At 71.9% G+C, this 57,226-nt stretch carries 52 protein-coding genes (2 of these 52 running past the window's edge); 32 read left to right on the forward strand and 20 right to left on the reverse strand.

What is annotated here, in order from left to right:
* The 5 genes from ACZ41I_RS12465 to ACZ41I_RS12485 form a co-directional block, all read left to right on the forward strand.
* Window positions 1-1,290: the 3' portion of a trypsin-like serine peptidase gene (locus tag ACZ41I_RS12465; protein WP_468514022.1), read on the forward strand. It extends 528 nt beyond the left edge of the window; the window shows 1,290 of its 1,818 coding nt (coding positions 529-1,818); its start codon lies off the left edge, out of view; its stop codon occupies window positions 1,288-1,290.
* A gap of 73 nt (window positions 1,291-1,363) precedes the next feature.
* The gene (locus ACZ41I_RS12470) at window positions 1,364-2,524 is read left to right on the forward strand and encodes a serine hydrolase domain-containing protein (RefSeq protein WP_363216598.1); all 1,161 of its coding nucleotides are present in this window, start codon (window positions 1,364-1,366) and stop codon (window positions 2,522-2,524) included.
* Window positions 2,525-2,559: 35 nt separating this feature from the next.
* A complete protein-coding gene (locus ACZ41I_RS12475; RefSeq protein ID WP_363216599.1) occupies window positions 2,560-3,159 on the forward strand; it encodes a histidine phosphatase family protein in 600 nt (199 codons plus the stop codon).
* Between the two features lie 137 nt (window positions 3,160-3,296).
* Entirely contained in the window at window positions 3,297-3,920 is a 624-nt protein-coding gene (locus tag ACZ41I_RS12480; RefSeq protein WP_468514023.1) for a hypothetical protein, read from the forward strand.
* A gap of 52 nt (window positions 3,921-3,972) precedes the next feature.
* Window positions 3,973-4,395 carry an acyl-CoA thioesterase gene (locus tag ACZ41I_RS12485; protein ID WP_363216601.1) on the forward strand — a complete coding sequence of 141 codons (423 nt, stop codon included), beginning with the start codon at window positions 3,973-3,975 and terminating at the stop codon, window positions 4,393-4,395.
* Window positions 4,396-4,528: 133 nt separating this feature from the next.
* On the opposite strand, the gene ACZ41I_RS12490 is transcribed toward ACZ41I_RS12485, so the two are convergent.
* On the reverse strand, window positions 4,529-5,383 hold the full coding sequence (locus ACZ41I_RS12490) for an NAD(P)H-binding protein (RefSeq protein WP_399772976.1): 855 nt from the start codon (window positions 5,381-5,383) through the stop codon (window positions 4,529-4,531).
* Between the two features lie 95 nt (window positions 5,384-5,478).
* Here ACZ41I_RS12490 and ACZ41I_RS12495 point away from each other — a divergent pair, with 95 nt between their 5' ends.
* Complete coding sequence (locus tag ACZ41I_RS12495) at window positions 5,479-6,276, forward strand: helix-turn-helix domain-containing protein (protein WP_399772974.1); 798 nt, start codon at window positions 5,479-5,481, stop codon at window positions 6,274-6,276.
* 137 nt (window positions 6,277-6,413) lie between these two features.
* Here the strand turns inward: ACZ41I_RS12495 and ACZ41I_RS12500 are convergent, their stop codons facing one another.
* From ACZ41I_RS12500 to ACZ41I_RS12535, 8 genes are all read right to left on the reverse strand, one after another.
* Entirely contained in the window at window positions 6,414-7,781 is a 1,368-nt protein-coding gene (locus ACZ41I_RS12500; RefSeq protein WP_468514024.1) for a nucleobase:cation symporter-2 family protein, read from the reverse strand.
* 697 nt (window positions 7,782-8,478) lie between these two features.
* Window positions 8,479-9,864 carry an 8-oxoguanine deaminase gene (locus tag ACZ41I_RS12505; RefSeq protein WP_363220194.1) on the reverse strand — a complete coding sequence of 462 codons (1,386 nt, stop codon included), beginning with the start codon at window positions 9,862-9,864 and terminating at the stop codon, window positions 8,479-8,481.
* A gap of 77 nt (window positions 9,865-9,941) precedes the next feature.
* Complete coding sequence (locus ACZ41I_RS12510) at window positions 9,942-10,091, reverse strand: hypothetical protein (RefSeq protein WP_363220202.1); 150 nt, start codon at window positions 10,089-10,091, stop codon at window positions 9,942-9,944.
* 65 nt (window positions 10,092-10,156) lie between these two features.
* On the reverse strand, window positions 10,157-11,080 hold the full coding sequence (gene pucL, locus ACZ41I_RS12515; RefSeq protein ID WP_363220195.1) for a factor-independent urate hydroxylase: 924 nt from the start codon (window positions 11,078-11,080) through the stop codon (window positions 10,157-10,159).
* A 3-nt stretch (window positions 11,081-11,083) separates the two neighbouring features.
* Window positions 11,084-11,479, reverse strand: coding sequence for a hydroxyisourate hydrolase (gene uraH, locus ACZ41I_RS12520; RefSeq protein ID WP_363220196.1), 396 nt, complete (start codon window positions 11,477-11,479; stop codon window positions 11,084-11,086).
* Window positions 11,480-11,483: 4 nt separating this feature from the next.
* The gene (gene uraD, locus ACZ41I_RS12525) at window positions 11,484-11,996 is read right to left on the reverse strand and encodes a 2-oxo-4-hydroxy-4-carboxy-5-ureidoimidazoline decarboxylase (protein ID WP_363220197.1); all 513 of its coding nucleotides are present in this window, start codon (window positions 11,994-11,996) and stop codon (window positions 11,484-11,486) included.
* 151 nt (window positions 11,997-12,147) lie between these two features.
* The gene (locus ACZ41I_RS12530; RefSeq protein ID WP_363220198.1) at window positions 12,148-12,516 is read right to left on the reverse strand and encodes a helix-turn-helix domain-containing protein; all 369 of its coding nucleotides are present in this window, start codon (window positions 12,514-12,516) and stop codon (window positions 12,148-12,150) included.
* Window positions 12,513-12,761: a YkoF family thiamine-binding protein gene (locus ACZ41I_RS12535; protein ID WP_363220199.1), complete on the reverse strand. Its 249-nt coding sequence runs from the start codon at window positions 12,759-12,761 to the stop codon at window positions 12,513-12,515. The genes ACZ41I_RS12530 and ACZ41I_RS12535 overlap by 4 nt, the downstream gene beginning before the upstream one ends.
* Before the next feature lie 271 nt (window positions 12,762-13,032).
* Between ACZ41I_RS12535 and ACZ41I_RS12540 the strand changes: the two genes are divergently transcribed.
* From ACZ41I_RS12540 to ACZ41I_RS12620, 17 genes are all read left to right on the forward strand, one after another.
* Window positions 13,033-14,109 carry a lytic transglycosylase domain-containing protein gene (locus ACZ41I_RS12540; RefSeq protein ID WP_468514025.1) on the forward strand — a complete coding sequence of 359 codons (1,077 nt, stop codon included), beginning with the start codon at window positions 13,033-13,035 and terminating at the stop codon, window positions 14,107-14,109.
* A gap of 53 nt (window positions 14,110-14,162) precedes the next feature.
* Window positions 14,163-15,155 carry an RNA polymerase sigma factor gene (locus ACZ41I_RS12545; RefSeq protein WP_468514026.1) on the forward strand — a complete coding sequence of 331 codons (993 nt, stop codon included), beginning with the start codon at window positions 14,163-14,165 and terminating at the stop codon, window positions 15,153-15,155.
* Window positions 15,156-15,282: 127 nt separating this feature from the next.
* Window positions 15,283-16,212: an ABC transporter ATP-binding protein gene (locus tag ACZ41I_RS12550; RefSeq protein ID WP_363219477.1), complete on the forward strand. Its 930-nt coding sequence runs from the start codon at window positions 15,283-15,285 to the stop codon at window positions 16,210-16,212.
* Window positions 16,209-16,979, forward strand: coding sequence for an MlaE family ABC transporter permease (locus ACZ41I_RS12555; protein WP_468514027.1), 771 nt, complete (start codon window positions 16,209-16,211; stop codon window positions 16,977-16,979). Before ACZ41I_RS12550 ends, ACZ41I_RS12555 begins: the two co-directional genes overlap by 4 nt.
* Before the next feature lie 3 nt (window positions 16,980-16,982).
* Window positions 16,983-17,798 (forward strand): MlaE family ABC transporter permease, encoded by an 816-nt coding sequence (locus tag ACZ41I_RS12560; protein ID WP_363219476.1) that lies wholly within the window; start codon window positions 16,983-16,985, stop codon window positions 17,796-17,798.
* 4 nt (window positions 17,799-17,802) lie between these two features.
* Window positions 17,803-19,050 carry an MCE family protein gene (locus ACZ41I_RS12565; protein WP_399772954.1) on the forward strand — a complete coding sequence of 416 codons (1,248 nt, stop codon included), beginning with the start codon at window positions 17,803-17,805 and terminating at the stop codon, window positions 19,048-19,050.
* Window positions 19,047-20,087 (forward strand): MCE family protein, encoded by a 1,041-nt coding sequence (locus ACZ41I_RS12570; RefSeq protein WP_399772952.1) that lies wholly within the window; start codon window positions 19,047-19,049, stop codon window positions 20,085-20,087. The genes ACZ41I_RS12565 and ACZ41I_RS12570 overlap by 4 nt, the downstream gene beginning before the upstream one ends.
* A gap of 239 nt (window positions 20,088-20,326) precedes the next feature.
* Window positions 20,327-21,337, forward strand: a complete 1,011-nt coding sequence (locus ACZ41I_RS12575; RefSeq protein WP_468514098.1) for an MCE family protein — start codon at window positions 20,327-20,329, stop codon at window positions 21,335-21,337.
* The gene (locus ACZ41I_RS12580) at window positions 21,334-22,443 is read left to right on the forward strand and encodes an MCE family protein (RefSeq protein WP_468514028.1); all 1,110 of its coding nucleotides are present in this window, start codon (window positions 21,334-21,336) and stop codon (window positions 22,441-22,443) included. Before ACZ41I_RS12575 ends, ACZ41I_RS12580 begins: the two co-directional genes overlap by 4 nt.
* Entirely contained in the window at window positions 22,440-23,732 is a 1,293-nt protein-coding gene (locus tag ACZ41I_RS12585; protein ID WP_468514029.1) for an MCE family protein, read from the forward strand. The genes ACZ41I_RS12580 and ACZ41I_RS12585 overlap by 4 nt, the downstream gene beginning before the upstream one ends.
* A complete protein-coding gene (locus tag ACZ41I_RS12590) occupies window positions 23,729-25,003 on the forward strand; it encodes an MCE family protein (protein ID WP_468514030.1) in 1,275 nt (424 codons plus the stop codon). The genes ACZ41I_RS12585 and ACZ41I_RS12590 overlap by 4 nt, the downstream gene beginning before the upstream one ends.
* 11 nt (window positions 25,004-25,014) lie before the next feature.
* Window positions 25,015-25,488 carry a hypothetical protein gene (locus tag ACZ41I_RS12595; RefSeq protein WP_399772942.1) on the forward strand — a complete coding sequence of 158 codons (474 nt, stop codon included), beginning with the start codon at window positions 25,015-25,017 and terminating at the stop codon, window positions 25,486-25,488.
* A 30-nt stretch (window positions 25,489-25,518) separates the two neighbouring features.
* Window positions 25,519-26,343 carry a hypothetical protein gene (locus ACZ41I_RS12600; RefSeq protein ID WP_468514031.1) on the forward strand — a complete coding sequence of 275 codons (825 nt, stop codon included), beginning with the start codon at window positions 25,519-25,521 and terminating at the stop codon, window positions 26,341-26,343.
* Between the two features lie 149 nt (window positions 26,344-26,492).
* Window positions 26,493-27,332 (forward strand): TIM barrel protein, encoded by an 840-nt coding sequence (locus tag ACZ41I_RS12605; protein ID WP_399772937.1) that lies wholly within the window; start codon window positions 26,493-26,495, stop codon window positions 27,330-27,332.
* Between the two features lie 42 nt (window positions 27,333-27,374).
* A complete protein-coding gene (locus ACZ41I_RS12610; RefSeq protein WP_363219465.1) occupies window positions 27,375-28,265 on the forward strand; it encodes a 2-hydroxy-3-oxopropionate reductase in 891 nt (296 codons plus the stop codon).
* Between the two features lie 172 nt (window positions 28,266-28,437).
* On the forward strand, window positions 28,438-29,916 hold the full coding sequence (locus ACZ41I_RS12615; protein WP_468322874.1) for a catalase: 1,479 nt from the start codon (window positions 28,438-28,440) through the stop codon (window positions 29,914-29,916).
* 432 nt (window positions 29,917-30,348) lie between these two features.
* Window positions 30,349-30,579 carry a hypothetical protein gene (locus ACZ41I_RS12620; protein ID WP_055703649.1) on the forward strand — a complete coding sequence of 77 codons (231 nt, stop codon included), beginning with the start codon at window positions 30,349-30,351 and terminating at the stop codon, window positions 30,577-30,579.
* 234 nt (window positions 30,580-30,813) lie between these two features.
* Here the strand turns inward: ACZ41I_RS12620 and gcl are convergent, their stop codons facing one another.
* Complete coding sequence (gene gcl, locus ACZ41I_RS12625) at window positions 30,814-32,601, reverse strand: glyoxylate carboligase (RefSeq protein ID WP_468514032.1); 1,788 nt, start codon at window positions 32,599-32,601, stop codon at window positions 30,814-30,816.
* 360 nt (window positions 32,602-32,961) lie between these two features.
* Between gcl and ACZ41I_RS12630 the strand changes: the two genes are divergently transcribed.
* Both ACZ41I_RS12630 and ACZ41I_RS12635 read left to right on the forward strand, forming a co-directional pair.
* A complete protein-coding gene (locus ACZ41I_RS12630) occupies window positions 32,962-33,738 on the forward strand; it encodes a hypothetical protein (RefSeq protein ID WP_468514099.1) in 777 nt (258 codons plus the stop codon).
* Window positions 33,739-33,884: 146 nt separating this feature from the next.
* The gene (locus tag ACZ41I_RS12635) at window positions 33,885-35,333 is read left to right on the forward strand and encodes an alpha/beta hydrolase (RefSeq protein ID WP_468514033.1); all 1,449 of its coding nucleotides are present in this window, start codon (window positions 33,885-33,887) and stop codon (window positions 35,331-35,333) included.
* Between the two features lie 118 nt (window positions 35,334-35,451).
* Here ACZ41I_RS12635 and ACZ41I_RS12640 read toward each other — a convergent pair whose 3' ends face one another.
* A complete protein-coding gene (locus tag ACZ41I_RS12640) occupies window positions 35,452-37,044 on the reverse strand; it encodes an AMP-binding protein (RefSeq protein ID WP_363219302.1) in 1,593 nt (530 codons plus the stop codon).
* The gene (locus tag ACZ41I_RS12645) at window positions 37,041-38,714 is read right to left on the reverse strand and encodes an AMP-binding protein (RefSeq protein ID WP_363219303.1); all 1,674 of its coding nucleotides are present in this window, start codon (window positions 38,712-38,714) and stop codon (window positions 37,041-37,043) included. Before ACZ41I_RS12645 ends, ACZ41I_RS12640 begins: the two co-directional genes overlap by 4 nt.
* Before the next feature lie 114 nt (window positions 38,715-38,828).
* On the opposite strand from ACZ41I_RS12645, the gene ACZ41I_RS12650 reads away from it, so the two are divergent.
* From ACZ41I_RS12650 to ACZ41I_RS12660, 3 genes are all read left to right on the forward strand, one after another.
* Window positions 38,829-39,659, forward strand: a complete 831-nt coding sequence (locus ACZ41I_RS12650; RefSeq protein WP_468514034.1) for a helix-turn-helix transcriptional regulator — start codon at window positions 38,829-38,831, stop codon at window positions 39,657-39,659.
* 150 nt (window positions 39,660-39,809) lie between these two features.
* Window positions 39,810-42,761, forward strand: a complete 2,952-nt coding sequence (locus ACZ41I_RS12655; RefSeq protein ID WP_468514035.1) for a helix-turn-helix transcriptional regulator — start codon at window positions 39,810-39,812, stop codon at window positions 42,759-42,761.
* A 221-nt stretch (window positions 42,762-42,982) separates the two neighbouring features.
* Window positions 42,983-43,774 carry a S1 family peptidase gene (locus ACZ41I_RS12660; RefSeq protein WP_468322890.1) on the forward strand — a complete coding sequence of 264 codons (792 nt, stop codon included), beginning with the start codon at window positions 42,983-42,985 and terminating at the stop codon, window positions 43,772-43,774.
* A 112-nt stretch (window positions 43,775-43,886) separates the two neighbouring features.
* On the opposite strand, the gene dmpI is transcribed toward ACZ41I_RS12660, so the two are convergent.
* Window positions 43,887-44,069: a 4-oxalocrotonate tautomerase DmpI gene (dmpI, locus tag ACZ41I_RS12665; RefSeq protein WP_076090755.1), complete on the reverse strand. Its 183-nt coding sequence runs from the start codon at window positions 44,067-44,069 to the stop codon at window positions 43,887-43,889.
* Window positions 44,070-44,161: 92 nt separating this feature from the next.
* Window positions 44,162-45,028, reverse strand: a complete 867-nt coding sequence (locus ACZ41I_RS12670; protein ID WP_468514036.1) for a LysR family transcriptional regulator — start codon at window positions 45,026-45,028, stop codon at window positions 44,162-44,164.
* Window positions 45,029-45,309: 281 nt separating this feature from the next.
* Between ACZ41I_RS12670 and ACZ41I_RS12675 the strand changes: the two genes are divergently transcribed.
* Entirely contained in the window at window positions 45,310-46,458 is a 1,149-nt protein-coding gene (locus ACZ41I_RS12675) for a magnesium and cobalt transport protein CorA (protein ID WP_363219308.1), read from the forward strand.
* A 98-nt stretch (window positions 46,459-46,556) separates the two neighbouring features.
* Here ACZ41I_RS12675 and ACZ41I_RS12680 read toward each other — a convergent pair whose 3' ends face one another.
* On the reverse strand, window positions 46,557-47,204 hold the full coding sequence (locus ACZ41I_RS12680) for a phosphoribosyltransferase (RefSeq protein ID WP_399772912.1): 648 nt from the start codon (window positions 47,202-47,204) through the stop codon (window positions 46,557-46,559).
* 126 nt (window positions 47,205-47,330) lie between these two features.
* Between ACZ41I_RS12680 and ACZ41I_RS12685 the strand changes: the two genes are divergently transcribed.
* The gene (locus ACZ41I_RS12685; protein ID WP_399772909.1) at window positions 47,331-48,149 is read left to right on the forward strand and encodes a polysaccharide deacetylase family protein; all 819 of its coding nucleotides are present in this window, start codon (window positions 47,331-47,333) and stop codon (window positions 48,147-48,149) included.
* 70 nt (window positions 48,150-48,219) lie between these two features.
* Window positions 48,220-48,660, forward strand: a complete 441-nt coding sequence (locus ACZ41I_RS12690; protein WP_363219311.1) for an SRPBCC family protein — start codon at window positions 48,220-48,222, stop codon at window positions 48,658-48,660.
* Between the two features lie 79 nt (window positions 48,661-48,739).
* Here the strand turns inward: ACZ41I_RS12690 and ACZ41I_RS12695 are convergent, their stop codons facing one another.
* The 5 genes from ACZ41I_RS12695 to ACZ41I_RS12715 form a co-directional block, all read right to left on the reverse strand.
* Window positions 48,740-49,891, reverse strand: coding sequence for an XdhC family protein (locus ACZ41I_RS12695; protein ID WP_399772906.1), 1,152 nt, complete (start codon window positions 49,889-49,891; stop codon window positions 48,740-48,742).
* Between the two features lie 48 nt (window positions 49,892-49,939).
* Window positions 49,940-51,397, reverse strand: coding sequence for an NCS2 family permease (locus ACZ41I_RS12700; protein ID WP_363219814.1), 1,458 nt, complete (start codon window positions 51,395-51,397; stop codon window positions 49,940-49,942).
* Between the two features lie 209 nt (window positions 51,398-51,606).
* Window positions 51,607-53,991, reverse strand: coding sequence for a xanthine dehydrogenase family protein molybdopterin-binding subunit (locus tag ACZ41I_RS12705; RefSeq protein WP_363219812.1), 2,385 nt, complete (start codon window positions 53,989-53,991; stop codon window positions 51,607-51,609).
* A gap of 1 nt (window position 53,992) precedes the next feature.
* Window positions 53,993-54,604 carry a (2Fe-2S)-binding protein gene (locus ACZ41I_RS12710; RefSeq protein ID WP_399772899.1) on the reverse strand — a complete coding sequence of 204 codons (612 nt, stop codon included), beginning with the start codon at window positions 54,602-54,604 and terminating at the stop codon, window positions 53,993-53,995.
* Window positions 54,604-55,497, reverse strand: a complete 894-nt coding sequence (locus ACZ41I_RS12715) for an FAD binding domain-containing protein (protein WP_399772896.1) — start codon at window positions 55,495-55,497, stop codon at window positions 54,604-54,606. Before ACZ41I_RS12715 ends, ACZ41I_RS12710 begins: the two co-directional genes overlap by 1 nt.
* 342 nt (window positions 55,498-55,839) lie before the next feature.
* Here ACZ41I_RS12715 and ACZ41I_RS12720 point away from each other — a divergent pair, with 342 nt between their 5' ends.
* On the forward strand, window positions 55,840-57,226 hold the 5' portion of the coding sequence (locus ACZ41I_RS12720; protein ID WP_468322900.1) for a PucR family transcriptional regulator. The gene runs 287 nt beyond the window's last position; 1,387 of the gene's 1,674 nt are visible here — the first part of the coding sequence; it begins with the start codon at window positions 55,840-55,842; its stop codon lies beyond the right edge, outside the window.

Below are 57,226 nucleotides of genomic sequence, written 5' to 3' on the forward strand. Positions count from 1 at the left end.
TCGACGACCACCAAGAAGCCCGCGTCGGACCTGGACACCGCGTTCGCCAGGGTGTCGGCCAACCAGCGCGGCCAGAGCCTGCAGGACGCGGTCGGCGGCGGACTGACCTTCACCCGCGCGAACGGCTACACCCACACGAACGTGACCGTCGTCGGCTACCCCTCCTACGGGCACAACAGCGCCGGGCGCGCCGTCAAGTGCACCGTGCCGACGAAGCAACTGCCCGGCTACCGGCAGATGTCGATGACCTGCGGCGGCTACTACGGCGGCGTGTCCGGCAGCCCGTGGATCACCGACTACCGGGACGACGCGGGCACCGGCCACGTCATCGGCAACCTCGGCGGCTACAACGGCGGCGGCAACGACGCGAACGTCGACTACATCAGCTACGCCCCGGCATTCGGCGCCGACGCGGCCAACCTGCTCGCCCGAGCGGTCGCCAACCAGGACCCGCCCGCCGGTCTGCCCGCGTACCAGGGGCTCCAGCTGCCGGGCGGTGCCGCCCGCTGGCAGAAGGCCGCGCTGATGGCCTCCGCGGACTACACCGGCGACCACCTCGGCGACCTGCTCGTCGTCTGGTCCGACGGCGGGGTCACGCTGTACCCCGGGGACGGCAACGGCGCCTTCGGGGCCGAGAAGCGACTGCTGAAGGCCAACTCCACCTGGACGCACGCCCGGAACATCACCGCCGGTGCCTTCACCGGCGGACGGCCGGGCCTGCTGGTGCGCTGGTCGGACGGAGAGGCCACCCTGTACCCGGATCTCAGCCCTTCCGGAGTGGGCCGCGAGGTGCAGATGGCGAAGCCCAACTCCGTCTGGAAGAACGTCGTACAGCTCACTGCCGGGCAGTTCCACGGGGCCGAGGGCGCGACCGATGTGCTGGCGCGCCGCTCCGACGGCAGTCTGGTCCTCTACACCGCGGTCCGCGCCGGGTCCTTCGGCACGGGCAAGCAGCTCCTCGGGGCGAACGGCACCTGGACCAAGTCCGCGCTGCTCAGCGGCGGCGCCTTGCGGGGCACGGTCGGCGCGGACCTGCTCGTGCGCTGGTCCGACGGCTCGCTCGACAGCTACACCGGTGTCTCGGCCGGCGGGCTCGGCACCCGGTCCCGGCTGCGCGGCCCGAACGGCACCTGGCCGCACGCCCAGGTCATGACCACCGGCGACCTCACCTCCGACCACACGGGCAACGACCTGGTCGTGCGCTGGTCCGACGGCGAGACCACGCTGTACGCGAACAGCGGCGCCAAGGCCCTGGGCACCGAGAACACACTGGTCCCGCCGGGCACCTGAGCCACGGGAATGCCCGGCGCCCGCTGCCCGTTGACGATCCTTGTCGGCGATCAGCGAACAGGGGGAACGACGTATGGCGATCGACGTGCACGGCACGGTGGCGGACGGATTCGAGGGCGTACGCGAGGAGTTCGCGGCGGTGCTCGCCGGGGAACGGGACGATCCGGGCGCACAGCTCGTGGTGTACCGGCACGGGCGGCGCGTGGTGGACCTGTGGGGCGGCGACGGCATCGACGGGGACTCGCTGACGACCCTGTACTCCATCGCCAAGGGAGCCGCGCACCTCGTCGTCGCGCTCCTGGTGCAGGACGGGGTGCTCGACCTCGACCGGGAAGTCGCCGCGTACTGGCCGGAGTTCGGCGTGCACGGCAAGGACCGGCTGACCCTGGGCGAGCTGCTGGAGCACCGGGCCGGACTCGTCGGCGACGCGGAACAGGCCTTCACCGTGGAGGAGTTGGCCGACGACCGGATCGTCGCGGCCCGCCTGGCGGCGCGCACACCGTTGTGGGAGCCGGGCAGCGCCTGGGGCTATCACGCCTTCGTCATCGGCGCCCTCACCGGTGAGGTGGTGCGCCGGGTGACCGGCCGGTCGATCCAGGAGCTGTACGAGGAGCGGATCCGGGCGCCGTACGGACTCGACTACTACCTGGGGCTGCCCGCGGCGGCCGAGAAGCGCTGGGTGGACGTGCAGCCGCTGGTGCCGACGCCGGAGGAGGCCGCGCTGCTGAAGGAGCGGGCGGCGGCTGCGGACAGCATCCGGGGCATCGCCTTCAACGCGCACGGGCCGGCGCCGACCGACCTCGTGGCCTTCGGCAACCACCCCCGGGTGAAGGCGCTCGGGCCGACGTCCTCGGGCGGCGTGGGCAACGCGCGCGGGGTCGCCGGGATGTACGCGGCCGCCATCAGCACCGTGGACGGCAGGCCGCCGCTGCTCACGCCCGCGACGGCGGCCCTGTTCGGCGAGCTGCGCACCCCGGGCGGCCCTGACCTGGTCGTGGGCAGCGAGGACCACTTCGCGCGCGGCTTCGAGCACACCCCCGCGCTGTACCCGGTCCTGGACGCCGGCACCTTCGGGCACAGCGGTGCGACCGGCTCGCTGGGCTTCGCCGACCCGGCGAACGGCATCGCCTACGCCTACACCCGGCGCCGGTTCGCCTTCCCCTCAGGGGTGGGCGCCGCCCCGGAGAACGGCCGTCTGGCCGAGTCGGTCCTGCGGTCGGCCGCCTCCCTGTGACACGGTGCTCACAGGCGAGCGGGAAGGGCGCTGACGTGGGTGACCTCTTTCTCGTCCGGCACGGTGAGACCGAGTGGTCGCGGTCCGGACGGCACACCGGCTGGACCGACGTGCCCCTCACCGAGCACGGGCGGCAGGAGGCGCGCGGGCTGGTGCCGCTGATCCGCTCGCACCGGATCGGGGCGGCGTTCGTCAGCCCCCTGCAGCGGGCCCGGGAGACCGCCGAGCTCATCGGGATCCCGGACGCCCAGGTCGACGCCGACCTGCGCGAGTGGGACTACGGCGGCTACGAGGGCGTGACCACCGTGGAGATCCAGCGGAGCCGGCCGGGCTGGTTCCTCTTCACGGACGGGGTCGCGCCGGGGCCGCCGGAGCATCCCGGCGAGACCCCGGAGCAGGTCGGCGAGCGCGCCGACCGGGTGCTGGCCAAGGCCGACGCCGCCCTCGCCGGCACCGACGGCGCCGTCGTCCTGATCGCCCACGGCCACTTCCTGCGCGTGCTGACCGCCCGCCGCCTCGGCCTTTCGCCCCGGCACGGGGCCCTGTTCCAGCTCGCAACGGGAACCCTGTGCCGCCTGGGCACGGAGCACGGGCGGCCGGTGGTGGCGGGGTGGAACATCCGGCCGCAGGAGTAGGCGCCGGATTCGGGCGCCCGGACACAGGCGCCGGCCGCAGGCGCCGGCCGCGTTGTCGGTCCCGGGCCGTACTCTGCGAAGCGGGCCGTGTGACGGGCGCGGTCCCGGACCGGGGACAGGACCGGAGGGAGTGCGCTGTGAGCCGACCGCCGACCGCCGCGCAGCGGCGTCTGATCGAGGCCGCCGATCCGGTGACCGGACGGCTGCACGGTACGGAGGCGCAACTGACGGCGCTGGTGCAGCGGGGGCTGGCCTTCCGGCATCCCCGGCCGCCGCACGAGCACTTCCTGACCCCGGCGGGACACCGCATACGGGAGGCGGTGCCCAAGACGCAGACGGCACAACCCGCGGCGGGCACCGGGGCGTTCGCGGCGCGGGCCGGCGGTGCGGAAGAGCCGCCCGCGGACGGTCCGGCGCGGCTGCGTGAGGTGCACGGCGCCTGGCAGGGGCTGCTGGAGCTGCGCCGGATGACCAACCCCGACGGCGCGGTGGACCGGCCGTGCGGCTGGGAGCGCACGCACCTGGTGCGGGCGGCGGCGCTGGCCCTGGAGGCGGCCGGGCACCGTCCGGCGAGCAGCAGCACGGACGGCTACCGGGTGCGTGCGACCCCGCAGCCGGAAGCGGTCGCCGTGTACGCGCCGGACGCACAGAGCCTGGCGGCCTGCGCGACCACGCTGGAGCGCGCGGGCTGGCAGCCCGGCGAGTACACCGAACCGCGGACGCGCGTGCGCTATCTGCTCGCCTCGCCGCGCCGGGTGTGAACGGCGTGCCAAGATCGACCGACCGGAGATTCGAACACGAGAAGGGCAAGCAGTGGCCGAACCGTTTTCCGTCCGGGTGACCGTCCGCGGCTACGAGACGGACACCCAGGGACACCTGAACCAGTCCGTGTATCTCAACTACGCGGAGCACGCCCGCTGGTCGCTGCTCCAGGCGGCCGGCATCAGCCAGGCCCGGCTGGTGGGCCGGGGTGTCGGTCCGGTGGCGCTGGAGACGACCATCCGTTTCCGGCGCGAACTGCTCGCCGGTGACGAGGTCGATGTGACCTGTGAGTTCGAGTGGAGCGGCGGCAAGACCTTCCGGATCGTGCAGGAGATACGCAGGACCGACGGCACCCTCGCGGCCGAGGTCAGCGGGGTCGGCGGTCTGCTGGATCTCCAGGAGCGCAAGCTGGTCGCCGACCCGCGCGAGGTGTTCGAGGAGCTGACGACGGACCTCGCCCTGTTCGGCCTGTAGTCCCCGCGTCCCCACACCCGTCGAACAGCTCCGGCCGGTCAGCAGCTGGAGGGTGCGTTCACCTGGCGATCGGGGGCGGGAGCGGCGCTGTGACCGAGCCCCGCCTTCGGCTCCCGCCCTCCCGCCGGGCGGTTCAGCCCGCGCCGAAGGCCTCCTTGTGGTCCTCGGCCCACTCCCGGAAGGTCCGGGCCGGCCGGCCCAGCACCTCGGGCACGTCCTCGGTGACCGTCGCGTTGCCGCCGGCACGGACGTACCCGACGCCGGTCAGGATGGCGTCCGCCCGGACCTCGTCGAAGCCCCAGACGGTGCGCAGGAAGTCGCGGGTCTCGTCGGGCGACAGGTTCCGGACCGGGACCGGGCGGCCCAGGATCTGGGCGAGCACGACGGTCTGGCCGGGGACGCTGACGGCCTCGGGCCCGGTCAGGGTGTACGTGCGCCCCGCGTGCCCGGAGTCGACCAGGGCTGCCACCGCGACCTCGGCCACATCACGGGGATCGACGACACCCGACGCCCCCTCCCCGGTCATGTTGGGCACCGGCCCGCCCGCCCGGAGCGGCTCCGCCCAGCTCAGCGTGTTGGAGGCGAACGACGACGGCCGCAGCACCGTCCACTCGGCGCCGCTGTCGCGGACGGCACGCTCGCCGTCCAGGTGCCAGAGCCCGGAGGGGCCGACCGCGGGATCGCCGGTGCCGATGGCGGAGAGCTTCACCAGCCGTCGTACGCCCGCCGCACCGGCCGCCGCGACCAGCGCGGCGTCCTGGCCCTCGTCGGGGCCGGGCGGACGCAGCAGGAAGGCGGCCGTCACACCCTCCAGCGCCGCCTGCAAGGAGGCCGGTTCGCGAAGGTCCCCGCGCACCACCTCCACCCCGGAGGGCACCCGTGCCTTCGCCGGGTCGCGGGTGAGGGCGCGGACCTTCTCCCCGCGCGCTGCCAGCTGTCGTACGACGTCACTGCCGATGGTGCCCGTGGCACCCGTCACCAGAATCATGGGTCCACGGTGGGCCGGCCGAGGGGCCCGGCTCTTGGAAATTCCGGCACGGCCGGGCCGCCCGTCCCACGGCGCCGGGCGCTTACGGTGGAAGGGTGCCGAACACCACCGCCTGGCAGTCCCCCAGGACGCCCGAAGTACTGCGCCCGTGGCTCGCCGCTGTGCGGACCGTGTCCTTCGCCGAGCAGCCCGAGGAGGCGTTCGTCCATCTGCCCGACGCGGTGACCAAGGTGGTGCTGCGGGTGACGGCGGACGGACAGCGTGACGTGCTGGCCGTCGGACCGCGGGTGCGGGCCTCCTACCACGAGGGCAAGGCCGGCATTTCCTGTATGGAGTTGCACCTGGCTCCGGGTACGGCCCGGCCCCTGCTGGGTGTTCCGGCGGCCGCGCTGGTCGGCCGGGTGGTGTCGCTGGACGAGCTGCCGGGCGGGGCGGCGCGCCGGCTCGCGCGCGCGATGCGCCGGCTGCATCCTCGGGAGGCGCTGCCAGGGCTCGCCGAGGTGCTGCCCGGGCTGCTGCCGGACGCCGCGGTCGCGGACCGGACGGCACTGCTGCGGGCGGGCGTGGCGGCGTTGTCGGTACGGCTGGACCGAGTGCCCGCGCAGGTCCGGGACGTCGCCCGGGAACTGGCCGTCAGTGAGCGTCAGTTGCGCAACCTGTTCGCCGACGGCGTCGGAGTCTCCCCCAAGCACTACGCCCGTATCGACCGCGTCCGTACGGTCGTCACCCGGGCCGGGAGCGCCCGCTGGTCCGAGCTCGCCGCCGCTACGGGCTACTTCGACCAGTCGCACATGACGTCCGACTTCCGAGCCCTGATGGGGGTGCCGCCCAGGTCGTACCTCACCGGCCGGCTGCCTGCGGTCACGCCCTGCCGGGTGGGCCCGCGCACCTGAACGCGGATGCGCGGCCGTGGCCGCTACAGCGGTGCCCGAGCCGTGAACGCCTCGACACGGCCGGACTCGTTCATGTCGCCGAGACTGCCGCATACGACGGCGCGGGGCACGGCCGCAGACGTGCCCCGCGCCGGTTTTCAGTGCGCGGACGTGAGTTCCTGGCCCGCCTCCATGGGATGGGTCACGTCCTCGGCGTCCTTGCCCGTGCCGATGTGGTTGAAGACAAGGTTGAGCAGAACGGCGGTGACGCAGCCGGTCGAGATGCCGGAGTCCAGGACGATCCTCGCGGTCTCGGGGAAGGCGTGGTAGAAGCCCGGCGCGGTGATGGGGATGATGCCGACCGCCAGGGAGACGGCGACGATCAGGATGTTGTTGTCCTTCTCCAGTCCGGCCCGGACCAGGGTCTGGATGCCGCTCGCGGCGACCGAGCCGAACAGGACGACACCGGCACCGCCGAGGACCGGCCGGGGTACGACCGCGATGAGCGAGGCGGCCATCGGGCACAGGCCCATCAGGACCAGGAAGCCGCCGCCCACGGCGACGACGTAGCGGCTGCGGATCTTCGTCATCGCGACGAGGCCGATGTTCTGGGCGAAGGCGCTGCACATGAAGCCGTTGAACAGGGGGCTGAGGGCGGAGCCGAGGGTGTCGGCGCGCAGTCCGGCGGCGATGGTCTTCTCGTCGGCGGGGCGTTCGACGACCTCGCCGAGCGCCAGCATGTCGGCCGTGGACTCCGTCATGGAGACGACCATGACCACGCACATCGACAGGATCGCCGCGATCTGGAACTGCGGTGCGCCGAAGTGGAACGGGACCGGGAAGCCGACGACGTCCGCGTGGGCGACGGGGCTGAAGTCCGTGACGCCGAAGGGTATCGCGATGAGCGTGCCGGTGATCAGGCCGAGCAGGACCGCGATCTGCTTGACGAAACCGCGGGTGAAGCGGCGCAGGACGAGGACGATGGCCAGGGTGATGCCGGCGATGGTGAGGTAGGTCGTCGAACCGTAGTCGCTCGCCCTGGGGTCGGGGCCCTGGGCCCAGCCGAATGCGACGGGGAGCAGTGAGACACCGATCAGGGTGATGACCGAGCCGGTGACGACGGGCGGGAAGAAGCGGATCGCCTTGCTGAAGAAGGGGGCGGCGAGGAAGCCGAGGAGACCGGCGACGATGACCGCGCCGAAGATGACCGGCAGCGCATCGGACTTGTCCTTGGCGGAGGCGACGATCGCCGTCATGGGGGCGACGCCGGCGAAGGTGACGCCGTTGACGAACGGCAGCCGGGCGCCGATCTTCCAGAAGCCGAGGGTCTGCAGGAAGGTGGCGAGCCCGGCGGTGAACAGACAGGCTCCGGTGAGGAAGGTGAGGTCGGTGGCGGAGAGGCCTACGGCCGCGCCGACGATCAGGGGTGGTGCGACGACTCCCGCGTACATGGCGGCCACGTGCTGCAGGCCGCTGGTCGCCATTTTGAGGGCGGGGAGTTTCTCGTCAACAGGATGGGCGGCCACGGCGGCTCCTCCGAGCGGCTGACGCGTCGTTGTCGACGCGGGTTTCATGGAGGTGGTGCGTGTGGTCGTGCGGGACCAGGACGGGGTGGAGCTTGAGCGGGCCGAGCGCGGTGACCGTTCCGGGGCGCGTGCTTCCACACGCGCCCCGGAGACGGCTGCCGTGGACCCCGCTCGGGTCCACGGACCCCGGCCGGGAGCCGTCCCTCCCGGCCGGAGCGTTCCGGCGGGCCGCCCGCAGGGGCGACCGCCGCGTCTTCCGGCACGCTGCCCGTGCGGGGCAGCCTGCCAAGTCCTCCGGCGAGCCGACCGCATGGTCCGGCCTGCCGAGCCCTCCGGCGAGCCGGCCGCACAGGGCGACCGCCTGCTCCTTCGACGACCGGCCCGCACACCGGCCGACCGCCTGACCTGTCGACGGCCCGCCCGTACGGGGCGACCACCAGGTCTTCCGACCGACCGCCCACACGGGACGACCGTCCGGTCCTTCGGCGGACCGCCCGTACGGGGCGACCGCCAGGCCCTACGGCCGACCGCCAGGGCTCCCGGCCGCCCGCCCGCACGGGACGGCCGTCCAGACCCTCCGGCCGACCGCCCGTACAGGACGACCGTCCAGACCCTCCGGCCGACCGCCCCTACGGGGCGACCGCCAGGTTTGTCGGCGGGGCGGCCCGTAGGGGCCGGCCGTCGGAGTGCGGGTGGATCAGGGCTGGGCGGCGATCCGGGCGAGGCGCTGGGCCTCCTGGCGGGTGCTGCGGGCGATGGCGTCCTCGTCGACCGCGACCAGGCGGCCGTTGTCGACGATCTGGCGGCCGTTGACGAAGGATGCCGTGACCGGGGCCGCCGCGCCGAAGACCAGCGCGGTCACCGGGTCCGCGATGGACGCGTGGGCCAGGGTGTCCATCTTCCACAGCACCACGTCCGCCAGCTTGCCCGGCTCCAGCGAGCCGATCTGCTCGGCCCGGCCGAGAACCTGGGCACCGCCGTAGGTGCCGAGCCGCAGCGCCTGGCGGGCGTTGAGCGCGGCCTCGCGGTGGGCGCCGAGGCGGTTGATCAGCAGAGCGTTGCGCAGCTCGGTGTGGAGTTCGCCGGACTCGTTGGAGGCGGTGCCGTCGACACCGAGCCCGACCGGGACGCCGGACTTCAGCATGTCGGGGACGCGGGCGATACCGGCGGCGAGACGGGCGTTGGAGGACGGGCAGTGGGCGACGCCCGTCCTCGTGCGGGCGAACGCGGCGATGTCGGAGTCGGTCATGTGGACGCAGTGCGCCATCCACACGTCCTCACCGAGCCAGCCCGTGGATTCGAAGTAGTCGGTCGGGCCCATGCCGAACAGCTCGTGGCAGAACTTCTCCTCCTCCACGGTCTCCGAGCCGTGGGTGTGCAGCCGTACGCCGAGCCGACGGGCCAACTGAGCGCCCTCGCGCATGAGTTCGGTGGAGACGGAGAACGGGGAGCAGGGGGCGACGGCCACCTGGGTCATGGCGTCGAAGGAGGCGTCGTGGTGCTGCTTGACGGTCGCCTCGGTCGCCGCGAGCGCGCCCTCCAGCGTCTCGACGGCGAAGTCCGGCGGCAGTCCGCCGTCCTTCTCACTGCGGTCCATCGAGCCGCGGGCCAGCGTGAAGCGGACGCCCATCTCGGCGGCGGCCCGGATGATCGAGCCGGACAGGTCGCCGGAGCCGTGCGGGAAGACGTAGTGGTGGTCCATGGCGGTGGTGACACCGCCGCGGGCCATCATCGCGAGGGACCCCTGCGCGGCCGCGTAGGTCATCTGCTCGTCGATGCGCGCCCAGGTGGGGTAGAGCGCGACGAGCCAGTTGAACAGGTTGTGGTCGGTGGCCAGACCCCGGGTGATCCACTGGTAGAAGTGGTGGTGGGTGTTGACCAGGCCGGGCGTGGCCAGATGACCGCTCGCGTCGATCCGGCGCACCACGTTCTCCAGGCCTTCGGGGGCCTGGCCCGCGCCGACCGACTCGATGCGGTTGCCGGCGACGACGAGGTACCCGGAGGCGTACTCGGTGTCGTCTGCGTCCACGGTCGCGATCGCGCAGTTCTCGATGACGATGCGCTGGGCTGCCGATGGTGCCATCGTGCTTCCTTGTCTTTCAGTGGCGGGCCCGTGAACAGGGGGAGGGGGAGCGTCCACGGGGAGGGCACGGCAGGACCCTAGGAGGATTTGAGTGCCGGAGCCGGGTGGCGGCTCCGGGTGCCGAGGTGATGGAAGAACAGGTTGAGCAGGACCGCGACGAGCGCCACGGCCACCAGGACGATGGTGGGACAGGGGGCTTCGGCGGGCCCCTGCGCAGGCTGTGCCATGGTGTTCCCTCCGGTGTGGCGTGCCCCCGGCCCGGGCGGGCGGGACCGGGGACACGCGTCCCGCGTCAGAGGTTGGTCATGTCGACCGGGATCTTCGGCTCACAGCCGTCCCGGAGGATGGTCGCCTCGATCAGGCCGTAGGGCCGGTCGGCGGCGTAGTAGACCTCGTTGTCGTTCTTGAGCCCGAAGGGCTCCAGGTCGACCAGGAAGTGGTGCTTGTTCGGCAGCGAGAAGCGGACCTCGTCGATCTCGCTGCGGTTGTTGATGATGCGCGCGCCCATCTGGTACAGCGTCTGCTGCAGGGAGAGGGAGTAGGTCTCGGCGAAGGCCTGGAGCATGTGCTTCTTGACCTGCTCGTAGGACTTCTCCCAGTTGGGCATCTTCTGCTCGTCGTCGGTCCAGTTGAACCGCCAGCGGCCGGAGACCTGGGTGGCCAGGATGCGGTCGTAGGCCTCCTGCAGGGTCGTGTACTTGTCCTTGACGTAACCCCAGAACTCGGAGTTCGTCGAGTTCATCACGACCAGGTCCTTCAGGCCGGAGACGACCTCCCACTTCTCGCCGTCGTAGGTGACCTGGGTGACGCGGATCTCCTGGCCCTTGCGGACGAAGGAGTGCTTGACCTCGTCGGCGCCGATGAACTTGGAGTTGGCGTCGGAGGTCTCGATCCGCTCCCAGGCGTACTCCTCGATCCGGATCCGGGCGCGGTGGATCGGCTCCTGCGAGGTGACGAAGTGGCGGGCGAGGTGGATGCCGAACTGCTCGGCGGACTCGATGCCGTACTCCTTGGCGAACGCGTACACCGTGTTCTTGGTGGTGTCGGTCGGCAGGCAGTTGGCGTTGGAGCCGGAGTAGTGGACCTCCTCCATGTCGCCGCTCAGCGCGACGGAGACGTTGAGGTCCTTGATGTGGTGGGTGGCGCCGTCCCGCGTGATCTTTACGACTCGGTTCTCGGCCTTGCCGTACTGGTTCTGTCCCAGGATGGTCGGCATTAGCTAGCTCCCTCGGTAAACGGAGTAGCCGAACGGGTTGAGCAGCAGCGGTACGTGGTAGTGCTCCCCCGGTACGACGGCGAACGTGATCGCCACCTCCGGGAAGAACACGGCCGGTCCGCTGTCCCGATTCGCGGGGGCGTCCTGCTGCGCATCGGCTTGCTTCTTCTCGAAATACGGCTCCACCGCGAAGTCGAGCCGTACGTGTGTGGTCCCCTCCGGCAGGGCCGGCAGGTCCTTGCACCGGCCGTCGGCGTCGGTCGCGGAGCCGCCGAGCGCCTGCCAGTCGCCTTTGCGCCCGGAGCGGGCGGCGAGCTGGACGGCGACGCCCTCGGCGGGGCGGCCGATCGAGGTGTCCAGGATGTGGGTGGACACGGAGGCGGTGGTGCTGGTGCTCATGGTGTCAGGCGTCCTCTTCGACGAGTCGGGCCAGTCGGATGCGGTTGATCCTGCCCAGCTCGGTGCGGACGATCTCCCGCTCCTGCTCCGGCGCGTTCCCGATCCGCTCCTTGACCGCGTCCCGCATCTGCTCGCCGGTCCGGCCGGTGGCGCAGATGAGGAACACATGGCCGAACTTCTCCTGGTAGGCCAGGTTCAGTTCGAGCATCTCGGCCTTGAGCTCCTCCGAGGCGCCGGCCATGCCGCGCTGCTCGCGGGCGGAGGTCGGGTCGCCGGGCTTGGGCCGCCCGATCGGCGGGTGCCCGGCCATCGCCTCTTCGAGGTCCGCGGTGCTGAGCTCGGCCATGGCGGCGTCACTGGCGGCGTAGAGCTCCTCAGCGGTGGCGTAGGGGCGGGCGGCGAGCAGTCGCCGGGCCCACTCGGTGGAGGCGCACGCCTCGTGGAGGGCGGCGAGGGCCGCGCGCTCCTCCAGAGCGTTGAACCGGGCCAGGCCCGGGGGCGTGGAAGTCGAAGTCACGGGAGCCTCCGTGGCCGGATTCGGCCTTCGTGCTGAACGGGCTGCGAACAGCTAACGCCCTCCGAAACACGACGTCAACACTTTGTTGAAAATTCGGGGTAACGGCGCGGATTCCGTAGCGCCCGCCTGCCCCGGCGCCGTCAGCGCCCGCTCAGGCGCCCTTCTCCCGGTTGAGGTAGTTGTAGACGGTGAAGCGGCTCACCCCGAGCGCGCCGGCCACGGTCTCCACGCCGTGCCGCACGGCGAAGGCGCCACGGGCCTCGAGTATCCGTACGATCTCCTGCTTGGACTTGCGGTCCAGGTCGGCCAGCGGCATGCCGCGCCTGCGCTCCATGGCGGCCAGGATGTGGTCGAGGGAGTCGGCCAGCTGGGGCAGGCGTACGGCGACGACGTCGACGCCCTGCCAGGCGAGGACGACGTCCTCGGGGCCGGCCTCGTCCGGCGGGAGCATCTCCCCGCCCATGGCGTCGACCAGCGGTTTCACGGCCGTGATGAAGGGCTCGTCCCCGGTGCCGGTCATTCGCCCGCTCCGATCACGTTGACTTGCAGCGAGATCCGGGTGGCACCGGCCTGCAGGGTCTTGCGCAGCAGCGCGTCCACGGCGGTCAGCACCGCGTCGGCGCCGCCCTCGGCCGTGTTGCCGAACGGACCGACGTCCACCGCGTCCAGCTCCGCCGCCTCGATCACCTCGCGGGCCGCCAGCGCGTGCGCGGGCGCCTCGTCCAGGTCGAAGGGCTCGGTCGTGAACTCCACTCTCAGTCGCACTGTGCCCCCATGGCATCTGCTCCGGCCCGCGCGTTCCGCCAGGTCCGCGGCGACGGGGACCGGACCGCCCCGGCCGCCTGGGGAGACCTTAACGGAGATGTGTGCCGACCCGGCCTTGCCAGAGGGTCCGGTTTCCCGCCGTCTTCCTGCGATCTTCCCGCGACGGACGCACCGCCCGCCCGCGTAGAGCAGCAGAGCAGCAGAGAACGCGAGCGGCAGCAGACGCAGAGCACAGGGAGGGGACCGCGAGGTGCGCACATGGGGCAGAGGTGTGTTCAGAGGTGCCGGCAGAACGGCGATCGCGGCGGCGACGATGGCCGCGCTGACCGCGTCGCAGGCGCCGGGGGCGGTGTCGGCCGAGGCCGCGGAGCCCGCGCGGAAGGCGGCACCCGTCGAGCACGGCCGCAGCGTGTCCGGTGACACCCCCTACCGCACGGATCTTCCTCCGCTGCGGACCCGCGAGAAGGCCTCGGCGCAGGAGGTGACGGGCGGCGTCCTCCCCGCGACCGTCTATGCCGCGTACCGGCGTGCCGAAGCCGAGCTGGCGCGCACCGCGCCGGGCTGCGGGCTGCGCTGGCAGCTGCTGGCCGCGATCGGCCAGGTGGAGTCCGGGCAGGCCCGGGGCGGCCGGGTGACCCCGGACGGTACGACCGTGACGCCCGTCCTCGGCCCCCGGCTGACCGGCGGCGCCTTCGCCGTCGTGACGGACACCGACGGCGGCGCGTACGACGGGGACCCGGTGTACGACCGGGCGGTCGGCCCGATGCAGTTCATCCCGTCGACCTGGGGCCGCTGGGGCGCGGACGGCAACGGCGACGGACACGCGGACCCGGACAACGTCTACGACGCGGCACTCGCCGCCGGCCGCTACCTGTGTGCGGACGGCCGGGATCTGTCGGACCCCGCCGACCTGGACCGGGCGATCCTCGGCTACAACCACTCGGAGGCCTATCTGCGCACGGTCAGGGCCTGGTACGCGTACTACCTGACCGGACACCGCGTGGTTCCGGACGCGGCCGCCGAGTCCCGGGACCGGCCCAGGCCGTCCCGCCCGAAGACGCCGAAGACCTCGAAGACGCCGAAGGCCTCGCCGAAGCCGTCGGACGGCCGGAAGCCGGGCCCCGGGCCTTCGCGCACGCCGTCCACACCGCCCGCCGCACCCTCCCCCGCCCCGTCCCGTACGGCCGGCGCCCCCAAGGAGTCCCGGACCCCGCCGGTCCCCGCTCCGGAACCGACCCTCACCCTGCCCGGCGGCGGTGTGCTGCCCGGCACGGGGCCGCTGACCACCGGCAACAGCTGGAACACGATGGGCGTCTCCCCCTCCACAACCGCGGATACCCGGCGGTAATGTCGCCACCCGCCGGATGTACAGGACCGGTGGGTGAGCGCGAAGGGGCCCTCATGGCGACGGACATGCCCGCGGAGACGGAAGCCGCCGACGAGCGCTGGCAGCGCATGTGGAGCCACCGCGAGCAGTTGCTCAAGGTGGCCCGGCGCCGCTCGATGAGCCGGGAGGACGCCGAGGACGCCGTGCACGAGGCGATGCTGCGGGCCGCCGAGCGCCCGGACCTCGACGACGAGCGGCTCGGCGCCTGGCTGACGACGGTGACGATGCGGCTGTGCGTCGACCGGTACCGGCAGGTCAATCGCGAGGCCGAGGTCGGCAGCCGCCCCACGCTCGTCGCGCCGGGCCCGGTGCCCGTCGAGGAGGCGGTGTGCGACCGGGCCGAGGCGAAGTGGCTCGCCGTGCGCAGCGGGGAGCTGCCCGCCCGGCAGGCGGAGGCGCTGCGGCTGAAGTCCGAGGACCTGGACGTGAGCCAGGTCGCCGTGCGGATGGGGCTCAGCTACCGGACCGTCGAGTCGCTGCTCGCCCGGGCCCGGCGCACGCTGCGCGCCTCGCTGGCCGCGACGCTCGGCCTCGTGCTGTTCCTCGTCGGGCGCGGGCGGCCGCGCGGGGGCGGGAAGGTGCAGGCCGTGGCGGTCACCTCGACGGCGGCGACGCTGGCGGCGGCGGGCTTCGTGCTGCCGTACGCGCTGGACGGGGGCGGTGGCGCGGCGGCTCCGGCGCCGCAGTCGGCGGTGTCCAGCGGGGCGCGGGCCACCGGCAGCACCGGGCAGCCGCGCGCTCCCCGGACACCCGGGCCGTCGGCGGCCCCGGCTCGGGCGGGGACCCGACCGCCCTCCGGCACGGCCGTCCTGCCGCTCTCCGTGCCGCCTCTGCCGAAGGTCTCCTCCCCTTCGCTTCCCCAGCTGCCGACGCAGTCCGCGGTGCCGTCGGTGCCGCCGCTCCCTTCGGCGCCGCACCTCGGGTCCGTTTCCCTCCCCGTTCCCACGCCGAGCGTGCCGTCCCCGAGCGTGCCCTCCCCGAGCGTGCCTTCCGTGAAGCTGCCGTAGCAGGTCGAGCCGCCGTAGCACGCCGTACACACATCCGAAAAAAACTTCGCGGTCGCCGCGACGGACGCCCCGCCCCTCCCCGTAGAGCAGATGTCGGAGCTGCTCCACGGGCGAAGGGTGGAACCGGATGGGTGTCGAGATCTGTGTGGAAGGGCTGACCAAGTCCTTCGGTCACCAGGTCATCTGGCAGGACGTCTCGCTGACGCTGCCCGCCGGGGAGGTCTCGGTACTGCTCGGCCCCTCGGGGACGGGCAAGTCGGTGTTCCTCAAGACGCTCGTGGGGCTGCTGAAGCCGGAGCGCGGCTCGGTGAAGGTCGCGGGCCGGGACATCACCCGCTTGCGTGAGCGCGACCTGTACGAGGTCCGGAAGCTGTTCGGGGTGCTGTTCCAGGACGGCGCGCTGTTCGGCTCGATGAACCTGTACGACAACATCGCCTTCCCGCTGCGCGAGCACACCCGCAGGTCCGAGAGCGAGATCAAGCGGATCGTCCTGGAGAAGATGGACATGGTCGGGCTGATCGGCGCCGAGCAGAAGCTGCCCGGCGAGATATCCGGCGGGATGCGCAAGCGGGCCGGGCTCGCCCGCGCCCTGGTGCTCGACCCGGAGATCATCCTGTTCGACGAGCCGGACTCGGGCCTGGACCCGGTCCGCGTGGCCTACCTCAACCAGCTCATCGTCGACCTCAACGCACAGATCGACGCGACGTTCCTGATCGTCACCCATGACATCGCCTCGGCCCGCCAGGTCCCGGACAACATCGGGCTGCTCTTCCGGCGCGAGCTGGTGATGTTCGGGCCCCGCGAGCAGCTGCTGACCAGTGACGAGCCGGTCGTACGGCAGTTCCTGAACGGCCGGATGCAGGGGCCGATCGGGATGGCGGAGGAGAAGGACGCGGCCCAGGTCGAGCAGGAGCTGGCCCAGATCGGCGAGGGTCCGCCGGCACAGGAGCTGACTCCCCGTCTGCTGCCGAGCCCGGGCATCACCCGCCCACCCCGCTGGGAGGCGATCGCCCGACGGGAGGCCGAGCTGCACGGTACGGGGGTGACGGGCCTGTGAGCCTTTCCCCGACGGGCGCGCTCCGGCACTCGGGCAATCTGTTCGCGATGGCGCTGGACGTCGTCCGGACGCTGCCCCGACGCCCTTTTCAGGCACGGGAGTTCATCCAGCAGGCGTGGTTCGTCGCGAGCGTCACGATCCTGCCGACGGCGCTGGTCTCGATCCCCTTCGGGGCGGTCATCGCGCTGCAGATCGGCAGCCTCACCCGGCAGCTGGGCGCGCAGTCGTTCTCCGGTGCCGCGTCCGTGCTGGCCGTGCTGCGCGAGGCCTCACCGATCGTCACCGCGCTGCTGATCGCGGGCGCGGGTGGCACGGCGATCTGCGCGGACCTCGGGGCGCGCAAGATCCGCGACGAGATCGACGCGATGCAGGTGCTCGGCATCGACCCGATCCACCGGCTCGTCGTACCGCGTGTGCTCGCGTCGATGGTCGTGGCCGTCCTCCTCAACGGCCTCGTCTCGGTCGTCGGCGTCGCGGGCGGCTATTTCTTCAACGTCGTCCTTCAGCACGGCACACCCGGCGCCTACCTGGCGTCCTTCACCACCCTCGCCCAGCTGTCCGACCTGTGGGCGGCCGAGATCAAGGCGCTGGTGTTCGGGGCGATCGCGGGGATCGTCGCCTCGTACAAGGGACTGACCGCGAAGGGCGGTCCGAAGGGTGTCGGCGATGCCGTCAACCAGTCCGTGGTGATCACCTTCATGTTGCTGTTCGTGACCAACTTCGTGATGACCGCGGTGTACTTCCAGGTCGTCCCGCAGAGGGGGTAACCGATGAGACTTCTCGACCGCCCCTTGCGCTCCCTCGAAGAGCTGGGCACCCAACTCTCCTTCTACGGCCGTTCGCTGGCGTGGACGGGCCGCACCCTGCGCCGCTACAAGAAGGAGATCCTGCGGCTGCTCGCCGAGGTCAGCTTCGGGCGCGGTGCGCTCGCCGTCGTCGGCGGCACGGTCGGTGTGATCGCCTTCCTGTCCTTCTTCACCGGCACGGAGGTCGGCCTCCAGGGCTACGCGGCCCTCAACCAGCTCGGCACCTCCAACTTCGTGGCGTTCCTGTCGGCGTACTTCAACACCCGGGAGATCGCCCCGCTGGTGGCCGGGCTCGCCCTGTCCGCGACGGTCGGCGCCGGGTTCACCGCGCAGCTCGGCGCGATGCGGATCAGCGAGGAGACCGACGCGCTGGAGGTGATGGGCGTCCCGTCGCTGCCGTTCCTGGTGACGACCCGGATGATCGCCGGCTTCGTCGCGGTGATCCCGCTGTACGTGATCGGGCTGCTGTCCTCGTATCTCGCCGCCCGCACCATCACGACCGGCTACTACGGGCAGTCGACCGGCACGTACGACCACTACTTCCACCAGTACCTGCCGCCGGTGGACGTGCTCTGGTCCTTCGGCAAGGTGATCGTCTTCGCGGTGCTGATCATCCTGGTGCACTGCTACTACGGCTACCACGCGAGCGGCGGCCCGGCGGGCGTCGGCGTCGCGGTGGGCCGGGCGGTACGGACGTCGATCGTCGCCGTCAACGTCCTGGACTTCTTCCTGAGCCTCGCGATCTGGGGCGCCAACACGACCGTACGGATCGCGGGGTGAACCGGTGAGAACACTGAGACTCAGGCTGTACGGCATCGCGTTCCTCGCCGTGCTCGCGCTGTTGCTGTCCCTCGCGGTGGCCGTCTACCAGCAGGCGTTCACCACCGTCGTACCGATCACCCTGCAGGCCGGCACCCTCGGCAACCAGCTCGATCCGCGCGCCGACGTCAAGCTGCGCGGGGTGCTGGTCGGCGAGGTGCGCGAGGTGCACGCCGACGGCACGAAGGCCACGCTCGACATCGCGCTCAAGCCCCAGTACGTCACGGACATCCCCTCCGACGTGCGGGCCCGGCTGCTGCCGAAGACGCTGTTCGGCGAGAAGTACGTCGACCTCGTGGCGCCGACGCGGTCCTCGGCCCGGCCCATCCGCGCCGGGGACGTCATCACCCAGGACCGTACGAAGACCGGCATCGAGGTGCAGCAGCTGATGAACGATCTGCTGCCGCTGCTGCGGACCGTCCGGCCGGGTGAACTGAACGCCACGCTCTCGGCGTTCGCCACCGCGCTGGAGGGCCGCGGCGACCGGATCGGCGGCAACCTCACCCGGGTCGAGGGCTATCTGCGCCGCCTCAACCCGCACCTGCCCTCGCTCAAGGAGGACATCTCGCGGTTCGCGGACGTCGCCGAGGTGTACGGCGACGCGGCACCCGACCTGATGCGGATCCTGCGCAACACGGTCACCACCAGCCGCACGATCGTTCAGAAGCAGGACCAACTGGCTGCAGGGCTCCGCTCGACCGCCGCGGTGGCGGGCACGGCGAACGGCTTCCTCGCCGAGAACGGCGACCGGCTGATCACCCTGGGCCGCGTCTCCCGCCCCACGCTGGAGCTGTTCGCCCGTTACTCCCCCGAGTACCCCTGCCTGTTCCAGGGCCTGGCCCGGCAGGAGAAGGCGTCCGAGGACGCGTTCCGGGGCGGGGAGATGCGGATCACCCTTGAGGTCGTCCGGCCGCAGGGGGCGTACCGGCCCGGTGAGGAGCCGGTGTACGGCGAGCGGTCGGGCCCCGACTGCCGTGGCCTGCCGCATCCGCAGGTGCCCGGCCCGAAACCCCATCTCGACGACGGTACGTCCGCCCGGAGTCCGGGCGGCGCACTCCCCGGAGGTGTCGACGTGTCCGCCACCGCGGCCGAGCAGCGGGCCGTCGGCTCGCTCGTGGCCCCCGTCCTGGGCGTCCCCGCGGACAAGGTGCCGCCCGTCGCGACCCTGCTGTTCGGGCCGCTCGCGCGCGGAACGGCGGTGAGTGTCGCATGAGCAGGGCAGGAGCCCGGCAGACGGCCGGCCCGCTGATCAAGTTCAGCCTCTTCGCGCTGGTCACGATCACGGCGACGGCGCTGCTCGCCGCCACCATCGTCAACATCTCCTTCACCCCCAAGGACACCTACCACGCGGTGTTCAGCGACGTGACCGGCCTGGAGAGCGGCGACGACATCCGGGTGGCCGGAGTGCGGGTCGGACAGGTCGAGGACATCCGGATCAAGGACCGGACCCTGGCCGAGGTCACCTTCACCGTCACCTCCGGCCGGCCGCTGACCGCGGTCACCCGTGCGGTCGTCCGCTACCGCAATCTGGTCGGGCAGCGGTACATCGCGCTGACCGAGGGCGCCGGCGACGGCACCAGGCGGCTGCGGCCCGGCGGCACCATCCCGCTGTCCCGGACCCAGCCCGCGCTGGACCTCAACGCCCTGCTGAACGGCTTCAAGCCGCTGTTCGCCGCGCTCAGCCCGAGCGACGTCAACCAGCTGGCCACCGAGATCATCAGGACCCTGCAGGGCGAGGGCGGCACGGTGAACAGCCTGCTCACGCACACGGCCTCGCTCACCACCACCCTCGCCGACCGCGACCAGCTGATCGGCTCGGTGATCGACAACCTCAACACCGTGCTGGAGACGCTCGACAAGCGCGGCTCCCGCTTCTCCGATCTGCTCACGCAGCTGCGCCGGGTGGTCTCGGGGCTGTCCGCCGACCGCAAGCCCATCGGGGAGTCCCTGGCGAGCATCGGTGACCTCGCGGACGTCACCTCGGGGCTGCTGAAGGACGCGCGCCCGCCGCTGAAGGACGACATCGCCGGGCTCGGTGACGTCACCGGAACGCTGAACAAGAACGAGACCACCGTGGAGGGCGTCCTGAAGCGGCTGCCGAACAAGCTCGACAAGCTGACCGGGACGGCGTCCTACGGCTCCTGGTTCAACTTCTACCTCTGCGACTTCGACGGCCGGATCGTGCTGCCGAAGACGAAGCAGGTGCTCACACCGGAGCTGCACGTGGCACGGGCGAGGTGTGGCGGATGAGTCTGCGTGTCGTACGAAAGCGTCGTCCGGAGCCCCTGGTGAAGGTGCGCGTCCTGCCGCCGAAGCTGCCGAGCCTGCCGACGCTCCCCCGGCCGCCGAAGCGTACGGCCCGCCCCGAACCCCTGGTGAAGGTGCGCGTCCTGCCGCCGAAGCTGCCGAGCCTGCCGGCCCTGCCCCGGCCGCCGAAGCGCACGGCCCGCCCCGAACCCCTGGTGAAGGTGCGCGTCCTGCCGCCCGGGCTGCCCCGGATCCGGCTCGCGCGCCCGCGCCTGAAGCCGTTCCGTGAGCGCAATCCGGTCGTGGTCGGCGCGGTCGGCCTGACCGTCCTCGCCCTGCTCACGGTCGCCGCCTTCAACGCCGACAGCCTGCCGCTGATCGGCGGCGGCGACACCTACAGCGCGGACTTCTCCGAGGCGGGCGGGCTCAAGCCGGGCGACGAGGTGCGGATCGCCGGGGTCAAGGTCGGCAAGGTCGAGGACGTCGGCCTGGCCGGCGACCACGTCAAGGTCACCTTCAAGGTGAAGGGCGACCCGGCGTTCGGCACCGACACGGGCGCGTCGATCCGGGTCAGGACGATCCTCGGCGCGAAATACCTGGCCCTGCACCCGAAGGGCCCGGGCCGGTTGCGGCCGGGCAGCGAGATCCCGCTCCGGCGGACCGTGTCGGCGTACGACGTCGTGCAGGCCTTCAGCGACCTGACCACGACCACCGAGGAGGTCGACACGGACCGGCTCGCGAAGGCGCTGGACACGATCTCCGTCACCTTCCAGGACTCGCCCGCGGAGGTACGGGCGTCGATCAAGGGGCTGTCGCGGATCTCCCGGACGGTCGCCTCCCGTGACAAGGCGCTGCGCGGGCTCCTCGACCACGCGAACGGAGTCACCAAGGTGCTGGCCGGCCACTCGAAGGACTTTACGGCGCTGGTGAAGGACGGCGACGCGCTGTTCCAGGAGATCGGCAGGCGGAGTGCGGCGATCCACCAGCTGCTCAAGAGTTCCGCGCTGCTGGGCATCGAGCTGTCCGGCCTGGTCGACGACAACCGCAAGGAGATCGGGTCCGCCCTGAAGAACCTCAACACCTTCGTGAAGATGCTCGAACGCAACCAGGCGAGCCTCGACCGCAGCGTCCAGCTGCTCGCCCCCTATGTGCGGCTGTTCACCAACACCCTCGGCAACGGCCGGTGGTTCGACTCCTATGTCCAGAACCTGGTCGCCGCCCCGGTCACGCCGCGGACGGGAGGCACCCGATGATCCGCAGACTCCTGGCCCTGTTCACCGCGCTCGCCGTCGTCGTGGCGCTCGCCGTGGTGCTGTGGCCGCACTCCGACACCGTGCGGGTCACCGCCTACTTCCCGCGCACCGTCGGCATCTACCCCGGCTCCGACGTCCGCGTCCTCGGCGTCCGCATCGGCGAGGTCGAGAAGATCACGCCGCAGGGCGGCCGGGTCCGCGTGGAGCTGGCGTACGACCGGGGCCGCAAGGTTCCGGCCGACGCGCAGGCCGCCATCGTCAACTCCTCGGTGGTCAGCGACCGTTATGTGCAGCTGCTGCCGGTGTACCGCAAGGGCGCGGTCCTGCGGGACGGCGACGTCATCCCCGAGTCCCGTACGGCCGTCCCCGTCGAGCTGGACCGGATCTTCGACAGCCTGCACACCACCGCCGAGGCGCTCGGCCCGAACGGCGCCAACAAGAAGGGCTCGCTGTCCCGGCTGCTCGGGGTGAGCGCGGACAACCTCCAGGGGCAGGGCAAGAACCTCAACCAGACGGTCGAGGACCTCTCCCAGGCGGTCACCACGCTGTCCGACGGGCGCGGCGACCTGTTCGGGACCGTGCGGAACCTGCAGGTGTTCACGGCCGCGCTGGCGGCGGACGACAGCAGCGTGCGGTCGTTCGACACCGACCTCGCCGACGTGGCCGGGCAGCTCGCCGGGGAGCGCAAGGATCTCGCGGCCGCGCTGAAGTACCTGGCCGTGGCGCTCGGTGACGTGTCCGGCTTCGTGAAGGGCAACAAGAAGGCGCTGACCTCGGACGTCAAGGGCCTGGCGAAGGTCACCCGGGTCCTCGTCACCCAACGGGCCGCACTGGAGGAGCTGTTGACCGTCGCCCCCGCGGGCCTGTCGAACCTGCAGAACGCCTACGACCCGGCCGCCGGCACCCTCGACACCCGCAACAACCCCCAGACCCCGCAGGACCCGGCGTCCCTGCTCTGCTCGATCCTGAAGACGACCGGGGACGACCACGACGGCTGTGCGGGGCTGAGGAAGCTCTTCGGCTCCCTGCCCGAGCTGCCCTCGGCCCCGGCGGGCACGGGCACGGTCGACAAGACCCTCGGCGGAATCCTGGGGGCACGGGCATGAGCGTGCAGCGCAAGGCGCGGGCGGCCGCCTGGACAGCGGTCGGCTCGCTGCTGCTGACCGGCTGCGAGTTCAACGGCTGGTACGACGTCCCGCTTCCCGGCGGCGCCGCCTCGGACGGCCACGCCTACCACGTCACCGTCGAGTTCCGGGACGTACTGGACCTGGTGCCGCAGTCGGCGGTGAAGGTCAACAACGTCACGGTGGGCACGGTCGAGAAGGTGCAGCTGGACGGCTGGCACGCGCGGGTACGGCTGCGGATCGCCGACTCCGTGAAGCTGCCCGGCAACGCGGTCGCCGACCTGAGGCAGACCAGCATGCTCGGCGAGAAGTACGTGGCCCTGTCCGCGCCGACCGGCACCGCACCCGTGGGACGGCTCCGCGACGGCGACCGCATCCCGCTCTCCCGCAGCGGCCGCAACCCGGAGGTCGAGGAGGTGCTGTCCGCCCTGTCCGCGCTGCTCAACGGCGGCGGGGTGGCCCAGCTGAAGACGATCACCGTCGAGCTGAACAAGGCCCTGAACGGCCGGGAGGACCGGGTCAGGTCCCTGCTGAAGCAGCTCGACACGTTCCTCGGCGGGCTCGACGGGCAGCACGCGGAGATCGTACGCGCGCTCAAGGGCGTCGACCGGCTGGCGAAGCGGCTGAAGAAGGAGAAGAAGACGATCGCCCAGGCCGTCGACACCATGCCGCCCGCCCTGAAGGCCCTGGCCGACCAGCGCCGGGACCTGACGAAGATGCTCACCGCGCTGTCCGGGCTCGGCAAGACCGGCACCAAGGTGGTGAACGCCTCCCGGGACGACACCGTCGCCAACCTCAAGAAGCTGCAGCCGATCCTCCAGCAGCTGAACAAGGCGGGGGACGACCTGCCCGACTCCCTCGAAATCCTGACCACTTACCCCTTCCCGCGCAACGCCGCCGACGCCGTCAAGGGCGACTACGTCAACCTGAAGATCACCGCCGACCTCGACCTGGCCGGCCTCTACGGCAACGTCAGCGACAAGCCGGGCAAGGGCAGGAAGTCCCCGGCACCCAAGCCCCCGGGCCTTCCCGGCATTCCCACCCCCACCCCCCTGCCGTCCCTGCCGGACATCCCGTCTCCACCGGCTCCCCCGTCCCTGCCCGGCACCCCGTCCGTGCCTCCCGCGCCCTCGAAGCCTTCCGACGGCAGCACCCTGCTGTGCCCGCCGGTGTGCACCGCGGCCTACGGCGACGCGGACGGCTCACGTCGCCTCCCGCCCGGGATCGATCTCGGCCTCGCCGAGCTGATGCTGAAGGGGATACTGCCGTGATCACACGTACGGTCAGGGCCCAGCTGCTCGCCTTCGCGACCGTCACCGCCCTCGGGGTGTCGTACGTCGGCGCCCGGTACACGGGCCTGGTCGACGACGTCCTGCACCGCGGGTACACCGTGCGCGCCGACTTCGCCGAGTCCGGGGGCGTCTTCCCCGGCGCCGAGGTCACCTACCGCGGTGTGCCGGTGGGCCGCGTGGGCGATCTGCGGCTGACCGGCTCCGGGGTGTCGGTGGCGCTGAAGATCGAGGACGGCGCCCCGAGGATCCCGGCCGACACGCTGGCGGTGATCGCCGACCGGTCGGCGGTGGGCGAGCAGTACGTCGACCTCCAGCCGCGGGAGACGGGCGGGCCGTACCTGATGGACGGCAGCCCGATCCCGCGCAGCCGCACCCGGACCCCGCTGCCGGTCACCGACCTGGTCCTCAGCCTCGACCGGCTGGTCAACTCGGTCGGCAAGAACGACCTGCGGGTCACCGTCGACGAGCTGGGCAAGGCCTTCGCCGGCACGGGACCCAACCTGAGCCGTCTGGTGGACTCCGGCAACGCGCTCGTGGAGTCGGCGTCCGCGTCGCTCCCGGAGACGACCTCGCTGATCGAGGACTCCCGGAAGGTGCTCAGGACGCAGGCCGAACAGGGCTCGGCCATCAAGTCGTTCTCCCGCGATCTGGCCGAGCTCACCGCGCAGCTGAAGTCGAGCGACGGGGATCTGCGCCGGCTGATCGGCAATACGGCGCCCGCCGCGCAGGAGGTCGACTCCCTGCTGAAGTCCACGCGGCCGCATGTGCCGGTCCTGCTGGCCAATCTCGTCAGCGGCGGCCAGATCACCGTGGCCCGGCTGCCCGGCGTGGAGCAGGCCCTGGTCACCCTCCCGATCAACGTGGCGGGCAGCTACACGGTCGTCCCCGGCGACGGCACCTTCCACTTCGGGCTGACCGTGAACGCCGACGACCCGCCCGCGTGCACCCGGGGCTACGGCACCCCACGGCGCGATCCCGCCGACACCGGCACGCGCCCGGCGAACACCCGCGCGCACTGCACGGCACCGCGTGGCGGCCCGACCTCGGTGCGTGGTGCGCAGAACGCCCCCGGCGCGCCGCATGGTCCGGCCGGCGCGGACCGGGCCGCGTTCGTGGCCCCCTACGACCCGGAGACCGGCACCGTGACCGGCCCGGACGGCACGCCCGTCGAGATCGGCTCGACGGGCGGCGAACAGACCGTGTTCGGAAAGGAGTCGTGGCAATGGCTGCTCGTGGGACCGATGACATGAGAGGGGGGCGCATGCGGCTGCTGTCGGCGGGGCTCGTCGCCGCGACCGTACTGACGTCCGTGCTGGGTGTCTGGCTGGGCCTGAAGCTGGCCGACCAGCGCGCGGCGGAACAGCGCCGTCAGGACATCCTGGCGGCGGCCCGCCAGTCGGCGCTGAACTTCACCTCCCTCGACTACCGGCACTACGACCGGGACAGCCGCACCGTGCTGAAAGGCGCCACCGGCGACTTCAGGAAACAGTTCGCCGCGCAGACCGCGCAGCTGACGAAGCTCGTCGCGCAGAACAGGTCGGTGTCCGAGGGGCAGGTCCTGGAAGCGGGCATCGTGCGCTCCGGCGAGCACTCCGCCCGGGTCCTGGTCGTGGCCGACAGCAAGGTGACCAACACCGCCGCGCCCGAGGGCCAGGCGCGCACCTACCGGCTCCAGCTGGATCTCGTGCGTGTGGGCGGCCGCTGGCTGACCTCCGACGTCGCGTTCGTCGGCTGACCCGTGAGGCCATCTGTGAGGAGAGACACCGTGGCGAACCCGACCACCCGCACTCGCGGCACCGGCTCCCCGGCCCGCCGCACCCTGACCGCGGCCGCCCGCGCGGCGGCCAAGCGCGCCGGGCGCCCGGTGCGCCCCGAGCCCGGCGCCCTCGGGGCGGAGGAGACGCCCGCCGGCCGCACCCTGCTCATCGATCCCCCGGCGAACGGCTGGGAGGACCCGCCGGAGCCCGAGCCGTCCGAGGTGTCCGAGCCGCCGGAGCCCAAGTCGCCCGAGTCGTCCGAGGAGCCGGAGGCCGAGGCGCCCGAGTCGTCCGAGGAGGAGCCGGAGGAGGGCGCGCCCGGGCGCCGGATCGGGCGGCGGGTGCTCGCCGCGGTGCTCGGCGTCGTCCTCGTGGCGGCCCTGGCCGTGGCCGCCGTCCTCGGATGGCAGTACCGGCAGGGGCGACAGGCGGAACAGGCCCGCGGCGAGGCCGTCGCGGCGGCGCGGAGGGCGGCGCCGGTCGTGCTGTCGTACGACTACCGGCACCTGGACCGGGACTTCGCCCGGGCCCGCGCGCTGCTGACCGGGCACTTCCGCGACCAGTACGGCAAGACCACGCAGACGGTGGTCGCGCCGACCGCGACGAAGTACCACGGCGTGGTGAAGGCGACCGTGGCCGCACCCGGCGACGGCGGCGCCCCGGCGGTCTCCGTCGTGTCAGCAGGGCCGGACAAGGCCGTCGTCCTGCTCTTCGTCAACCAGGTCACCAAGAGCACACAGGTCCCCGAGCCCCGGCTGGACCTGAACCGGGTGCGGATGACGCTCGCCCGCACCGCCGACGGCTGGAAGGTGAGCGGCGTCGACGCCCTCTGACCAGGCCTCTCTCAGTGCCCTCGCGCAGTACGCGCGGGGGCACTTTTTCGTGGGCTCTCTTGACAGTCCTCCCCCCTCCCAGGCAGTCTTCCATTAAGCAGAAACCAACTTCCGCAATATGGAATTACAGGGAAGGGAGCGCCGCCCCCGTGGGATTTGCAGACCAGCGCTTCAACGTCAACCTGTCGATCCTCTTCACGGAACTCCCGCTCCTGGAGCGCCCCGCGGCCGCCGCCGCGGCGGGCTTCACGGCGGTCGAGCTGTGGTGGCCCTGGGTCGACTCCGCCACCCCCGAGCAGACCGAGCTCGATGCCCTGAAGAAGGCGATCGAGGACGCGGGCGTCCAGCTCACGGGGCTGAACTTCTACGCCGGACAGCTGCCGGGCCCGGACCGCGGCGCCCTGTCGATCCCGGGCGAGGAGTCGGAGAAGTTCCGCGCCAACATCGACGTGGCCGCCGGCTTCGCCGCCTCCCTCGGCTGCACGGCGCTCAACGCGCTGTACGGCAACCGCGTCGAGGGCGTGGACCCGGCCGAGCAGGACGCGCTCGCCCTGGAGAACCTCGTCCTCGCGGCGCGGGCGGCCGACCGGATCGGCGCCGTCCTGCTGATCGAGGCGCTGAACCAGCCCGAGTCGCCGCTGTACCCGCTGGTGAGCGCGCCCGCCGCCATCGGGATCGTGGACAAGGTCAACGAGGCGACGGGCCTCGGGAACGCCAAGTTCCTGATGGACCTGTACCACCTGTCCATGAACGGCGAGGACCTGCCCTCGGTCATCGAGCAGTACGCGGCGAAGACCGGTCACGTCCAGATCGCCGACAACCCCGGCCGCGGCGCCCCCGGGACGGGCTCACTCCCTCTGGAGGAGCTGCTCGACCAGCTCAAGAAGGCCGGTTACGACGGCTGGGTCGGCCTGGAGTACAAGGCCGGCGACCGCCCGAGCGCCGAGGCCTTCGGCTGGCTCCCGCGTGAAGCGCGCGCCGCGCGCTGACCCCCCTGACTTTGCACAGCAGTTGAGAGAGGCACCCCCATCATGAGCAACCTTCCCAAGATCGCGTGGATCGGCCTCGGCATCATGGGCTCCCCCATGTCCGAGAACCTGATCAAGGCGGGTTACCAGGTCACCGGCTTCACCCTGGAGCAGGAGAAGCTGGACCGGCTGGCCGCGGCCGGCGGCACGGCCGCCTCCTCCATCGCCGAGGCCGTGCGCGACGCCGACGTGGTCATCACGATGGTGCCCGCGTCCCCGCAGGTGGAGGCCATCGCCTACGGCCCGGACGGGATCCTGGAGAACGCCAAGCAGGGCGCCCTGCTGATCGACATGTCCTCGATCACCCCGCAGACCTCCGTCGACCTGGCCGCTGCCGCCAAGGACAAGGGCATCCGGGTGCTGGACGCCCCGGTGTCCGGCGGTGAGGCCGGCGCCATCGAGGCCGTACTGTCGATCATGGTCGGTGGCGAGCAGGCCGACTTCGACCAGGCCAAGCCGATCCTTGAGGCGCTGGGCAAGACCATCGTGCTGTGCGGCCCGCACGGCTCCGGCCAGACCGTGAAGGCGGCCAACCAGCTGATCGTCGCCGTGAACATCCAGGCCTGCGCCGAGGCCGTGGTCTTCCTGGAGAAGTCGGGCGTGGACCTGGCTGCCGCGCTGGACGTCCTCAACGGCGGCCTGGCCGGCTCGACCGTGCTGACGCGGAAGAAGGACAACTTCCTCAACCGCGACTTCAAGCCGGGCTTCCGCATCGACCTGCACCACAAGGACATGGGCATCGTCACGGACGCCGCCCGCAACGTCGGGGCCGCCCTGCCGGTCGGTGCCGTGGTCGCCCAGCTGGTCGCCTCGCTGCGCGCCCAGGGTGACGGCGGCCTGGACCACTCGGCCCTGCTGCGCGCCGTGGAGCGCCTCTCCGGCGCCCAGGTCTGACCGCCCCTCCAGACTTCCGGGCCGCGGCGCCGCTGACACCTGTCCTGTCGCGCCCAGGCGGCGCCGCGGTCCGGAATCAACTTCAACAAACTGTTGACGCTCAGATCGCCCTACTTCTAGGCTCCACAAAGCGGAAGAAGATTTCCGCTGCCACCCGCACGGAAGGTCCACGATGTCGAAGCGCGTGCTCACGGCGCGAACTCTCACTACGGAGTCCGGCGCCCCGGTCGCAGACAACCAGAATTCCGCCTCGGCCGGCGTAGGCGGCCCGCTCCTGATCCAGGACCAGCACCTCCTGGAGAAGCTCGCCCGCTTCAACCGCGAGCGGATCCCGGAGCGCGTGGTGCACGCCCGTGGTTCCGGCGCGTACGGCCACTTCGAGGTGACGGACGACGTCACCGGCTTCACCCACGCCGACTTCCTGAGCGGGATCGGCAAGCGCACCGAGGTGTTCCTGCGCTTCTCCACGGTCGCCGACTCCCTCGGCGGCGCGGACGCCGTCCGTGACCCGCGCGGCTTCGCCGTGAAGTTCTACACCGAGGAGGGCAACTACGACCTCGTCGGCAACAACACCCCGGTGTTCTTCATCAAGGACCCGATCAAGTTCCCCGACTTCATCCACTCGCAGAAGCGCGACCCGTTCACGGGCCGTCAGGAGCCGGACAACGTCTGGGACTTCTGGGCGCACGCCCCCGAGGCCACGCACCAGGTGACCTGGCTGATGGGCGACCGCGGCATCCCGGCGTCGTACCGCCACATGAACGGCTACGGTTCGCACACCTACCAGTGGACGAACGCTGCGGGCGAGGCCTTCTTCGTCAAGTACCACTTCAAGACGAACCAGGGCATCCGCTCCCTGAGCAGCGAGCAGGCCGCGGAGCTCGCGGGCAAGGACCCCAACTCCCACCAGACGGACCTGCTCCAGGCCATCGAGCGGGGTGTGCACCCGTCCTGGACGCTGTACGTCCAGATCATGCCCGCGGCCGAGGCGGCGGACTACCGCTTCAACCCGTTCGACCTGACCAAGGTGTGGCCGCACAAGGACTACCCGCTGCAGCGCGTGGGCCGCCTGGTGCTGGACCGCAACCCGGACAACGTCTTCGCCGAGGTCGAGCAGGCCGCGTTCTCCCCGAACAACTTCGTGCCCGGCATCGGGCCCTCCCCCGACAAGATGCTGCAGGGCCGCCTGTTCGCCTACGCGGACGCCCACCGCTACCGCCTGGGCGTCAACCACACCCTGCTCGCCGTGAACGCCCCCAAGGCGGTCCCGGGCGGCGCCCAGAACTACGGCCGCGACGGCTTCATGGCGGTCAACGGCCAGGGCCGCGGCGCCAAGAACTACGAGCCGAACTCCTACGACGGCCCGGTGGAGACCGGCCGTCCGCTGTCCGCCCCGCTGGCGGTCTCGGGCCACACGGGCACCCACGAGGCTCCGCTGCACACCAAGGACGACGACTTCTTCCAGGCGGGCGAGCTGTACCGGCTGATGTCCGCGGAGGAGAAGTCCCGTCTGATCGCGAATATCGCCGGCGGCCTCTCGCAGGTCTCCCGCGACGACGTGATCGAGAAGAACCTGGCCCACTTCCACGCCGCCGACCCCGAGTACGGCAAGCGCGTGCAGGAGGCGGTCCGCGCCCTGCGCGAGGACTGAGACCAGTAACCCGCAGGCAGCGTGCGGGATCCGACGGGAGGTCAGGATCCTCGCACGCGGCCCGCGCGGCACGCCGGACGGCCCGGATGAGGGGTGGCCGTACGGCGGCCGGCGCGGGCAGGGCGAGGACCGTGGCGGCGTGCGAGCCAGTGCGGTGGTGAAGGACCGAGTCCCCTTCTCGACCAGAGGGAAGGGGCCCCGGCTCCGTCGCATCCGCCGCGGTCCCACCCAGTCCCCTTCTCGGGGCCACATGCTCCGTCCGGCGGCGCGAACGACCTGTCGCGCCCAGCCTCGCGCCGTCGGACGGTCACCACACGGACACGAAGCGCTCCCCCGGCCAGGGGGAGCGCTTCGCGCTGTCCGGGCCCGACGTGCGGGCCGGACGCGCGGGCCCGGCGTGCGGGCCGGCCGTATCCGCCGCACGCTGAACACATGGGCAATACGCAGTACCCGCACATCGTGGTCCACTCCCCGGCCCTGGACGGGTCCCGGCGGGTCACCGAGGGAGACGTGACGCTGGGGATCGCCTCGCATCTGGACGATGTCGTGGAGATCCTGCGGCTGGCCGATCTCGACCGGATCGAGGTCGAGGAGAGCGATCTCATCGAGTGGCAGGGCGGCGGACCCGACGACTGGCCCGGGCTGTCGGAGCACGAGCTGTAGCAGCCGGCCGTACGGCAGCGGTCGTAGGCGGGCTACGCCATCCTCAAATGAACCTCTGAAGACCGCGCTTGAGGCTTCAACCGGCCCCGCGGTAGGGCAGATTACGTGCATCAGGGGCCCGCCGGCACGGGGGCGGCGGGCCCCGCACGGGGGAGCACGACGGGGGATGCCACGGGGGACACGAAAGGGCGGCCCGTCCTTCTGGACGGGCCGCCCTTGGTGTGCCTGGCGGTGTCAGACCTTCAGCGGCTTGATCGACGTCGGCGCGTGGCCGGGCTCGGTGGCCAGCTCCTCGAACTCGGAGATGTCACTGATGTCCATGGTGCGGCTCATCGAGATGTTGGTGATCCGCTCCAGGATCGCCTCCACGACGACCGGCACCCGGTACTCCGCGGCCAGCTTCTTCGCCTGCTCGAACGCGGCACCCAGCTGGTCCGGCTCGGTGACCCGGATCGCCTTGCAGCCCAGGCCCTCGGCGACCTTGACGTGGTCCACGCCGTAGACGCCGATCTCCGGCGCGTTGATGTTCTCGAACTCCAGGTTGACCTGGAAGTTGATGTCCAGGCCGATCTGCGCCTGCCGGATCAGGCCCAGGTAGGCGTTGTTCACCAGGACGTGGACGTACGGGATCCTGTGCTGGGCGGCGACCGCCAGCTCCTCGATCAGGAACTGGAAGTCGTAGTCGCCGGAGAGCGCGACCACCGGGGAGTCCGGGTCGGCCTTGGCGACACCGATCGCGGCCGGGATGGTCCAGCCGAGCGGGCCCGCCTGGCCGCAGTTGATCCAGTGCCGCGGCTTGTAGACGTGCAGCATCTGCGCGCCGGCGATCTGGGAGAGGCCGATGGTGGTGACGTACCGGGTGTCCGGGCCGAAGGCCTTGTTCATCTCCTCGTACACGCGCTGCGGCTTCATGGGCACGTTGTCGAAGTGCGTACGGCGCAGCAGGGTGGCCTTGCGCTCCTGCGTCGAGGCGACCCAGTCGGCGCGGTCGGGGAGCTTGCCCTCCGCCTTCAGCTCCTTCGCCACCTCGACGAACAGCTCCAGCGCGGCCTTGGCGTCGGAGACGACACCGTAGTCCGGCGGGAAGATCTTGCCGATCTGCGTGGGCTCGATGTCGACGTGGACGAACTTCCGCTCACCCCGGTAGACGTCGAGCTTGTAGCCGGTGTGGCGGTTGGCCCAGCGGTTGCCGATGCCGAGGACGAAGTCGGACTCCAGGAAGTTGGCGTTGCCGTACCGGTGCGAGGTCTGCACGCCGACCATGCCGGCGTTCAGCTCGTGGTCGTCGGACAGCACGCCCCAGCCCATCAGGGTCGGGACGACCGGGGTCTGGGTCAGCTCGGCGAACTCGACGAGCAGCTCGGTGGCGTCGGCGCCGATGATGCCCCCACCGGCGACAATGAGCGGGCGCTCCGACTCCAGAAGAAAGGAGATCGCCTTCTCGATCTGGGCGCGGGTCGCGGCCGGCTGGTAGACCGGCAGCGGCTCGTACGTCTCCGGGTCGAACTCGATCTCGGTGAGCTGGACGTCGATCGGCAGGTCGATCAGGACCGGCCCGGGACGGCCGGAGCGCATCAGGTGGAAGGCCTGCTGGAACACGCCCGGGACCTGCGCGGCCTCCAGGACGGTGACCGCCATTTTCGTGACCGGCTTGGCGATCGAGGCGATGTCGACGGCCTGGAAGTCCTCCTTGTGGATCACGTTGGTGGGCGCCTGGCCCGTGATGCACAGGATCGGAATGGAGTCACCGATGGCCGAGTACAGGCCGGTGATCATGTCGGTGCCGGCCGGCCCGGAGGTGCCGATGCAGACGCCGATGTTGCCCGGCCTGGTACGGGTGTAGCCCTCGGCCATGTGCGAGGCACCCTCGACGTGTCGGGCGAGGGTGTGATGGATGCCGCCACCCTCCTTGAGCGCCTTGTAGAACGGGTTGATCGCCGCGCCCGGCACACCGAAGGCGTCGGTGACGCCCTCGCGCTTGAGGATCTCAACTGCCGCGCGGGCAGCGGTCATACGAGCCATCGAGTACTCCTGCTTCGGCTGTCGGATGCGTACTCCCGTCGCGCCCCGCGGTGAGCACAGTCTTCAGCGTGGTTAATTCCGCATTACGGAACTTAACTTCTACTATCTGGAAGTAATGTAGGGGGGTGGACGAATGTCGTCAAGAGACGGAAAGACCTGGCAAGCGGCGGACAAGCAGCGGGTGACAGGAGGACGATGGGTCCGCTGTCCCGACGCGACGCCTGGGAGTGGGCCATGCCCGAGAGCGTGCCGGTGCGCTGCCCGGCCTGCCGGCGCGAGCACGTCTACACCGCACCGGTGTATCCGTGTGCGTGCGGCGCCCCCACCGCCCCACGGCTGGATCCGACCGCCGAACCGGTCGTGGCGGCGCACCGCGCCTGGGACGACGAGTGGATCGCGGTGCCGTGTGCGGCCTGCGGGCGCCGGAGCCAGTGGCCGCACCCGGAACTGGGCTGCTCGTGCGGCACGGTGCTGCGCATTCCGGTGGCCAGGACACCTCCGCCGGGCGGCGGTATGCCGTCGACGGACAGCGGTATGCCGTCGACGAGCGGCGACATGCCACCGACGGCGGCCGGCACACCGTCGACAGACAGTGGCACACCGTCGGCAGACGGCGGTATGCAGTCGACAGACAACGGTATGCCGTCGGCGGACGGCGGCATCCCATCGGCAGACGCCGGTATCCCGTCGCCGGTGAGCCGGCCCGATGGCTCCCCCTGCCGCCCCGCCTTCCAGCCGCGCGCCATCCGCACCGCGCGTGACGCCGTCACGGTCGCCGCGCTCTACCTGCGCTGGCTCGGCTACCGTGACATCCGCCGCGCCGACCAGCGGCCCCCGAACGGCATCGGGCTCGCCGCCCACGGACTTCTCGCACAGGTGGACCCGACCGTGCGCCCGGCGGCGCCACGGGACGTGGAGTGCCTGTGGCTGACGGCGATGACGGAGTCCGCGGACTGTGTGTACTTCACCCTCGCCGGATACACCGACGACGCCCGGACCCGCGCGGACTCCCTGGGCATCCCCCTGTTCGTCCTGGACCTCGCGGGCGTCCCGCAGCCGATGAACGACCACGCCGACACGCTGAGCGCCGAGGGAGCACCGGAACCGGGCCCCCGGCCCCGGGACCGGCGCGGCTGACCGTCCCCGGGGCCGCCCTGCCACCGCGAACGGATCGGCCTCAGGTCGGACGAGGGCGGCGGGTTCTCTCCACCGGCGGGTCGATGCGCCGGCCCCGCGCGGCTGCCTAACGTGCAGGTCGAACATCAGGCAAGGAGAGGAAAGACATGCGTTTACGCCGCAGGAGGGTGACCGCGGTCGCGGCGTCCGTACTCGCCACGATGGTGCTCGGCGTCCCCGCGCACGCGTCGGCGCCGACCGCGCCGCGCATCGACTGGCAGCGCTGCCAGGGGGCCGTCCGTACCGACGCGGTGCGGTGCGGACAGGTCTCCGTACCGCTCGACTGGTCCCGGCCCGCCGCGTCCGCCCGGACCACCGTCGCGGTCGCACGGCTGCCGGCAGCCGACCCGGAGCACCGTCTCGGCACGCTCATGTTCAATCCCGGTGGTCCGGGCGAGGGGGAGGTCGGCTATCTGCTCTCCCGGCAGGCCCGCGGGCAGTACTTCCCCGAGGCCCTGCGCGACCGCTTCGACATCGTCGCCGTGGAGCCGCGTGGCACCGGCGTCAATCCGCCGCTGAACTGCCCGTTGCCGGTCGACCACACGGTGAGCAGGTTCCCCGCCGACCGGCCGGCCGCCGCCGCACTGGTCACCAGCAACCGGCGGATGGGAACCGTCTGTGCCCGGCGGGGCGGACCGGTGTTCCCGCACCTGGACACCGCAAGCGTCGCCCGGGACATGGACACGGTACGCACGGCGCTGGGCGAGTCGAGGATCAGCTTCCTCGGGGTGTCCTACGGCACCATGGTGGCGCAGAGCTACGCCGAGCGGTTCCCTTCGCGGGTGCGTGCGATGGTGCTGGACGGCGTGGTCGACCGGTCGCTGTCCTGGCGGCGGCTGGCGCTCGTCGACGCGGCCGCCGTACAGGACGGTGTCCGCAGGTTCGCCCGCTGGTCGGACCGGGACGACCGCAGTGCGCTGCACGGCCGGGACGTCACCGGTTTCCTGGCCTCGCTGCTGCGTCGCGCCGACCACGGCGGGATCAAGGACGGCGGCCGGCCGGTGCGCGCGGAGGAGATCGCTCAGGCGGTGAACGCCGGTCTCCAGTCGCCGTCGCTGTACGCACCGCTGGCCACCGCACTCGACAGGGCGGACGCCGACGGGGACATGGCACCGCTCGTCTTCCTCACTCCTGGCCACACCGGTGAGTACGGTCTGTACCGCTCGATCGTCTGCCAGGACGTGCCCGGCCCCGAGGATCCCGGCGCCGCGCTGCCGGCCGCGGTGCCCGTGATGCGTGCCGCCGGCCCCGCTCTGCGCGGCTACTCCGAGTTCTGGGACATCGCCAGCGGCTGCGCGGGCTGGCCGGTGGGATCCGCCTGGACGCCGCACGCGTGGCGGGTGCCCGCGCACTTCCCGGCGGTGCTCCTGCTCTCCGGCACGCACGACGTGGCGACACCCCCGGCGTTCGCCGACGGGGTGCGGCGCGCACTGCCGTCGAGCAGGCTGCTGCGCTGGGACGGTGACGGCCACACGGCCTGGCTGAACAGCCCCGTCACGGTGGACGCGGCGGTCGGCTACCTCACCACCCTGCGCATGCCCGACGGGGCGCGCTGAACCGGGCCCCGACGGCCGGTCACGGACCGTCGACGGGTCCCGGTCGAGTGTGCCGCCGACAGCGCGCTCCTCCGGGACCCGTCCCCGAGCATCTACCGGATGCTCGCTCGCGGCCGTTTCACACCTCGTACTTCTCCCGCAGTTCGACCTTGCGCACCTTTCCGGACACCGTCATCGGGAAGGAGTCGAGGATCTGGAGCCTGCTGGGGATCTTGTAGTGCGCGAGCCGGCCCTGGCAGAAGGCGCGCAGCTCCTCCAGGGTGAGCGGGTCGGCGGTGTCGTGCGGGATGACACAGGCGAGCACTTCCTCGCCGTACGTCTCGTGCGGCACCCCGACGACCTGGACGTCCCTGATCTTCGGGTGGGCGTAGAGGAACTCCTCGATCTCGCGCGGGTAGATGTTCTCGCCGCCCCGGATGATCATGTCCTTGATGCGGCCGACGATCTCGACGTACCCGTCCTCGCGCATCACCGCCAGGTCACCGGTGTGCATCCAGCGGCCCGCGTCGACGGCTTCGGCGGTCTTCTCCGGCTCGTTCCAGTAGCCGAGCATCACGCTGTAGCCGCGGGTGCACAGCTCCCCTGCCGTGCCGCGCGGCCGGGTGACTCCGGTGGCCGGGTCGACGATCTTGACCTCCAGGTGCGGCAGGACGCGGCCGACGGTGCCGGTGCGGTGCTCCAGGTCGTCGTCCCTGCGGGTCTGCAGCGACACCGGTGACGTCTCGGTCATGCCGTAGCAGATGGAGACCTCCTCCATGTGCATCTCGGAGACGACCCGTTTCATCACCTCCACCGGGCACGGCGAGCCCGCCATGATGCCGGTGCGCAGCGAGGAGAGGTCGTACGTCGCGAAGTCCGGGAGGTTCAGCTCCGCGATGAACATCGTCGGCACGCCGTACAGGGACGTACAGCGCTCCTGCTGCACCGCTTCCAGGGTGGCCCTCGGCTCGAAGGACGGAGCCGGGATCACCATGCAGGCGCCGTGCGAGGTGGCGGCCAGATTGCCCATCACCATGCCGAAGCAGTGGTAGAAGGGGACGGGGATGCAGATTCTGTCCTGCTCGCTGTAGGCGATCAACTCCCCCACGAAGTAACCGTTGTTGAGGATGTTGTGGTGGGAGAGGGTGGCGCCCTTCGGGAAACCGGTGGTGCCCGAGGTGTACTGGATGTTGATCGGGTCGTCGCAGGACAGTTCCTCGTACGGGGCGTCACCGGTGCCCCGACCGAGGAGCGCCTCCCAGCTCGGGTCGCCGATGTACACGACCTCGCGCAATGCGGGGCATCGGCCCCGCACTTGCTCGACCATCGCCCGGTAGTCGCTGGTCTTGTGGCTCAGGGAGGAGAACAGCAGCGAAACCCCGGCCTGGCCGAGCACGTACTCGACCTCGTGGGTGCGGTAGGCCGGGTTGATGTTCACCATGATCGCGCCGATGCGGGCGGTGGCGTACTGGACCAGGACCCACTCCGGGCAGTTGACCGCCCAGATGCCCACCCGGTCGCCCTTGGCGATCCCGGTCGCGACCAGCGCCTGCGCCAGTTCCTCGACCGCGGCGCCGAATTCGGCGTAGGTCCAGCGCCGCCCCGACACCACGTCGACCAGTGCCTCGCGGTCGGGCCAGGCGGCGACGGCCCGGTCGAGGCTGGCGCCGATGGTGTCGCCGAGCAGGGCGGTGGAACCGGTTCCGTGCGTGTACGACAGCTCAGTGGTCACCGGAAGTCCTCCTCGCGGTACTCGTTGTCCGAGCCCTGGGCCGTCGCCTCGCGCAGTTCGATCCGGCGGATCTTGCCGGAGACGGTCTTGGGCAGCGGGCCGAACTCCAGCCGGCGGATGCGCTTGTAGGGGGCGAGTACCTGGCGGGAGTGCTCGAAGACGACCTTCGCGGTGTCGGGGCCGGGCTCGAAGCCCTCGGCGAGGACGACGTAGGCCTTCGGTACGGCGAGCCGCAGCTCGTCCGGGGCGGGCACGACGGCGGCCTCGGCCACCGCCTCGTGCTCCAGCAGTGCGCTCTCCAGCTCGAACGGGCTGATCTTGTAGTCACTGGCTTTGAACACGTCGTCAGCCCGACCGACATAAAAGACATATCCGTCTTCGTCTCGGCGTCCGATGTCCCCGGTGCGGTAGTACCCGCCCGCCATCGCCTCCGCCGTGCGGTCCGGGTCGCCGTGGTAGCCGGTCATCAGGCCGACCGGGCGTTCGGACAGGTCGAGGGCGATCTCGCCCTCGACGGCGCCGGGCGCGCCGGAGACCGGGTCGAGGAGTTCCACGCGATAGCCGGGGCTCGGGCGGCCCATGGAGCCTGTCTTCAGCACCTGGCCGGGGCTGTTGGAGACCTGTACGGCGGTCTCGGTCTGCCCGAAGCCGTCCCGGATGGTGACCCCCCACGCCCGCCGGACCTGTTCGATGACCTCGGGGTTGAGCGGCTCGCCGGCGGCGACGACCTCGCGGGGCGGGGTGCGCAGCTGGCTCAGGTCGGCCTGGATGAGCATGCGCCACACGGTCGGCGGTGCGCAGAAGGTGGTGACCTCGGCCCGGTCCATCTCGGCCATCAGCCGGGCAGCGTCGAAGCGGGTGTAGTTGAAGAGGAAGACGGTCGCCTCGGCGTTCCACGGCGCGAACAGGTTGGACCAGGCGTGCTTGGCCCAGCCGGGCGAGGAGATGTTCAGGTGGACGTCGCCGGGCCGGAGCCCGATCCAGTACATGGTCGCCAGGTGCCCGATGGGGTAGGAGGTGTGGGTGTGCTCGACGAGCTTGGGGCGGGCGGTCGTACCGGAGGTGAAGTAGAGCATCAGCGGGTCGTCGGCCAGGGTGGGGCCGTCGGGGAGGAACTCGGCGGGGGCGGTGTACGCGTCCTCGTAGGGCTCCCAGCCCTCCTCGGGCAGCCCGCCGACGGCGATCCGGGTGTAGGCGCCGGGCACGTCGGCGAACTTGGCGGTGTCCTCGGCCCGCACGATCACATGTTTCACCCGGCCCCGCTCCACGCGGTCGCGCAGGTCGGCGGGGCCGAGCAGCGGGGTGGCCGGGATGACCACCGCGCGCAGCTTCATCGCGGCCAGCGCGGTCTCCCACAGTTCGGCCTGGTTGCCGAGCATGACGAGGATCCGGTCCTCCGCGGCGACGCCCCGCTCGTGCAGCCACCGGGCGACCCGGTTCGACCGTTCGGACATCTCCGCAAAGGACAGCCGCGTCTCGCCGCCGTCCTCCTCGACGATGTGCAGCGCGGTCCTCTCGTTCCCGGCGGCGATCACGTCGAACCAGTCCAGCGCCCAGTTGAAGTGCTGTGGCCGGGGCCAGGCGAAGCCGTCGTAGGCGGTGGCGTAGTCCTCGCGGTGCGCCAGCAGAAAGTCCCGGGCGCTGCGGAACAGCTCCGTCGCCGTCGTCATCGTGTCCTCCTTGCGTGCCGGACCATTGCCGGGCGGCTCTCTGGCATCGTCTAATCCGTGATGCAGGTCTCACTACCCCCGAACGGGGGTGGGGGTGCCAGAAGGAGCGGACAGGTGACGGCAGACGCGGCGGGGACGGTGGAGATCGGCGGCGCGCTGGCCCGGCTGCGGCGGGTGACCCGACTTCCCGTTGCCTTCGGCGGCCTTGTCGATTCCGGCCGGCCGCAGATCCGGATCAGCGAGCTGAGCGGCACGACGACGGACGCCCTGCGCTCGCTCGCGGTGACCTCCGGCAACGGGCTCGGCGGCAAGGCGGTGGCGCTCGCCCGGCCGTGCGCGGTGACGGACTACTCCAGTTCCCGGCAGATCAGCCATGAGTACGACGTCCCGGTGGCCGCGGAGGGCATCCGCTCGGTCGTCGCCGTGCCGGTGGTGGTGCGGCGCCGGGTGCGCGGGGTGCTCTACGGCGCGCTGCGCTCGGCCCAGCCGCTCGGTGACCGCACGCTGGGCGCGGTGATGGCCGTGGCGCGGGACGTGGAGCAGGCGCTGGTGGTGCGGGACGAGGCGCGGGGGCTGCTGGCGGCGGCCCGGCCGGAGCCCGCCGGCGCCGGGCGGGGTGCCGTCCGGGAGCAGGTGCGCGAGGCGCACGCGGCGCTGCGCGCGCTCGCGCCGCGGATCGCCGATCCGGAGCTGCGGGCGGAGCTGCTGGCCGCGTGCGGGCTGCTGGCCGCGCCGCGGACGGCCGGGGGCACGACTCTGGCGCCGCGCGAACTGGACGTGCTGTCCTGGGTGGCGGCGGGGGCGACGAACGCGGCGGTGGCCGAGCGGCTGGGCCTGCGCCCGGAGACGGTCAAGGGCTATCTGCGCTCGGCGATGCGGAAGCTGGGCGCACACACCCGAGGGGAGGCGGTGACCGCGGCGCGCAGGGCGGGGCTGCTGCCGTGATGCGAGGCGGTGAGGAAACCTGTCCATTCAAGCGCAGACGCCTTGAATTTCCTTGTGCTTACCTTCTGTTATTTCCCTCACCACAGCTTCCGTCCGAATTTCCAGCATCGTTGCCTAGCATTGGCCCGGACACGACACACGAGGGGAGCGGTGACCGTGCGACGGGACTTCCAGGAGCCTGCCAGGTGCCGCTCCGACCTGGTCATCGGCCGCGAGGACCTGTTCGCCGGCGCCCGTGAGCAACTCGCCTCGGGCGGCAGTGTGCTGCTCCACGGTCCCGCCGGAATAGGGAAATCCACCGTCCTGCGGGCATTGGCCGAGGAATACGGCGCCACCGCCCGCACCGTCCTGCGCTGCTCCGCCACCGAGTCCGAATCCCATCTTCCCTTCCTGGCCCTCGCCGACCTGTTCGGCCTGGTCCTCGACGACGTCTCCCCCCGGCTGCCCGTCGCCCAGCGCACGGCCCTGGAGTCGGCGCTCACCGGCCGCGGCGAGTCCAGCCTGCAGCGCGACGGTCTCGCCCTGCGCCTCGCGGTGCTCTCCGCGCTGCGCGCGCTGGCCGCGCGGGGCGGTGTCCTCGTCGTCGCCGACGACCTGCAGTGGCTGGACCCGGCCAGCGCCGAGCTGCTCGGCTTCGCCGCCCGGCGTCTGGAGGGCACCCCGGTGCAGCTGCTGTGCGCGGTGCGCACCGAGGGTCAGGAGAGCCGGGAGTACGACGGGCATCTGCGGTCCTGCCCGCCGGGCACCCTCGCGGTCCGGCTCGGTCCGCTCTCCCGCAGCCAGGTCGCCCAGCTGCTGGACCACCGCGGCCACGGCGCCCTGCCCCGCTCCACGGTCCGCGAGATCCACCGCACCAGCGGCGGCAACCCGCTGTTCGCCCTGGAGCTCGGCCGCGCCCTCGCCGACAGCCCCACGCCGCCCCGGCCGGGCGAGCCGCTGCCGGTGCCGACCAGCCTGCGCGCCCTGGTGCTCAGCCGCCTGGACATGCTCTCCGTCGAGGCCCGCCGCACCCTGCTGGTGGCCAGCGCCGGTGCCCGGCCCACTCCGGCGCTGCTGCACGCGGCCGGCCGGACCAACGCCGAGGCCGAGTGCGCCCAGGCCGCCGAACTCGGGCTGCTGGCCACCGAGCCGGACGCCCCGGCCGTACGGTTCGCGCACCCGCTGATATCGGCCGCGCTGTACGCGGAGGCGCCCGCGCACGAGCGGCGCGCCGCGCACGCGGCCCTGTCCACGGCCGCCTCCGACCCGATCGAACGGGCCCGGCATCTGGCCCTCGCCACCACCGGCACCGATCCGGAGGTCGCCGCCCGGCTCGCCGAGGCCGCCGCCCTGGCCCGGGACCGCGGTGCCCCCTCGGTCGCCGCCCACCTGGGGCTGCTGGCCGCCCGGCACACGCCCGCCGACGGGACGCCCAGTCAGGAGGAGCGCCGGCTGCAGGCCGCCGAGGACGCGATCACCGCGGGGGAGATCGACCTGGCCCGGGACATCGCCCGGGAGGTGCTGGCCCGGGCGACGGTGCCCGCCGACCGGGTCCGCGCCTGGATCATCGTCATCGACAGCGCCGGCCACACCATGGCCGAGGTCGACGCCGTCTTCCCGCAGGCCCTCGCCGACGCCGGCGACGACCCCCGGCTGCTGGCCCTGGTGCACTACCAGCTGGCCTGGCGGACGCTGATCGTGGAGGGCGACTTCACCGGGGCGCGTGAGGCCGCCGCGCACGCCGCCGAGCTGGCCGCCCTCGGCAGGGACCGGCGCACCGAACTGCTGTCGCTGGCCTTCCAGGCGCAGAGCGAGACCCTGATGGGCCACCCGGAGGCGCCGCGGACCATCCAGCGTGCCCTGCGGGAGCCGCAGGATCCGAGGGTGGCGTGGCACCACAACGGGGCGGCCAGCGCCCGGTTCCGCTGGCTGGTCATGGGGGACCAGCTGGCCGAGGCCCGGGCGACGGTCACCGCGCTGCTGCGCGAGGTGCGCCGGCGCGGCTCGGTGGAGTCCGAGGTGCACTTCCTGCGCGGCCTCGCCGAGACCGAACTGCGCGCCGGGCACTGCGGGCGCGCCCTGGAGCTGGCCCGTGAGAGCCTGCGCCTGGCCCGGGACTCGGGGATCGGCGAGACCGCCTCGGCGATGCTCACCTCGCTCGCGGAGGCCTCCGGCGGCGATGTCGACCGGGCTCTCGCCCTCGCCCGGGAGGCGGTGGCGCACGCCGAGGAGGACGGCGACCAGATGTACCTCTCCCGGGCGCTGGGCGCGCTCGGGTACGCCCAGTTGGTGGCCGGGGACCCGGCGGGCACGGTCCGCTCGCTGCGCCGGGTGCGGACGCTGGAGCTGGGGCTCGGCATCACCGACCCGGCGCGCGGGCGCTGGCAGGGGGATCTCGCCGAGGCGCTGGTCCGGATCGGTGAACCGGCCGAGGCGCAGCACGTCATCGACGCGAGCCGCGAGCACGCCCTCAGGCTCGGCCGGGAGAGCGTCCTCGCCGTCCTGGACCGCTCCGAGGCCCTGGTGCGGGCCGCGCAGGGTGATGTGGAGGCGGCGGTGGCCCAGCTGACGTCCGCTCAGGACCGGCTCGGCAAGCTCGGCTACGGCCTGGAGGAGGCGCGGGCCGCGTTCGCGCTGGCCCGGCTGCGGGGCAGACGACGCCCGGCCGAGGGGGCGCGCCCGTGGCAGGAGCCGCTGGGCGGCGCGGAAGCCGCGAACACCGAGCACGGCCGGGTTCCCGCCCCGGGCCTGGGCTCCGCCAAGGCCCGGACGAGCACGGGCTCGACGGCGTACGACGAGGCCACCCGGCTGTTCCGCCGCTGCCGGGCGCTGCCCTGGCTGCGCCAGGTGGACGAGTCCCTCACCACGCCCGAGCCGCAGCCGGCCCTTCCCGCGCCGGACGCCCTGGACGCGCTGGCGGTGCTGGCCGCGATGGAGCGTCAGGTGGCCGCGCTGGTGATGGAGGGTGCCACCAACCGGGAGATCGCCGCCCGGCTGTTCATCAGCGTCAAGACGGTGGAGGCGACCCTGACCCGGGTCTACCGCAAGCTGGGGATCCGCTCGCGCGTGGACATCGTCCGATTGGCGGCGGCTCGCGGGCGCGCCGAGCACGGCCCTAGTTAACTGAACCGGACCGAGGGTTTTCCCTCACCCAACCCCCTAGGGGGTTCCCTCATTGGGAGCCGAGGGCTCCGGGTCCTAGCGTAGTGGGCGTGCCGCTCGCCCGGGCACACGGGGTCGGTCCCTCCCCCAGCTCTCGGCCACGCCCGAGCAGGGGGTGCCCCCACCCCGTGCTCCACCACCCGTGCGACCCCCCACCGGTGCAACCCCCACTGAGGAGACTCATGTTCGGGCCCAGACGTGCCAGAAAGACCGCCGCGGTTTCGGTGGTCACCGCCGCCGCCGCGGCGAGTGCGCTGTTCGCCTCCCCCACGGCGAGCGCCGCCCCGCAGCCCATCGTCGGCGGTACGACCACCACGACGACGGCGTACCCGTTCGTCATGCAGATCACCGACGCGTCCGGCAACCAGTTCTGCGGCGGCACGCTCGTGGCCGCCACCAAGGTCGTGACGGCGGCGCACTGCATGGCCGGCGAGTCCGCGCGCAACGTCCGCGTGGTGGGCGGCCGGACCTTTCTCAACGGCACCGACGGCACGGTCAGCAAGGTCAGCAAGATCTGGGTCAACCCGGACTACACCGACGCCACCAAGGGCGACGACGTGGCCGTACTGACCCTGTCGACGTCGATGCCGTACACCCCGGCCTCGTACGTCTCCTCCTCCCAGACGAGCGTGTACGCGGCCGGCACCCAGGCCCGCATCCTCGGCTGGGGCACCACCTCGGAGAACGGCAGCTCCTCCAACCAGCTGCGGACCGCGACCGTCCCGGTCGTGTCCGACTCCAGCTGCGGTTCCTCCTACGGTTCGGACTACGTCAAGTCCGACATGGTGTGCGCCGGATACAGCTCCGGCGGCGTAGACACCTGCCAGGGCGACAGCGGCGGTCCCCTGCTCATCGGGGGCGTCCTGGCAGGGATCACTTCCTGGGGCGAGGGGTGCGCGGAGGCCGGTTACCCGGGTGTGTACACCCGGCTGACCACCTTCGCGGACCTGGTGACCGCGCAGGTCCACTCCTAGCCCCGCAGACGTCCCGAGCACCCCTCGGGAAGATGCCAGGGGGGCGTTGCGAGCCACCACGAGCGGCCCGCAACGCCCCCCTCTCCACGTTCACCCCCGTGCAACGCGGGGGCTACTTGTCGGCCGTGAGCTTCCCGGCCGCGCCCCAGCTGTCCGCCGGGACCTCGTGGATCCACACCTGCACGGTCTCCGCCGGGATCCGGTACGCGTCGACGAAGGCGTCGGTGACCCGCTTGACCAGCTCCCGCTTCAGCTCGACATCGCGGGGACCCTGCTGGATGGTGACGATCGGCATGACTGAACTCCTTTGACCGGTGTTCCGTTTCGGTGGGTCCAGTCCATCGCGGCGCACGTCGGCGACCAAGAAGCAGTCCGCGACCGCAGTGATCAGCTCTGGTGATCGCCGCAGGCCGACAGCAGTTTCTCCAGGTGCGGGGAGGGGGCGGCGGCGGACACCGCGAGGCCGGTCGCCAGGGCCAGTCCGGGCGCGCGGAAGGCGACGTACGCCACCCTGGGCGTGGCCAGCACGCGCGCGTGTGAGGCGTAGACGACCGTCCACAGGGGGCGGGCGCCGATGGTGGCGAGGGTGTCGTGCAGCGTGCCCCCGGCCGGTCCGGGCACCGGCTCGAACCCGGCCGCATGGCAGGCGCCGACGACCAGGTCGACCAGGGCGGGGTTGTTCCGGCGCGGGGTCAGGGCGAGGGGCAGTCCGGCGAGGTCCGCGAGGTCGATCTCGTCCCGCGCCGCGAGCGGATGCGTGGCCGGCAGCGCGGCCACCAGCGGATCGGACCACAGCGGCACCACCCGTACGCCGGGCGGGGGTTCGGCCGAACGCACGAACGCGGCGTCCAGCCGGCCCTCCGCTACCCGGGCGAACCGTTCGTCGGCCGGCAGGGAGATCAGCTCCACCGGCACTTCGGGCGCCCGCTCGGCGAACGCGGCCAGCACCCGGTCCAGATGCGCGCCGAGCCCGGTGCTGGTGCCGAGGCGCAGCACGGCGGGTGCCGCCACGGCGGCGCGTGCCTTCTCCGCCGCCGCGAGCACCGCCCGTGCCTCGGGCAGCAGCCGTTCGCCCGCCCCGGTCAGCCGCACCCGGCGCGGCGAGCGGTCGAACAGCTCGGCGCCCAGCTCCCGCTCCAGCCGCTGCATCTGCTGGCTGACCGCCGACTGCACGATGTGCAGCCGCTCGGCGGCCCGCCCGAAGTGCAGCTCCTCGGCCACGGCGACGAAATAGCTGAGCTGACGGAGTTCCATGGGCTGACTGTAGAGGGGCGCCGACACGGGCCTCTACGCCGGGCGAACCGGGCCGGCGTCCGGGGCGGGGCTGAGCGCACTGAGCGGGAGCCGCGCGGGAGTGGTGGTGTCTCCCGGCGGCCGCTGCGCCCGTTCTGCATCAAGCTGCGCCTACGACTGCGTTTCACCCGGGCGCCGGCCGCGGGGCCGTGGATATCCTGCTTCTCCTCTGCCCCGGGTTTCTCCGGGTCCTGGCCCCGGTGGGTGATCAGGCGTACGCAGGCTCGACGGAGAGGCGTCCGATGTCCGAGCGAGAAAGCGGCAGGAACGGCGGGCGCAGATCCGTTTGGCGCCGCGCCCTCACCCCGCCCCAGCCTCCCGTCGCCGAGGCGCCCGCACCCGCCCCGCCCGCGGCGGACGGCGCCGAGCCGGCGAGCATCGTCCAGGCGGCGCTGTACCGCGACGGCGTCCGCGTCTCCTCCCCCGCCACGCTCGCCGAGACCTACCGCGAACTGCGCGAGCAGCCCTCGGGCATGGCCTGGATCGGCCTGGCCCGCCCCACCGGCGCCGATCTGCGGTCGCTGGCCGCCGAGTTCGGGCTGCACCCCCTCGCGGTGGAGGACGCGATGGAGGCGCACCAGCGGCCCAAGCTGGAACGGTACGGCGACACCCTGTTCGTCGTCCTGCGCGCCGCCCGCTATCTGGACGCACCGGAGGAGGTCGACTTCGGCGAGCTGCACGTGTTCGTCGGCCCGGACTTCGTCATCACCGTCCGGCACGGCGCGGCCCCGGACCTGTCGGCGGCCCGCCGCCGTATGGAGGACACCCCCGACCTGCTCAAGCTCGGCCCGGAAGCGGTCCTTTACGCGATCCTCGACGCCGTCGTCGACGGCTACGCCCCGGTGGTCTCCGGGGTGCAGAACGACATCGACGAGATCGAGACCGAGGTGTTCCGCGGCGACCCCGAGGTGTCCCGCCGTATCTACGAACTCTCCCGCGAGATGGTCGAGTTCCAGCGCGCCACCCGCCCGCTCGTCGGCATGCTGCACGCCCTGATGGCCGGCTTCGCCAAGTACGGGACGGACGAGGAACTCCAGCGCTATCTGCGGGACGTCGCCGACCACGTCACCCACATCAGCGAACGCGTCGACGCCTTCCGGCAGGCCCTCACCGAGATCCTCACGGTCAACGCGACACTGGTCACGCAGCAGCAGAACGCGGAGATGCGGGCCCTGGCGGAGGCGGGTTTCGAGCAGAACGAGGAGGTCAAGAAGATCTCGTCGTGGGCGGCCATCCTCTTCGCTCCGACCCTGGTCGGCACGATCTACGGCATGAACTTCGCGCGCATGCCCGAACTGCACTGGGCGTTCGGCTATCCCTTCGCGATCGGCCTGATGGCCGTGGTGTGCACGGCGCTGTACGTGGTCTTCAAACGGCGGGACTGGCTGTAGAGCACCGCCGGGAGTCGTCCCGCCCCGCGCGACACGCCACGACGAACCCGCACCCGGCAACGACGATGCCCCCGACGGCGCCGGACCGCAGGCTCCCTTCAAGCCCGGCGCAGCCTCAGCGCGGCCAGCACCTCCGCGTCCGTCAGCTGCTCGAAGTCCTCGTACCACTGCCCGACGGCGGTGAACGCGGCCGGCCGGTGCGGGCACAGGATCGTGTCGGCCTCGTCGGCGAGCCGGTCGAGGGAGTCCGGGGCGCCGACGGGGACGGCCAGGACGAGGTGCGCGGGCCGGCGGCGCCGGACGTGGCGCAGGGCCGCGCGGGCGGTGGCGCCGGTGGCGAGCCCGTCGTCGACCACGATCACCGTGCGGCCCGCCGGGTCCGGAGCCGGGCGGTCGCCGCGGTAGCGCTCCTCACGGCGGCGCAGTTCCTTCCGCTCGCGCTCGACCACCGGGGCCATGGATTCCTCGGTCAGGCCGAGCCGGTCCAGGGTCCCGGCGTTGAACAGGGGCGGGTCGTCCCCGACCAGCGCCCCGACGGCGAACTCCTGGTGGTGCGGGGCGCCGATCTTGCGCACGATGAGCACGTCGAGCGGGGCGCCGAGCGCGCGGGCGATGGGCTCGGCGACGGCGATGCCGCCGCGCGGCAGGGCGAGGACGAGGGGGTCGGTGAGGGCGCCCTGTTCCCGCAGGTCGCTCAGCAGTCCGGCGAGTTCCCGCCCGGCTTCGGCACGGTCCCGGAAGCGCATGGCTCGTCCTCCTCCACGGTGCCTCTCCTTCCATGGTGCTCCTGGTAGGGCAACCGGGTCGGATATCCGCGGGCAGGTGCACGACATTCGCACACCAGATCTATACACCGAGTGTATAGTCCACGCATGCCTCATTCGACCGACACGTTCCCGACGCCGAAGCACGCGACCAGAAAGACGCGCGCAACCGTCCGGAGGTTCCGTCCGGGCGTGCTCGCGTCGGCCGCCCTCGGCCTCGCGCTCACGCTGTCCGGCTGCGCCCAGGCCGACACGACCGCACCGAGCACCGTACGGGCCGAGGCCGCGCACGGGGCGCCGGCGAAGTTCGGGACCGTCGACTGCCGCGAGGCCAAGTGCATCGCGCTCACCTTCGACGCCGGACCGAGCGAGAACTCGGCGCGGCTGCTCGACATCCTCAAGGAGAAGAAGGTCCCGGCCACCTTCTTCCTGCTCGGCAAGAACCACATGGAGAAGTACCCGGAGCTGGTCAAGCGGATGGCCGCCGAGGGCCACGAGGTCGCGAGCCACACCTGGGACCACAAGATCCTCACGCGGATACCGGAGGCGCAGATACGCGAGGAGCTGAAGCGGCCGAACGAGGCGATCGAGCGGCTGACCGGGCGCAAGCCCACGCTGATGCGCCCGCCGCAGGGCCGTACGGACTCCCGTGTGCACCGGATCGCCAAGGAGCAGGGCCTGGCGGAGGTGCTGTGGAGCGTGACCGCCAAGGACTACACGACCAGCGACTCGGCGCTCATCACCCGGCGCGTCCTCGCCCAGTCGTCCCGCGACGGGATCATCCTGCTGCACGACATCTACCCGGGCACCGTACCCGCCGTGCCGGGCGTCATCGACGCGCTCAAGGAGCGCGGCTACGTCTTTGTGACGGTGCCTCAGCTGCTGGCGCCCGGCAGGGCGGAACCGGGCGAGGTGTACCATCCCTGACCGCTCGTCCGGCCGGGTGAGGCAGGGGCGAACGCGCAGGTGCCGGGCGGCCATTGCCTACGATCGTGCCGTGCCGACCTTCTCCTTCGCCCGCACGGCCCCGCTCCCGCTCGACGAGGCGTGGCGCCGGCTCACCACCTGGCCCCGCCACGCCGACGCGGTCCCGCTGACCCGGGTCCGGGTGCTCACTCCGGAGCCCACCGGCGTGGGCACCCGCTTCGTGGCCCGCTCGGGCCTCGGCCCGCTGGCCGTCGACGACGTCATGGAGGTGACGGTCTGGCGCCCGCCCGCCGACGGCGAGGCCGGTCTGTGCCGCCTGGAGAAGAGCGGCCGGGTGGTGCGGGGCTGGGCGGAGATCGAAGTGGGGCCGGGGCCCGGAGGTCGCAGCCGGGTGGTGTGGCGGGAGGAGCTTCGGGTGCGTTTCCTGCCGCGTGCCGTCGACGGCGTACTGGAACGAGCGGCGCGCGTGATCTTCGGCCGAGCGGTCAACCGCCTGCTTAGGCGGTCGTAGGCGCCGTGAGGGGCGCGGGGCTGACTCTCTCCGCGGCCCGGCGCGATGGGGCCCCCGGGGTCGGTACCGCGTCGTGCGTTCAGGCCACCGACCCGAACCGTGCCGCCGGCCGGGACGCCGTCTCGCGGTGGATGGGGGTGTGCGCGCCGGTGAGGGAAACCCCGCTGCCGCCCCGCCGGTCGGCGACGATCTCGGCGCCGATCGACAGGGCCGTCTCCTCGGGCGTACGGGCCCCGAGGTCGAGCCCGATCGGGGAGCGCAGCCGGGCCAGCTCCAGCTCGGTGACGCCGACTTCCCGCAGCCGCTCGTTGCGCTCCAGGTGGGTGCGGCGGGAGCCCATCGCGCCGACGTAGGCGACCGGCAGCCGCAGCGCCAGCCTCAGCAGGGGGACGTCGAACTTGACGTCGTGGGTGAGGACGCACAGGACGGTACGGCCGTCGGTCTCGGTGCGCTCCAGGTACCGGTGGGGCCACTCGACGACGATCTCGTCGGCCTCCGGGAAGCGGGTGCGCGTCGCGAACACCGGGCGGGCGTCGCACACCGTGACGTGGTAACCGAGGAACTTGCCGACGCGGGTCAGTGCGGAGGCGAAGTCGATCGCGCCGAACACGATCATCCGGGGTGCGGGGACGGAGGTCTCGACCAGGACCGTGAGCGGGGCGCCGCAGCGCGAGCCCTGCTCGCCGATCTCCAGGGTGCCGGTGCGGCCCGCGTCCAGGAAGGCGCCGGCCTCGGCGGCGACGGTGCCGTCCAGCTCGGGATGGCTCCCGAAGCCGCCGTCGTACGACCCGTCGGGGCGCACGAGGAGGGCCCGGCCCCGCAGCAGTGCCGGTCCCTCCACGATCCGCGCGACCGCCGCCGCCTCCCCACGGGCGGCGGCGGCCAGCGCGGCGGCGACCACCGGCCGGGCGGGACCGTCCGCCCGGACCGGCGTGACGAGGACGTCGATGATGCCGCCACAGGTCAGGCCGACGGCGAAGGCGTCCTCGTCGCTGTACCCGAAGCGCTCCAGGACGGTCTCGCCGTCCTGGAGCGCCTGCCGGCACAGCTCGTACACGGCCCCTTCCACGCACCCGCCGGAGACCGAACCGATGGCCGTGCCCTCGGCGTCCACCGCGAGGGCGGCGCCGGGCTGGCGCGGAGCGCTGCCGCCGACGGCCACCACGGTGGCGACGGCGAAGTCACGGCCCTGCTCGACCCACCGGTTCAGCTCCTCGGCGATGTCCAGCATCTGTCGGTCTCCTCACGGGGTGTTGCTCAGTGGGGCGGGGGCGGCCGGCTAGTGCACGCCGAGCCAGCCCTCGATCGGATGAAGGGCGAAGTAGATCAGGAAGACGGCGGTCAGACCCCACATGAAGGCGCCGATCTCGCGGGCCTTGCCCTGGGCGGTCTTGATGGCCGTGTAGGAGATGACACCGGCCGCGACACCGCTGGTGATGGTGTACGTGAACGGCATCAGGACGACGGTGAGGAAGACCGGGATCGCGGTGGCGCGGTCGGCCCAGTCCACGTGCCGGGCGTTCATCAGCATCATGGCGCCGATGACGACCAGGGCGGCGGACGCGACCTCCTGCGGGACGATCGCGGTGACCGGGGTGAAGAACAGACAGGCCGCGAAGAACAGGCCGGTGACCACGGAGGCGAGACCCGTGCGGGCGCCCTCCCCGACACCGGTGGCGGACTCGATGAAGACCGTCTGGCCCGAGCCGCCCGCCACGCCGCCGATCGCACCGCCGGCGCCGTCGATGAACAGCGCCTTGGACAGGCCCGGCATACGGCCCTTGTCGTCGGCCAGTTCGGCCTCGGTGCCGACGCCGATGATGGTGGCCATCGCGTCGAAGAACCCGGCGAGGACGAGGGTGAAGACGATCATGCCGATCGTCATCGCGCCGACCTTGCCCCAGCCGCCGAACTCCACGTGCCCGAAGAGCGAGAAGTCGGGCATCGAGACCGCGCCGCCGTGCAGTTCGGGGGCGCCGTTGGCCCACTGCTTGGGGTCGATGACACCGAGGCCGTTGAGGACGGCGGCGACGATCGTGCCGGTGATGATGCCGATCAGGATGGCGCCGGGGATGTTGCGCGCCTGGAGCATGAAGATCAGCAGCAGCGTTCCGGCGAAGAGCAGCACCGGCCAGCCGGCGAGCTGGCCCGCCGGACCGAGCGTGACCGGGGTGGCCACGCCCTTGTGCACGAAGCCGGACTTGTAGAGGCCGATGAGGGCGATGAACAGGCCGATGCCCATCGTGATGCCGTGCTTGAGCGCGAGCGGGATCGCGTTCATGATCATCTCACGCAGGCCGGTGACGACCAGCAGCATGATGACGACGCCGTACATCACACACATGCCCATGGCCTGCGGCCACGTCATGTTGGGGGCGACCTGGGAGGACAGGACGCCGGAGACGGAGAGACCGGCGGCGAGCGCGAGGGGCACCTTGCCGACGAAACCCATCAGCAGCGTGGTGAAGGCCGCCGCGAACGCGGTCGCAGTGATCAGTGCCTTCTGGCCGAGGGTGTCCCCCGCTGCGTCCTTGCCGGACAGGATCAGGGGGTTGAGCAGGAGGATGTAGGCCATCGCCATGAAGGTGGTGATGCCGCCGCGGACCTCTCGCGAGACCGTGGACCCTCTCTTGGTTATGTGGAAGTACCGGTCGAGCCAGGATCGCCCTGCCGGGACGCGGGTGCCTTCACCCGCGTCGTCGGCTGCGGTCCTGGGCTCCACTGACTGCTGGGTCATGGTGCCATCTCCCAAGGTTCACAGGGGCACCCGTACAACCTCCTCGGGCCGTACGGGATTTGGGAATGGACGACCCGGGGGACGGCCCGAGACGAACAAAGGGTGGTACTTCAAGGACCGCGAGCGGTGCGGAACTCAAAGGGGGGTTCCTCCGGGCGGCGCGGCGGAGTGTGTGACGTTCCCTGCGCCGCCCGGAGAGCTCTTGGGTGTTACGCGGTTCCCGTGAGGTGCTCGGGCCGCACCGGAGTGCGGTCGAGCTCCAGCCCGGTCGCGTTCCGGATCGCCGCGAGGACGGCCGGGGTGGACGACAGGGTCGGGGCCTCGCCGATGCCACGGAGCCCGTAGGGGGCGTGGTCGTCGGCGAGTTCGAGCACGTCGACCGGGATGGTCGGCGTGTCGAGGATGGTGGGGATCAGGTAGTCCGTGAAGGAGGGGTTCCTGACCTTCGCGGTCTTCGGGTCGACGATGATCTCCTCCATCACCGCCACGCCCAGGCCCTGGGTCGTACCACCCTGGATCTGGCCGACGACGGAGAGCGGGTTGAGCGCCTTGCCGACGTCCTGGGCGCAGGCCAGCTCGATGACCTTGACCAGGCCGAGCTCGGTGTCGACCTCGACCACGGCGCGGTGCGCGGCGAAGGAGTACTGGACATGCCCGTTGCCCTGGCCGGTGCGCAGGTCGAAGGCCTCGGTCGGCCGGTGCCGCCATTCCTCCTCGACCTCGACGACCTCGTCCTCCAGGACGTCGGCCAGGTCGCCGAGGACCTCGCCGCCGTCGGTCACGACCTTGCCGCCCTCCAGCAGGAGCTCGGCGGTCGCCCAGGCCGGGTGGTAGGAGCCGAACTTGCGGCGCCCGATCTCCAGGACCTTCTCGCGGACGATCTCGCAGGCGTTCTTCACGGCACCGCCGGTGACGTAGGTCTGCCGGGAGGCCGAGGTCGAGCCGGCGGAGCCGACCTGCGTGTCGGCGGGGTGGATGGTCACCTGGGTGACGCCGAGCTCGGTGCGGGCGATCTGCGCGTGGACGGTGACACCGCCCTGCCCGACCTCCGCCATCGCGGTGTGCACGGTGGCCACGGGCTCGCCGCCGATGACCTCCATGCGCACCTTGGCGGTGGAGTAGTCGTCGAAGCCCTCGGAGAAGCCGACGTTCTTGATGCCGACCGCGTAACCGATGCCGCGTACGACGCCTTCGCCGTGCGTGGTGTTGGACAGACCACCGGGCAGCTGCCGTACGTCGGCGCCCTCGCTGGACTCCCACTGGCGCTCCGGCGGCAGCGGCATCGACTTGACGCGGCGCAGCAGTTCGGCGACCGGGGCCGGGGAGTCGACCGGCTGCCCGGTCGGCATGATGGTCCCCTGCTCCATCGCGTTCAGCTGCCGGAACTCCACCGGGTCCATGCCCAGCTTCTTCGCCAGCTTGTCCATCTGCGCCTCGTAGGCGAAGCACGCCTGGACCGCGCCGAAGCCGCGCATGGCGCCGCAGGGCGGGTTGTTGGTGTAGAGGGCGATGGCCTCGATGTCGACGTCGTCGATCACGTACGGGCCGACCGACAGGGAGGAGGCGTTTCCCACGACCGCCGGTGAGGCGGAGGCGTAGGCGCCGCCGTCCAGGACGATCCTGCACTTCATGTGCGTGAGCTTGCCGTCCTTGGTGGCGCCGTGCTCGTAGTGGAGCTTCGCCGGGTGGCGGTGGACGTGCCCGAAGAAGGACTCGAACCGGTTGTAGACGATCTTGACGGGCTTGCCGGTGCGCAGCGCCAGCAGACAGGCGTGGATCTGCATCGACAGGTCCTCGCGGCCGCCGAACGCGCCGCCGACGCCGGCCAGCGTCATGCGCACCTTCTCCTCGGGCAGGCCGAGGACGGGCGCGATCTGGCGCAGGTCGGAGTGGAGCCACTGGGTGGCGATGTAGAGGTGGACGCCGCCGTCCTCCTCGGGCACGGCGAGGCCGGACTCGGGGCCGAGGAAGGCCTGGTCCTGCATGCCGAAGGTGTACTCGCCCTCGACGATCACGTCGGCCCGCCTGCGGGCTTCCGCCACGTCGCCGCGGATGATCGGCTGGCGGTGCACGATGTTCGGGTGCGGGACATGGCCGATGTGGTGGTCGTCGCGGCCCTCGTGGACGAGGATCGCATCCGGGGCGAGGGCCGACTTCTCGTCGGTGATCACCGGCAGTTCGCGGTAGTCGACCTTGATCTTGGCGGCGGCGCGTCGGGCCGTCTCGGGGTGGTCGGCGGCGACGAGCGCGACCGGCTCGCCGTGGTGGCGGACCTTGCCGTGGGCCAGGACCGGGGTGTCCTGGATCTCCAGGCCGTAGTTCTTCACCTCGGTGGGCAGGTCGTCGTACGTCAGGACGGCGTACACGCCCGGCGTGGCCAGCGCCTCGGAGGTGTCGATCGAGACGATCTCGGCGTGGGCGACGGTGGAGCGCAGGATCTGGCCCCACAGCATGTCCTCGTGCCACATGTCGGACGAGTAGGCGAACTCGCCGGTGACCTTGAGGGTGCCGTCCGGACGGAGCGTGGACTCGCCGATGCCGCCCTTGGTCTGCGAGCCCTGCGTGATCTTCGTAGGGGCGCCGTTGGCGGGCATGTCAGACCTCCTCGGACTGACGGGCGGCCGCCAGGCGAACCGCGTCCATGATCTTCTCGTAGCCCGTGCAGCGGCACAGGTTGCCCGACAGCGCCTCGCGGATGTCCGCGTCGGACGGGTTCGGGTTGCGCTCCAGGAGTTCGTCGGAGGCGACGAGCAGACCCGGGGTGCAGAAGCCGCACTGGACGGCGCCGGCGTCGATGAACGCCTGCTGGACGGGGCTGAGTCCGCTGCCCTCGCCGGTCTGGGAGTCGGTGCCCTTGGCCTCCCTCCCCCAGGCTTCGCCCGGGGGGACCCCCAGCTGGGCGTCCTGCAGCGAGGTGCCGCAGGCGCCGGTGGCGCAGCCGCCGCGCTCCTCGCGCTGCTTGGCGTAGTCCGCGAGGCCCTCGACGGTCACCACGTCACGGCCCTCGACCTGGCCGGCCGCGACCAGGCAGGAACACACCGGCACGCCGTCCAGACGCACGGTGCAGGAGCCGCACTCACCCTGTTCACAGGCGTTCTTCGAACCCGGCAGGCCGAGGCGCTCGCGCAGGACGTACAGCAGGGACTCGCCCTCCCACACGTCGTCGGCCTCCTGCGGACGTCCGTTGACGGTGAAGTTGACGCGCATTACGCAGCTCCCTCGGTGGTGCGGTGGTTGCCGCGGTACGACTCCCAGGTCCAGGTGAGCGTCCGGCGGGCCATGACGCCGACGGCGTGGCGGCGGTAGCTCGCGGTGCCCCGGACGTCGTCGATCGGGTTGCAGGCGCCGGAGCACAGCTCCGCGAACTGCTTGGCGACCGACGGGGTGATGATCTTTCCGTTGTCCCAGAAGCCGCCCTCTTCGAGCGCCGCGTTCAGGAACTCCTCGGCGGCCTTGGCCCGCACGGGTGTGGGCGCGGCGGAGCCGATGCCGGTCCGGACCGTACGGGTCTCGGGGTGCAGGGCGAGGCCGAAGGCGCACACGGCGATGACCATGGCATTGCGGGTGCCGACCTTCGAGTACTGCTGCGGGCCGTCGGCCTTCTTGACGTGCACGGCGCGGATCAGCTCGTCGGGCTGGAGCGCGTTGCGCTTGACGCCGGTGTAGAACTCGTCGATCGGGATGAGACGGGTGCCGCGGGCCGCCGACTCCACCTCGACCTCGGCGCCGGCCGCGAGCAGGGCCGGGTGGGCGTCACCGGCGGGCGAGGCCGTGCCGAGGTTGCCGCCGACGCCGCCGCGGTTGCGGATCTGCGGGGAGGCGACCGTGTGCGAGGCGAGGGCGAGGCCCGGCAGCTCGGCACGGAGGTTCTGCATGATGTCGGTGTACGGGACGGAGGCACCGAGCCGTACGCTCTCCTCGCCGACCTCCCACTCGTAGAGGTCGCCGATGCGGTTGAGGTCGAGCAGGTACTCGGGCCGGCGGTGGTCGAAGTTGATCTCGACCATCACATCGGTGCCACCCGCAATCGGCACAGCGGTGGGGTGCTCGGCCTTCGCGGCGAGCGCCTCCTCCCAGCTGGCGGGGCGAAGGAAGTCCATGACCGGCTCTCTTCTTGGTCTCATGGGTCGTACAGATTGAGCCAATCCGTGTGCGGCGGTCCCGGCTCGTTCATGTGTTGTTAACGCGCATTGGACTCAGTACACCGCCCGGTACTCCGGGACGGTCAGTCACCGAAACCATGAAGGAGTTGGCTGGCCACGCCAGGCATCTTGTAGATTCGTATGAACGGAGGTCATCGGCAACCTCTCCGATTTCCTGGGGAAACACAGGAAACAGTGCAGAGACCTCGGAGAGTGCCCTGTGCGGCCCGTGCCGGGCCCTTATCCCGTCACCCTCCAAGATCCATCGTAGGTTTCGAGACAAAGAACGGCGGCGACGAGATGCGGCTGCGCGCACTTCTGGACACCGATGCGCTGGGCCTGCGGCTGCTCGGCGGCGAGGAGGAGCTGGACCGGTCGGTGCGCGGGGTCATGACCACCGACCTGCGCGACCCGAGCCGCTACCTCTCCGGGGGCGAGCTGGTGCTGACCGGCCTGGCCTGGCGCCGGGACGCGGGCGACTCCGAGCCGTTCGTACGGATCCTGGTGCAGGCCGGGGTGGCGGCGCTCGCGGCCGGCGAGGCGGAGCTCGGCGACATCCCGGACGACCTGGTGCTGGCCTGCGCCAGGCACCGGCTGCCGCTGTTCGCCGTGCACGAGTCGGTGGCCTTCGCCACGATCACCGAGCACGTCGTACGGCAGGTCTCCGGCGAGCGCGCCGGGGACCTGGCGGCCGTCGTGGACCGGCACCGGCGGATGATGACCTCGGGCCCGGCGGGCGGCGGCCCGGACGTGGTCCTGGACCTGCTGGGCTCCGACCTGGACCTGCGCGCCTGGGTGCTCTCCCCCACCGGCCGGCTGATCGCCGGCTCCAAGGTGGCGGGCCCTGCGCTGCCCGCGGAGACCTGCGCGAAGCTCGCCGCCGAGCATCTGGCGGCCACCCGCACCGGCCGGCGCGGCCCGCACCGGGTCCTGCTGGGCGGCACGACGTACTCGCTGTTCCCGATCCGCTCCTCGGGCCGCTCCCCGCAGGCCGCCCGCGATGTGCGCGAGACGGTGCTGTCGGACTGGCTGCTGGCCGTCGACGCGGACGCCGGGGACTGGCCCGAGGAGCGCCTGGACCTGCTGCAGGGCGTGACCCAGCTGATCGCGGTCGAGCGCGACCGCCGGGACGCGGCGCGCACGGTGCGTCGCCGGCTCGCCCAGGAGGTGCTGGAGCTGGTGCAGACGGGTGCCGCGCCGGCCGAGATCGCGGCCCGCCTGCGGGTGGCCGCGCCGGTGCTGCTGCCCGGGCTCGGGGCGGCCCCGCACTGGCAGGTGGTGGTGGCCCGCGTGGAGTGGGACGGCGGGGAGGTCGAGGGCGGCCCGGTCGCCCAGTCGCTGCTGGAGGAGGTGCTGGTCGACCCGCTGGCCACCGGCCCCGAGCCCTCGGACCGGATCGCCGTCGCGCACACGGGCGACGAAGCCATCGCGCTCGTCCCGCTCCCGGCGGTCTCCGCCGAGCACGACGGCTCGGAGACCGGTCTGCTGGCCGACTCCCTGCTGCAGTCGGTGCGCGAGACGCTGTCGGCGGGCCTGGACGACGACGGGCGGCTCACCCTCGGCGTCAGCGCGGCCGTGCATTCGGCGGAGGGCCTGCGCGGCGCCCTGGAGGAGGCCAGGCACGCCCGCCGGGTGGCGGCGGCCCGCCCCGGCCGGGTCTGCGCGGCCGGGCACCAGGAGCTGGCCT

The sequence above is a fragment of the Streptomyces sp. NPDC030799 genome, from assembly GCF_055572255.1.

Excerpts from the sequence above, each read along its gene's own strand:
- ACZ41I_RS12470 (WP_363216598.1), top strand. The coding sequence starts at position 1,364 with ATGGCGATCGACGTGCACGGCACGGTGGCGGACGGATTCGAGGGCGTA.
- ACZ41I_RS12490 (WP_399772976.1), bottom strand. The coding sequence starts at position 5,383 with ATGATTCTGGTGACGGGTGCCACGGGCACCATCGGCAGTGACGTCGTA.
- ACZ41I_RS12505 (WP_363220194.1), bottom strand. The coding sequence starts at position 9,864 with ATGGCACCATCGGCAGCCCAGCGCATCGTCATCGAGAACTGCGCGATC.
- ACZ41I_RS12510 (WP_363220202.1), bottom strand. The coding sequence starts at position 10,091 with ATGGCACAGCCTGCGCAGGGGCCCGCCGAAGCCCCCTGTCCCACCATC.
- pucL (WP_363220195.1), bottom strand. The coding sequence starts at position 11,080 with ATGCCGACCATCCTGGGACAGAACCAGTACGGCAAGGCCGAGAACCGA.
- uraH (WP_363220196.1), bottom strand. The coding sequence starts at position 11,479 with ATGAGCACCAGCACCACCGCCTCCGTGTCCACCCACATCCTGGACACC.
- ACZ41I_RS12530 (WP_363220198.1), bottom strand. The coding sequence starts at position 12,516 with ATGACCGGCACCGGGGACGAGCCCTTCATCACGGCCGTGAAACCGCTG.
- ACZ41I_RS12545 (WP_468514026.1), top strand. The coding sequence starts at position 14,163 with ATGGCGACGGACATGCCCGCGGAGACGGAAGCCGCCGACGAGCGCTGG.
- ACZ41I_RS12550 (WP_363219477.1), top strand. The coding sequence starts at position 15,283 with ATGGGTGTCGAGATCTGTGTGGAAGGGCTGACCAAGTCCTTCGGTCAC.
- ACZ41I_RS12560 (WP_363219476.1), top strand. The coding sequence starts at position 16,983 with ATGAGACTTCTCGACCGCCCCTTGCGCTCCCTCGAAGAGCTGGGCACC.
- ACZ41I_RS12570 (WP_399772952.1), top strand. The coding sequence starts at position 19,047 with ATGAGCAGGGCAGGAGCCCGGCAGACGGCCGGCCCGCTGATCAAGTTC.
- ACZ41I_RS12580 (WP_468514028.1), top strand. The coding sequence starts at position 21,334 with ATGATCCGCAGACTCCTGGCCCTGTTCACCGCGCTCGCCGTCGTCGTG.
- ACZ41I_RS12585 (WP_468514029.1), top strand. The coding sequence starts at position 22,440 with ATGAGCGTGCAGCGCAAGGCGCGGGCGGCCGCCTGGACAGCGGTCGGC.
- ACZ41I_RS12595 (WP_399772942.1), top strand. The coding sequence starts at position 25,015 with ATGCGGCTGCTGTCGGCGGGGCTCGTCGCCGCGACCGTACTGACGTCC.
- ACZ41I_RS12610 (WP_363219465.1), top strand. The coding sequence starts at position 27,375 with ATGAGCAACCTTCCCAAGATCGCGTGGATCGGCCTCGGCATCATGGGC.
- ACZ41I_RS12615 (WP_468322874.1), top strand. The coding sequence starts at position 28,438 with ATGTCGAAGCGCGTGCTCACGGCGCGAACTCTCACTACGGAGTCCGGC.
- ACZ41I_RS12620 (WP_055703649.1), top strand. The coding sequence starts at position 30,349 with ATGGGCAATACGCAGTACCCGCACATCGTGGTCCACTCCCCGGCCCTG.
- gcl (WP_468514032.1), bottom strand. The coding sequence starts at position 32,601 with ATGGCTCGTATGACCGCTGCCCGCGCGGCAGTTGAGATCCTCAAGCGC.
- ACZ41I_RS12635 (WP_468514033.1), top strand. The coding sequence starts at position 33,885 with ATGCGTTTACGCCGCAGGAGGGTGACCGCGGTCGCGGCGTCCGTACTC.
- ACZ41I_RS12645 (WP_363219303.1), bottom strand. The coding sequence starts at position 38,714 with ATGACGACGGCGACGGAGCTGTTCCGCAGCGCCCGGGACTTTCTGCTG.
- ACZ41I_RS12660 (WP_468322890.1), top strand. The coding sequence starts at position 42,983 with ATGTTCGGGCCCAGACGTGCCAGAAAGACCGCCGCGGTTTCGGTGGTC.
- dmpI (WP_076090755.1), bottom strand. The coding sequence starts at position 44,069 with ATGCCGATCGTCACCATCCAGCAGGGTCCCCGCGATGTCGAGCTGAAG.
- ACZ41I_RS12670 (WP_468514036.1), bottom strand. The coding sequence starts at position 45,028 with ATGGAACTCCGTCAGCTCAGCTATTTCGTCGCCGTGGCCGAGGAGCTG.
- ACZ41I_RS12675 (WP_363219308.1), top strand. The coding sequence starts at position 45,310 with ATGTCCGAGCGAGAAAGCGGCAGGAACGGCGGGCGCAGATCCGTTTGG.
- ACZ41I_RS12680 (WP_399772912.1), bottom strand. The coding sequence starts at position 47,204 with ATGCGCTTCCGGGACCGTGCCGAAGCCGGGCGGGAACTCGCCGGACTG.
- ACZ41I_RS12685 (WP_399772909.1), top strand. The coding sequence starts at position 47,331 with ATGCCTCATTCGACCGACACGTTCCCGACGCCGAAGCACGCGACCAGA.
- ACZ41I_RS12695 (WP_399772906.1), bottom strand. The coding sequence starts at position 49,891 with ATGCTGGACATCGCCGAGGAGCTGAACCGGTGGGTCGAGCAGGGCCGT.
- ACZ41I_RS12700 (WP_363219814.1), bottom strand. The coding sequence starts at position 51,397 with ATGACCCAGCAGTCAGTGGAGCCCAGGACCGCAGCCGACGACGCGGGT.
- ACZ41I_RS12705 (WP_363219812.1), bottom strand. The coding sequence starts at position 53,991 with ATGCCCGCCAACGGCGCCCCTACGAAGATCACGCAGGGCTCGCAGACC.
- ACZ41I_RS12710 (WP_399772899.1), bottom strand. The coding sequence starts at position 54,604 with ATGCGCGTCAACTTCACCGTCAACGGACGTCCGCAGGAGGCCGACGAC.
- ACZ41I_RS12715 (WP_399772896.1), bottom strand. The coding sequence starts at position 55,497 with ATGGACTTCCTTCGCCCCGCCAGCTGGGAGGAGGCGCTCGCCGCGAAG.